50 protein-coding genes, 1 pseudogene and 1 riboswitch (1 of these 52 only partly in view) are annotated in these 56,361 nt (G+C 73.1%); of the genes and pseudogenes, 21 read left to right on the top strand and 30 right to left on the bottom strand.

The features are described from left to right. From alc to ACFVSN_RS10780, 5 genes and pseudogenes are all read right to left on the bottom strand, one after another. A pseudogene (alc, locus tag ACFVSN_RS10800) lies at positions 1-752 on the bottom strand (allantoicase); its annotated part reaches 304 nt to the left of the window's first position; the annotation flags it as partial. Positions 753-815: 63 nt separating this feature from the next. Continuing rightward, a complete protein-coding gene (allB, locus tag ACFVSN_RS10795; RefSeq protein WP_380489470.1) occupies positions 816-2,207 on the bottom strand; it encodes an allantoinase AllB in 1,392 nt (463 codons plus the stop codon). 195 nt (positions 2,208-2,402) lie between these two features. Beyond that, positions 2,403-3,545, bottom strand: a complete 1,143-nt coding sequence (locus tag ACFVSN_RS10790; RefSeq protein WP_387590159.1) for a glycerate kinase — start codon at positions 3,543-3,545, stop codon at positions 2,403-2,405. 395 nt (positions 3,546-3,940) lie between these two features. Then, positions 3,941-4,828 carry a 2-hydroxy-3-oxopropionate reductase gene (locus tag ACFVSN_RS10785; RefSeq protein ID WP_380489476.1) on the bottom strand — a complete coding sequence of 296 codons (888 nt, stop codon included), beginning with the start codon at positions 4,826-4,828 and terminating at the stop codon, positions 3,941-3,943. Between the two features lie 116 nt (positions 4,829-4,944). Next, on the bottom strand, positions 4,945-5,790 hold the full coding sequence (locus ACFVSN_RS10780) for a hydroxypyruvate isomerase family protein (protein WP_380437820.1): 846 nt from the start codon (positions 5,788-5,790) through the stop codon (positions 4,945-4,947). A gap of 213 nt (positions 5,791-6,003) precedes the next feature. On the opposite strand from ACFVSN_RS10780, the gene ACFVSN_RS10775 reads away from it, so the two are divergent. From ACFVSN_RS10775 to ACFVSN_RS10745, 7 genes are all read left to right on the top strand, one after another. Continuing rightward, the gene (locus tag ACFVSN_RS10775; RefSeq protein WP_380437953.1) at positions 6,004-6,291 is read left to right on the top strand and encodes a thiamine-binding protein; all 288 of its coding nucleotides are present in this window, start codon (positions 6,004-6,006) and stop codon (positions 6,289-6,291) included. Further along, complete coding sequence (locus ACFVSN_RS10770) at positions 6,288-6,668, top strand: helix-turn-helix domain-containing protein (protein ID WP_359957717.1); 381 nt, start codon at positions 6,288-6,290, stop codon at positions 6,666-6,668. Before ACFVSN_RS10775 ends, ACFVSN_RS10770 begins: the two co-directional genes overlap by 4 nt. A 228-nt stretch (positions 6,669-6,896) precedes the next feature. After that, complete coding sequence (gene uraD, locus ACFVSN_RS10765; protein WP_380437818.1) at positions 6,897-7,400, top strand: 2-oxo-4-hydroxy-4-carboxy-5-ureidoimidazoline decarboxylase; 504 nt, start codon at positions 6,897-6,899, stop codon at positions 7,398-7,400. Between the two features lie 153 nt (positions 7,401-7,553). Further along, complete coding sequence (uraH, locus tag ACFVSN_RS10760; protein WP_380437816.1) at positions 7,554-7,889, top strand: hydroxyisourate hydrolase; 336 nt, start codon at positions 7,554-7,556, stop codon at positions 7,887-7,889. Between the two features lie 33 nt (positions 7,890-7,922). Continuing rightward, positions 7,923-8,843 carry a factor-independent urate hydroxylase gene (gene pucL / locus ACFVSN_RS10755; protein WP_387590154.1) on the top strand — a complete coding sequence of 307 codons (921 nt, stop codon included), beginning with the start codon at positions 7,923-7,925 and terminating at the stop codon, positions 8,841-8,843. A 317-nt stretch (positions 8,844-9,160) separates the two neighbouring features. Continuing rightward, entirely contained in the window at positions 9,161-10,621 is a 1,461-nt protein-coding gene (locus tag ACFVSN_RS10750; RefSeq protein ID WP_380499844.1) for a nucleobase:cation symporter-2 family protein, read from the top strand. 117 nt (positions 10,622-10,738) lie between these two features. After that, on the top strand, positions 10,739-12,124 hold the full coding sequence (locus tag ACFVSN_RS10745; protein ID WP_380437810.1) for an 8-oxoguanine deaminase: 1,386 nt from the start codon (positions 10,739-10,741) through the stop codon (positions 12,122-12,124). A 314-nt stretch (positions 12,125-12,438) separates the two neighbouring features. On the opposite strand, the gene ACFVSN_RS10740 is transcribed toward ACFVSN_RS10745, so the two are convergent. Together ACFVSN_RS10740 and aceB are read right to left on the bottom strand one after the other, a co-directional pair. Further along, positions 12,439-12,840, bottom strand: a complete 402-nt coding sequence (locus ACFVSN_RS10740; protein ID WP_380437808.1) for a gamma-glutamylcyclotransferase — start codon at positions 12,838-12,840, stop codon at positions 12,439-12,441. 175 nt (positions 12,841-13,015) lie between these two features. Further along, positions 13,016-14,665 (bottom strand): malate synthase A, encoded by a 1,650-nt coding sequence (gene aceB / locus ACFVSN_RS10735; RefSeq protein ID WP_387590149.1) that lies wholly within the window; start codon positions 14,663-14,665, stop codon positions 13,016-13,018. 203 nt (positions 14,666-14,868) lie between these two features. On the opposite strand from aceB, the gene ACFVSN_RS10730 reads away from it, so the two are divergent. Together ACFVSN_RS10730 and ACFVSN_RS10725 are read left to right on the top strand one after the other, a co-directional pair. Further along, the gene (locus ACFVSN_RS10730; protein WP_380437804.1) at positions 14,869-15,666 is read left to right on the top strand and encodes an IclR family transcriptional regulator; all 798 of its coding nucleotides are present in this window, start codon (positions 14,869-14,871) and stop codon (positions 15,664-15,666) included. 184 nt (positions 15,667-15,850) lie between these two features. Next, complete coding sequence (locus ACFVSN_RS10725; protein WP_387590146.1) at positions 15,851-16,435, top strand: hypothetical protein; 585 nt, start codon at positions 15,851-15,853, stop codon at positions 16,433-16,435. A gap of 22 nt (positions 16,436-16,457) precedes the next feature. On the opposite strand, the gene ACFVSN_RS10720 is transcribed toward ACFVSN_RS10725, so the two are convergent. Beyond that, a complete protein-coding gene (locus ACFVSN_RS10720) occupies positions 16,458-17,753 on the bottom strand; it encodes a hypothetical protein (protein ID WP_387954564.1) in 1,296 nt (431 codons plus the stop codon). A 1-nt stretch (position 17,754) separates the two neighbouring features. After that, positions 17,755-17,927, bottom strand: a riboswitch (cyclic di-AMP (ydaO/yuaA leader). 485 nt (positions 17,928-18,412) lie between these two features. On the opposite strand from ACFVSN_RS10720, the gene ACFVSN_RS10715 reads away from it, so the two are divergent. After that, on the top strand, positions 18,413-18,742 hold the full coding sequence (locus ACFVSN_RS10715) for a MoaF N-terminal domain-containing protein (protein WP_380437798.1): 330 nt from the start codon (positions 18,413-18,415) through the stop codon (positions 18,740-18,742). 119 nt (positions 18,743-18,861) lie between these two features. On the opposite strand, the gene ACFVSN_RS10710 is transcribed toward ACFVSN_RS10715, so the two are convergent. Continuing rightward, the gene (locus tag ACFVSN_RS10710) at positions 18,862-20,031 is read right to left on the bottom strand and encodes an alpha/beta hydrolase (RefSeq protein ID WP_380489499.1); all 1,170 of its coding nucleotides are present in this window, start codon (positions 20,029-20,031) and stop codon (positions 18,862-18,864) included. Between the two features lie 230 nt (positions 20,032-20,261). Here ACFVSN_RS10710 and ACFVSN_RS10705 point away from each other — a divergent pair, with 230 nt between their 5' ends. Continuing rightward, complete coding sequence (locus ACFVSN_RS10705) at positions 20,262-20,699, top strand: TIGR03618 family F420-dependent PPOX class oxidoreductase (RefSeq protein ID WP_387590138.1); 438 nt, start codon at positions 20,262-20,264, stop codon at positions 20,697-20,699. A 26-nt stretch (positions 20,700-20,725) separates the two neighbouring features. Here the strand turns inward: ACFVSN_RS10705 and ACFVSN_RS10700 are convergent, their stop codons facing one another. Further along, positions 20,726-21,346, bottom strand: coding sequence for a TetR family transcriptional regulator (locus ACFVSN_RS10700; RefSeq protein ID WP_380499849.1), 621 nt, complete (start codon positions 21,344-21,346; stop codon positions 20,726-20,728). 138 nt (positions 21,347-21,484) lie between these two features. Here ACFVSN_RS10700 and ACFVSN_RS10695 point away from each other — a divergent pair, with 138 nt between their 5' ends. After that, a complete protein-coding gene (locus ACFVSN_RS10695) occupies positions 21,485-22,249 on the top strand; it encodes an SDR family NAD(P)-dependent oxidoreductase (RefSeq protein ID WP_387954562.1) in 765 nt (254 codons plus the stop codon). Positions 22,250-22,407: 158 nt separating this feature from the next. Here ACFVSN_RS10695 and ACFVSN_RS10690 read toward each other — a convergent pair whose 3' ends face one another. From ACFVSN_RS10690 to ACFVSN_RS10670, 5 genes are all read right to left on the bottom strand, one after another. Further along, positions 22,408-23,067, bottom strand: coding sequence for a Pr6Pr family membrane protein (locus tag ACFVSN_RS10690; protein WP_387954560.1), 660 nt, complete (start codon positions 23,065-23,067; stop codon positions 22,408-22,410). Positions 23,068-23,226: 159 nt separating this feature from the next. Beyond that, positions 23,227-24,147: a phosphotriesterase gene (locus ACFVSN_RS10685; RefSeq protein WP_387954559.1), complete on the bottom strand. Its 921-nt coding sequence runs from the start codon at positions 24,145-24,147 to the stop codon at positions 23,227-23,229. Next, positions 24,144-24,764 carry a carboxymuconolactone decarboxylase family protein gene (locus ACFVSN_RS10680; protein ID WP_387954557.1) on the bottom strand — a complete coding sequence of 207 codons (621 nt, stop codon included), beginning with the start codon at positions 24,762-24,764 and terminating at the stop codon, positions 24,144-24,146. Before ACFVSN_RS10680 ends, ACFVSN_RS10685 begins: the two co-directional genes overlap by 4 nt. 16 nt (positions 24,765-24,780) lie before the next feature. Next, positions 24,781-25,380, bottom strand: a complete 600-nt coding sequence (locus tag ACFVSN_RS10675; RefSeq protein ID WP_387954555.1) for a DUF4865 family protein — start codon at positions 25,378-25,380, stop codon at positions 24,781-24,783. A gap of 73 nt (positions 25,381-25,453) precedes the next feature. After that, positions 25,454-26,029 (bottom strand): TetR/AcrR family transcriptional regulator, encoded by a 576-nt coding sequence (locus ACFVSN_RS10670; protein WP_380437780.1) that lies wholly within the window; start codon positions 26,027-26,029, stop codon positions 25,454-25,456. Positions 26,030-26,424: 395 nt separating this feature from the next. Here ACFVSN_RS10670 and ACFVSN_RS10665 point away from each other — a divergent pair, with 395 nt between their 5' ends. Then, the gene (locus tag ACFVSN_RS10665) at positions 26,425-27,414 is read left to right on the top strand and encodes an aldo/keto reductase (protein ID WP_387954553.1); all 990 of its coding nucleotides are present in this window, start codon (positions 26,425-26,427) and stop codon (positions 27,412-27,414) included. 124 nt (positions 27,415-27,538) lie between these two features. On the opposite strand, the gene ACFVSN_RS10660 is transcribed toward ACFVSN_RS10665, so the two are convergent. The 6 genes from ACFVSN_RS10660 to ACFVSN_RS10635 all read right to left on the bottom strand — a co-directional run bounded on the left by ACFVSN_RS10660 (position 27,539) and on the right by ACFVSN_RS10635 (position 34,121). After that, positions 27,539-28,126, bottom strand: a complete 588-nt coding sequence (locus ACFVSN_RS10660) for a winged helix-turn-helix domain-containing protein (RefSeq protein ID WP_387954702.1) — start codon at positions 28,124-28,126, stop codon at positions 27,539-27,541. A gap of 738 nt (positions 28,127-28,864) precedes the next feature. Next, positions 28,865-28,987 carry a hypothetical protein gene (locus tag ACFVSN_RS10655; RefSeq protein ID WP_359957652.1) on the bottom strand — a complete coding sequence of 41 codons (123 nt, stop codon included), beginning with the start codon at positions 28,985-28,987 and terminating at the stop codon, positions 28,865-28,867. A 317-nt stretch (positions 28,988-29,304) separates the two neighbouring features. Beyond that, the gene (locus tag ACFVSN_RS10650) at positions 29,305-29,847 is read right to left on the bottom strand and encodes an ATP/GTP-binding protein (protein WP_387954700.1); all 543 of its coding nucleotides are present in this window, start codon (positions 29,845-29,847) and stop codon (positions 29,305-29,307) included. 124 nt (positions 29,848-29,971) lie between these two features. Continuing rightward, the gene (locus tag ACFVSN_RS10645) at positions 29,972-30,553 is read right to left on the bottom strand and encodes a DUF742 domain-containing protein (RefSeq protein WP_380437776.1); all 582 of its coding nucleotides are present in this window, start codon (positions 30,551-30,553) and stop codon (positions 29,972-29,974) included. 8 nt (positions 30,554-30,561) lie between these two features. Continuing rightward, positions 30,562-30,984, bottom strand: coding sequence for a roadblock/LC7 domain-containing protein (locus ACFVSN_RS10640; RefSeq protein WP_387954551.1), 423 nt, complete (start codon positions 30,982-30,984; stop codon positions 30,562-30,564). Further along, entirely contained in the window at positions 30,981-34,121 is a 3,141-nt protein-coding gene (locus ACFVSN_RS10635) for a nitrate- and nitrite sensing domain-containing protein (protein WP_387954549.1), read from the bottom strand. The genes ACFVSN_RS10640 and ACFVSN_RS10635 overlap by 4 nt, the downstream gene beginning before the upstream one ends. Before the next feature lie 430 nt (positions 34,122-34,551). On the opposite strand from ACFVSN_RS10635, the gene ACFVSN_RS10630 reads away from it, so the two are divergent. The 3 genes from ACFVSN_RS10630 (at position 34,552) to ACFVSN_RS10620 (ending at position 39,057) form a co-directional block, all read left to right on the top strand. After that, positions 34,552-36,378 carry an AMP-dependent synthetase/ligase gene (locus tag ACFVSN_RS10630; protein WP_387954547.1) on the top strand — a complete coding sequence of 609 codons (1,827 nt, stop codon included), beginning with the start codon at positions 34,552-34,554 and terminating at the stop codon, positions 36,376-36,378. Positions 36,379-36,682: 304 nt separating this feature from the next. Next, complete coding sequence (locus ACFVSN_RS10625; protein WP_387954545.1) at positions 36,683-37,861, top strand: polysaccharide deacetylase family protein; 1,179 nt, start codon at positions 36,683-36,685, stop codon at positions 37,859-37,861. 335 nt (positions 37,862-38,196) lie between these two features. Beyond that, the gene (locus tag ACFVSN_RS10620; protein ID WP_387954543.1) at positions 38,197-39,057 is read left to right on the top strand and encodes a nitroreductase/quinone reductase family protein; all 861 of its coding nucleotides are present in this window, start codon (positions 38,197-38,199) and stop codon (positions 39,055-39,057) included. Positions 39,058-39,242: 185 nt separating this feature from the next. On the opposite strand, the gene ACFVSN_RS10615 is transcribed toward ACFVSN_RS10620, so the two are convergent. From ACFVSN_RS10615 to ACFVSN_RS10605, 3 genes are all read right to left on the bottom strand, one after another. Continuing rightward, the gene (locus ACFVSN_RS10615; RefSeq protein WP_387954698.1) at positions 39,243-40,019 is read right to left on the bottom strand and encodes an SGNH/GDSL hydrolase family protein; all 777 of its coding nucleotides are present in this window, start codon (positions 40,017-40,019) and stop codon (positions 39,243-39,245) included. 402 nt (positions 40,020-40,421) lie between these two features. Further along, the gene (locus ACFVSN_RS10610; protein WP_387954541.1) at positions 40,422-41,042 is read right to left on the bottom strand and encodes a hypothetical protein; all 621 of its coding nucleotides are present in this window, start codon (positions 41,040-41,042) and stop codon (positions 40,422-40,424) included. A 208-nt stretch (positions 41,043-41,250) separates the two neighbouring features. Further along, positions 41,251-42,240 carry a hypothetical protein gene (locus tag ACFVSN_RS10605; protein WP_380499866.1) on the bottom strand — a complete coding sequence of 330 codons (990 nt, stop codon included), beginning with the start codon at positions 42,238-42,240 and terminating at the stop codon, positions 41,251-41,253. 528 nt (positions 42,241-42,768) lie between these two features. On the opposite strand from ACFVSN_RS10605, the gene ACFVSN_RS10600 reads away from it, so the two are divergent. Beyond that, positions 42,769-43,938 (top strand): exonuclease SbcCD subunit D, encoded by a 1,170-nt coding sequence (locus tag ACFVSN_RS10600; protein WP_387954539.1) that lies wholly within the window; start codon positions 42,769-42,771, stop codon positions 43,936-43,938. Beyond that, positions 43,935-46,979 carry an AAA family ATPase gene (locus tag ACFVSN_RS10595; protein WP_387954537.1) on the top strand — a complete coding sequence of 1,015 codons (3,045 nt, stop codon included), beginning with the start codon at positions 43,935-43,937 and terminating at the stop codon, positions 46,977-46,979. Before ACFVSN_RS10600 ends, ACFVSN_RS10595 begins: the two co-directional genes overlap by 4 nt. A 22-nt stretch (positions 46,980-47,001) precedes the next feature. Here the strand turns inward: ACFVSN_RS10595 and ACFVSN_RS10590 are convergent, their stop codons facing one another. After that, complete coding sequence (locus ACFVSN_RS10590) at positions 47,002-47,220, bottom strand: hypothetical protein (protein WP_387954536.1); 219 nt, start codon at positions 47,218-47,220, stop codon at positions 47,002-47,004. Positions 47,221-47,439: 219 nt separating this feature from the next. Here ACFVSN_RS10590 and ACFVSN_RS10585 point away from each other — a divergent pair, with 219 nt between their 5' ends. Next, complete coding sequence (locus ACFVSN_RS10585; RefSeq protein WP_380437181.1) at positions 47,440-47,985, top strand: DUF1990 family protein; 546 nt, start codon at positions 47,440-47,442, stop codon at positions 47,983-47,985. 7 nt (positions 47,986-47,992) lie between these two features. Here ACFVSN_RS10585 and ACFVSN_RS10580 read toward each other — a convergent pair whose 3' ends face one another. Next, on the bottom strand, positions 47,993-48,442 hold the full coding sequence (locus ACFVSN_RS10580; RefSeq protein WP_380437183.1) for a YjbQ family protein: 450 nt from the start codon (positions 48,440-48,442) through the stop codon (positions 47,993-47,995). Positions 48,443-48,667: 225 nt separating this feature from the next. Next, the gene (locus ACFVSN_RS10575) at positions 48,668-48,934 is read right to left on the bottom strand and encodes a hypothetical protein (RefSeq protein ID WP_359957622.1); all 267 of its coding nucleotides are present in this window, start codon (positions 48,932-48,934) and stop codon (positions 48,668-48,670) included. 905 nt (positions 48,935-49,839) lie between these two features. Here ACFVSN_RS10575 and ACFVSN_RS10570 point away from each other — a divergent pair. Beyond that, positions 49,840-52,038: a CDP-glycerol glycerophosphotransferase family protein gene (locus ACFVSN_RS10570; RefSeq protein WP_387954534.1), complete on the top strand. Its 2,199-nt coding sequence runs from the start codon at positions 49,840-49,842 to the stop codon at positions 52,036-52,038. 131 nt (positions 52,039-52,169) lie between these two features. Here the strand turns inward: ACFVSN_RS10570 and ACFVSN_RS10565 are convergent, their stop codons facing one another. Further along, positions 52,170-52,382 carry an EF-hand domain-containing protein gene (locus tag ACFVSN_RS10565; protein ID WP_359957616.1) on the bottom strand — a complete coding sequence of 71 codons (213 nt, stop codon included), beginning with the start codon at positions 52,380-52,382 and terminating at the stop codon, positions 52,170-52,172. Between the two features lie 188 nt (positions 52,383-52,570). Here ACFVSN_RS10565 and ACFVSN_RS10560 point away from each other — a divergent pair, with 188 nt between their 5' ends. Continuing rightward, a complete protein-coding gene (locus ACFVSN_RS10560) occupies positions 52,571-53,239 on the top strand; it encodes a lysophospholipid acyltransferase family protein (protein ID WP_359957613.1) in 669 nt (222 codons plus the stop codon). Between the two features lie 99 nt (positions 53,240-53,338). Here the strand turns inward: ACFVSN_RS10560 and ACFVSN_RS10555 are convergent, their stop codons facing one another. Together ACFVSN_RS10555 and ACFVSN_RS10550 are read right to left on the bottom strand one after the other, a co-directional pair. Next, entirely contained in the window at positions 53,339-55,177 is a 1,839-nt protein-coding gene (locus ACFVSN_RS10555; protein WP_387954532.1) for an ABC transporter ATP-binding protein, read from the bottom strand. A 275-nt stretch (positions 55,178-55,452) separates the two neighbouring features. Then, on the bottom strand, positions 55,453-56,226 hold the full coding sequence (locus ACFVSN_RS10550; RefSeq protein WP_387954530.1) for an SDR family NAD(P)-dependent oxidoreductase: 774 nt from the start codon (positions 56,224-56,226) through the stop codon (positions 55,453-55,455). Positions 56,227-56,361 lie beyond the last annotated feature (135 nt).

Genomic DNA, 56,361 nt, shown 5'->3' with positions numbered 1-56,361 from the left:
CCGGCCAGGGCGATCTGCACCCAGTCGTTGGCCTTGTCGCGCCGACGCCGGGTCTCCCAGCCCTCGCCCATGACGGAGGCGCGACCGGGAGCGTTCAGGTTGTGCGGGGAGGAGAAGTAGCGGTCGGACGCCGCCTCGGCCACGCCGCCGTACTCCTGGGCGGCGAGGTCGAAGGTCAGGCCGTCGAGCTCGCGCGGGTCGGGCAGCACCTCGCCGTGCACGCGCAGGCGGGCGACGCCGCCGTCCGGGAAGATGCTCAGGCGCACGTGGGTGTAGCGGGTGTCGTCCTCGACGGCGAACTCGTGGACGGTGTCGCCCTTGAGCGCGGTGCGCGGCACCAGCGTCGTCCACTCCGCGGCGGCGACCTCCTCGGGCGAGGGCCGGCCCGGTACGGACGCGGCCTCGACGCGGGCGCTCTCCGGGTAGTTGCCGGTGAAGTGGGCGGTGTCGACGATCACGCCGCGGATCACGCCGCCGGTGCCCAGCCGGACGATCGTCCAGTCGTGGTCCTGGTCGGTGGGGTGCGGCTGGTCGGCCGAGACGCCGCGGCGGCGCTTGGACTCCCAGCCGTCCATGATCTGGCCCTTGTGGCCGAAGGTGTGCGGGCGGAACTCGGCGGGCTTGGCGACCAGCAGGTTCTCGGCGTCGGCGAAGGTGTCCTCGTTGGTGGCGACGACGCCCGCGCCCAGCAGCCGGGAGGCCAGGTTGACCAGCTCTGTGAAGGGAGCGCTCGGGGTGTCGGCGGTGGTCACGTCGTCTCCTCGGTTCGAGTCGGTGCGAGTCGGTGCGGGTGGGTGCGGGCCGGGCGGCGCGGGTCAGTTCGACCCGGGCGGGGCGGCCGCGGGGGCGGGGGCGGCCGGGCGGGCCAGCTGCCGGCCGAACGGCTCGGCGGCGGTGTCCACGACCCGGCCGCGCAGCCAGGTGGTGCGCACGGCGCCGGCCAGGGTCAGCCCGGCGTACGGGGTCACGGGGTTGCGGTGGTGCAACTCGTTGGCGTGGACGGCGAATTCGCCGTCCGGGTCGAAGGCGACCAGGTCCGCGTCGCGGCCCACCTCGATGGCGCCCTTGGTGGCGCTCAGGCCGGCCAGCTCGGCCGGCCCGGAGGCCATCCAGCGCACGACGTCGCCGAGGGTGTGGCCGCGGCGGCGGGCCTCGGTCCAGACGGCCGGCAGGCCGAGCTGGAGGGAGGCGATGCCGCCCCAGGCCGCGGCGAAGTCGCCGCTGCCGCCGTGCGCGGGCAGCAGCTTGAGGTCGGGGGTGGACGGCGAGTGGTCGGAGACGACGGCGATGAACTCGCCCGCCGCCAGGGCCGCCCACAGCGCGTCGCGGTTGGACTCGTCGCGGATCGGCGGGCAGCACTTGAACGCGGTGTCGCCGTCCGGCACCTGCTCGGCCGCGAGGGTCAGGTAGTGCGGGCAGGTCTCCGCGGTCACCCGCACGCCGTCCTCGCGGGCCTGGCGCAGCAGCGGCAGGACGGCGGCGGAGGACACGTGCAGGATGTGGACGCGGGCGCCGGTGCGCCGGGCGGTGTCGAGCAGCCGGGCGACGGCCGCGGTCTCCGCGTCGGCGGGGCGGGAGGCGAGGAAGTCCCGGTAGTGGACGCCGGGTTGCTGCGGGGCGGCGGCGAGGACGGCGGGGTCCTCGGCGTGGATGATCGCGAGGGCACCGATCCGGGCCTGCTCGGCCAGGGCGGTCTCCAGGTCGGCCGCCTCGACGTGCGGGAACTCGTCGACGCCGGAGGGGGCGAGGAAGCTCTTGAAGCCGAACACGCCCTCGCGGTGCAGGGGTTCGAGGTCGGCGGCGTTGCCGGGGATGGCGCCGCCCCAGAAGCCGAGGTCGACCCAGGTCTGGCCCTCGGCGGCCTTCCGCTTGACGGCCAGTCCGTCCACGGTGGTGGTGGGCGGGACGGAGTTGAGCGGCATGTCGATGATCGTGGTGACGCCGCCGGCCGCGGCGGCCCGGGTGGCGGTGGCGAAGCCCTCCCACTCGGTGCGGCCGGGCTCGTTGACGTGCACGTGGGTGTCGACCAGGCCGGGGAGCAGCGCGGTGTCGCCGAGGTCGACGAGCCGGCGGTCACCGGCGAGGAGCGAGCCGTGCGCGGCGATCTGCGCGATCTTCCCGTCTCGGATCAGCACGTCCGCGGGGCGCTCGCCGTCGGGCAGGACCACCCGCCGGGAGCGGATCACCGTGGGCTGGCTGACAGGCATGGGGGACCTCCGAAACCTGGGAGTTGGGGGTGCGGGGACGCCGGACCGGCCGGGGTGGGCGGTCGTCCGGGGCGCTCGGAGAAGGAGGGAACCGAAGGATTGCCGGGAGCCTAGGCCCGCCTTCAACAAAACGTCAATGGAGGAACGTACGAGTGTTCGCGCGCCCTGGCCGCCACGCGTACGCGGGTGCACGGCTCAGCCGCTCAGCAGTGCCCCGGCCAGCCGCTCCCCCGCGGTCTCGGCCAGTTCGGCGGCCTTGGTCATGCTGTCGCCGGGCTGTTCGGCCAGGTCGGTGAGGGCGATCGCGGTGGTGAAGCCGGCCGAGCGCCACTCGCTCTCCGACAGTTCCAGCCGCCCCGCCACAGCGGCCACCCGAACCCCCGCCCGAGTGGCCGCCGCGGCGACGCCGGCGGGGGCCTTGCCGTGGAGCGTCTGCGCGTCCAGGCAGCCCTCGCCGGTGACGACGAGGCGTGCCCCACGCACGGCCTCGTCGAAACCCAGCAGTTCGAGCAGCAGCTCGATACCGGGTCGCATGGTGGCGCCGAGCAGGGCGAGGGCGGCGAAGCCCACCCCGCCCGCGGCCCCGGCGCCGGGGGCCTCGCGCACGTCCCGCCCGGCGGCCTCGGCGACCTTGTCCGCGAAGCGGGTCAGGCCCTCCTCCAGGACCACCAGGTCGTCGCCGTCCGCGCCCTTCTGCGGGCCGTAGACGGCGGTGGCGCCGCGCGGGCCGAGCAGCGGGTTGTCGACGTCGCAGGCCACGACGACCTCGACGCCGGCCAGCACGTCGGCCAGCGGGCCGAGGTCGATCGTCGCGAGCCTGCGCAGCGCGGCGCCGCCGGGCGCGAGTTCGTTGCCGTCCGCGTCGCGCAGGCTGACGCCGAGCGCCTGGACCACGCCCGCGCCGCCGTCCGTGCAGGCGCTGCCGCCGAGGCCGAGCACGATCCGCTTGGCGCCGAGCGCGACCGCCCGGCCGATCAGCTGGCCGACGCCGAAGGAGCCGGCCGCGAGCGGGGCGGTGCGCCCGCCGGGGAGCCGGGCCAGGCCGGAGGCCTGCGCCAGTTCGACCACGGCGGTGTCGTCCCGCACCGCGAGCGCGGCGTCCACCGGCAGGCCGGTGGGGCCGGCCACCTTGGCCGGGACGCGGGTGAAGCCGGCCGCGAGCGCGGCGGCCAGGGTGCCCTCGCCGCCGTCGGCGACGGGCAGTTCGCGCACCTCGGTGCCGGGCGCGGCGCGGCGGATGCCGGCGGCGATCCGGGCGGCGACCTCGGCGCCCTCCAGGGTGCCCTTGAACTTGTCGGGAGCTACGACCACATGGCCCTGGTGGGGGGTGGCGGGCATGGCGCGGTCCTCTCCGTACGGGTGCGGCTGGTTCTTCAAGCTTGGGCCCGGGCGGCCCGGGGGTGCCATCCCCTGCCCGGACGATGCCGGTCAGGGCCGGCACTGAGCTGGGCTGCCCCGGAGGGCGGCCCCCTCCCGCCGTTCCCCTCGTCCCGCTTCCGACGTACGAGGGGCTCCCCTCGGCAGGGAGGGGGCCGGGCGACGCGTCACTGGCACGACCGAAGTGCCCCCGACAGGGAGGACGCGTCACCGGCTGGGTCGACCGGCAGGCGGGCGGATGAGCCCCGGCCCGGCTGCCGGTCGGGCCTGGCCTCCTGGTGGCGCGGGCACGACCGGATAGGTACACGCCACCAGGAGGAGTCTGTGCGGGCTCCCCCGGGGGGGAGCCCGGCGGGTTACTTGACCTCGCGGCCCGAGAGCCGCTCGACGCCGCGCAGCAGCGCCGAGTGGTCGAGCGAGCCGTCGCCGTTGGCGCGGGCGGAGGCGACCAGCTGGGCCACCACGGCGCCGACCGGCAGCGCGGCACCGACGGCGCGGGCGGCGTCGGTGACGATGCCCATGTCCTTGTGGTGCAGGTCGATCCGGAAGCCCGGGGCGAACTCGCGGTTGAGCATGTTCGCCTTCTTGCGGTTGAGCACGGTCGAGCCGGCCAGGCCACCGCCGAGCACGTCCAGCGCGGCGGCGAGGTCGACGCCCGCGTTCTCCAGGAAGACCACGGCCTCGGCCAGGACCTGGATGTTGACGGCCACGATCAGCTGGTTGGCGGCCTTGACGGTCTGGCCGGCGCCGGCCGGGCCGACGTGGACCACCGTGGTGCCGAGGGCGTCGAACAGCGGCTTCGCCTCGGCGAAGTCCGCGGCCTCGCCGCCGACCATGATGGACAGGACGGCCTCGACGGCACCGGCCTCGCCGCCGGACACCGGGGCGTCCAGGGCGCGCACGCCGTTCTCCACGGCGGCCTTGCCGACCTTGATGGAGGTCTGCGGGGTGATCGAGGACATGTCGATCACGAGGGTGCCGGCCTTCACGTTCTCCAGCACGCCGCCCTCGCCGAGGATGACCGCCTCGACGTGCGGGTCGGCCGGGACCATGGTGATGACGACCTCGGCGTCCTTGACGGCCTCGGCGATGCTGGCGGCACCCCGGCCGCCGGCCGCGACGACGGCGTCGATCGAGTCCTGGGAGAGGTCGAAACCGGTGACGTCGTGCCCGGCCTTGACCAGGTTGATGGCCATGGGCTTGCCCATGATGCCGAGGCCGACGAAGGCGATCTTGCGGCTCATCGCGTCGTTCCTTTGTACGTAGGTGGGGAGGGCCGGGTGGCCGGCCCGCGGGACGGGCCGGGGCGCGCTCGCGGCGCGGCGCGCCCGGTGGCGCGGTGCCGCCTCGCGGCGCGGCGCTACTTCGCGGCGCGCAGCTCGCGCGGCAGCCACCCGAAGCTGTCGGCGCTGACGCCGGTGGAGGGGCGGTACTCCAGGCCGATCGAGCCGGTGTAGCCGGCGGCGGAGAGGCGGGCGAAGAGGTCCTCGAAGTCCAGCTCTCCGGTGCCGGGCTCGTTGCGGCCCGGGTTGTCGGCGATCTGCACGTGGCCGATGCGGTCGGCGTAGGTGTCGATGACGGCCGCCAGGTCCTCGCCGTTCTTGGCCAGGTGGTAGAGGTCGCAGAGGAACTTGGCGTTGCCGAGCCCGGTGGCCGCGTTGACCTTGTCGACGATCTCGACCGCGGCGGGGGCCGACACCAGCGGGTAGTCCGGGGACTCGACCACGTTGAGGGCCTCGATCAGCAGGATCGCGCCGATCTCGTGCGCGGCCTTCGCGGCCAGCACCAGGTTCTCCAGCGCGAGCGCGTCCTGCTCGGCCGGGTCCACGCCCTCGACCCGGTTGCCGTACAGCGCGTTGAGCGCGGTGGCACCGAGCGAGGCGGCGAGCTCGGCGGCGACCGGGACGTTGGCCCGGAAGCGCTCCTTGTCGGCCGGCACCGAGACCGTACCGCGGACGCCCTTGCTCAGGTCGTCCAGGAAGTTGAGGCCGGTGAGCCGTACGCCCGCGTCGGTGAAGGCCTTGCGGAGCGCGTCCTGCTCGGCCTGCGAGGGGGCGTGCTCCTCGCCGAAGGGCCACCACAGCTCGGCGGCCGTGAAGCCGGCGGCGGCGGCAGCGGCCGGGCGCTCCAGCAGCGGGAGCTCACCGAACAGGATCGACAGGTTGACCGTGAAGCTGTGCCGGGAAGCTGCCGTCACGTCACTCACCTCTCACTCTCTTCCGACATCCTCAACTTCCACAATCCGGAAGAGGGATTCTGCGTGGTGGAAGCATCTCCGCCCCGCCGATCGACTGTCAAGGCCGCCGCAACAATTTGTTGAAGTGGCCCGGAAACCCCTCCGCGAGGGGCCCGGCGCTGTCCGATCACCCAGGGCCTGCCCCGCCCCACCCCCGCTCGCTACAGTGAGCGGGTGCGATTGATGGTGGAGTTCACGACAGAACCGTTCGAGCTGGACACGTTCCCCGAGCACGCCGCGGCGGCCCGCAAGGTCGTCGACGAGGCCGGCCTGGCCGTCTCGGTCGGCCCCTTCGGGACCGGCGCCGAGGGCGAGGCCGACCAGGTCCTCACCGCGGTGACCAGGCTGCTCCGCGAGACCCTGGACGCCGGCGCGACCCGGATCTCGGTCCAGGTCAGCGTGCTGGGCGACGGCGAGGGCAACGGCGGCGCGGTGGCCGACGCGACGCGGGAGGAGGGCGGTACGCCGTGACCGAGCACGTGGAACACCCGCTCGCCGCGGCCGTCAAGCCGCTGCTGGACGCGGTCGGCGCGACGCCCGTCCCGCTGGGCGAGGCGAAGGCCGAGGACGTCGTCCTGGAGTGGGAGGGCGCCCCGGCGCTCGCCGTCCGGCTGCCGCACCTGAGCAGCGCGCTGGACCGGCTGCTGGCCGAGATGACCCGCCAGTTCGACGGCCGCCCGCTGGCCGAGCTCGACCGCTGGGAGAAGCAGCGGGTCGTCGCCCTCCTGGAGGAGCGCGGCGCCTTCACCGTCCGCCACGGGGTCGAGACCGTCGCCTCGGCGCTCGGCGTCAGCCGCTTCACCGTGTACAACTACCTCAACCGCCAGGACGGCTCGAAGTCCTCCTGAGGCACCCGTGGGCACCGCCGGCGGAACCCTCCCAAAACGGGCAGCCCCGCCGGTGCGTTCCAGTGTGGGCCGCCCTCCGGCGGGGCACACTTGGCGAATCGCACACGAAACGGCCCGGCAACACGGGCCCGCCCAAAACGTAACCACCAACCGTTAAACAAAGTGTTGACGGCCGGGTGGGGCCGATCTAGCTTGTGCGGGTGGCACCACTCTTCAGGAGGTCCACCTGTGACCAACCACCCCCACGCCCTCGACGCCCTCGCGGCGGCCGACGCCGCCGAGCTTGAGGCGATCCTGCTGGAGATCTGCTCCAGCCCCCGCTGGGCCGCCGCCGTCGCGGAGGCCAAGCCCTGGTCGGACCGCAGCGCCCTGCTCGCCGCCAACGCGGCGGCGATGCGGTCGCTGACGGTCGCGGACCTGCACGACGCGATGGCCGGCCACGCCCGGATCGGCAAGCCCAAGGCGGGCGACGCCACCTCCGAGCGCGAACAGGCCGGCATCCACGGCGTGGACCAAGCGCTCCTCGACGAACTGCACGAGGCCAACGCCGCCTACGAGGCGAAGTTCGGCCACGTGTTCCTGATCTGCGCGACCGGCCGTACCGCGGCCACCATGCTCGCCGCCCTGCGCGAGCGCCACCCCAACGACCCCGCCGCCGAGGCGGAGATCGTCCGGGGCGAGCTGCGCAAGATCAACGACATCCGCATCAACCGGCTGCTCGACGAGTCCTGAGCCGGTTCTGACGTATCGTCAGTTCCGTTTCCCGGCACGATCCACGACCGACCCGACGGATCTTCGTTTCTGACGATTCGTCAGATCATCGTGAGGCCGCGCCGCGCTCGGCGAAGCAACCCCACATCTGCCATCAGTAAGGTCACTTCACCCATGACTGGCATCTCCACCCACGTGCTCGACACCAGCCTCGGCCGCCCGGCCGAGGGCGTCCCGGTCGAGCTCGCACTGCACACCGAGGGTGGCTGGAAGGTGCTCGGCACCTCCGCCACGGACTCCGACGGCCGGGCCAAGGACCTGCCGGCCGTGGAGGCGGGCTCGGTCGTCCGGCTGCTCTTCGACACCGCCGCGTACTACGCGCGGCGGTCCGCGGAGACGCCGTTCTTCCCCGAGGTCTCGATCGTCTTCACGGTCGCGCCCGCGCAGCACCACTACCACGTGCCGCTGCTGCTGAACCCGTTCGGATACTCGGTCTACCGCGGAAGCTAGTAGACCGACCTGGAAGCTCAAGGAGCCAAAGTCATGGCCCACGTGCTCGGTCAGAACCAGTACGGCAAGGCGGAGAACCGCATCGTACGCGTCTACCGCGACTCCACCCGGCACGAGATCAAGGACCTGAACGTCTCGGTCTCCCTCCAGGGCGAGTTCGAGGACGTCCACCTCACCGGTTCCAACGCCAACTGCCTCCCCACCGACACCACCAAGAACACCGTCTACGCCTTCGCCAAGGAGTACGGGATCGAGTCGGCCGAGGCCTTCGGCATCATCCTCGCGCGGCACTTCGTCGACGACACCGAGCGCGGCGTCGTCCACAGCGCCCGCATCCGGATCGAGGAGTACTCCTGGGACCGGATCAAGACCCCGGACAGCTCGGCCCGCTTCATCGGCTCCGAGGAGGTCGGCCACTCCTTCGTCCGCACCGGCCAGGAGACCCGCACCACCGAGGTCGTCTACGACGGCGAGACCGTCCAGGTCGTCTCCGGCCTCAAGGACCTCATCGTCATGAACTCCACCAACTCGGAGTTCTGGGGCTACATCAAGGACAAGTACACCACCCTGCAGGAAGCCTACGACCGGATCCTCGCCACCCAGGTGACGGCCCGCTGGAAGTACGGCTACAGCGGCCGTGACGGCGAGGCCCAGCCCAACTGGAACCGCTCCTACACCCACGTGAAGCGGCACCTGCTGGAAGCCTTCGCCGAGACCTACTCCTACTCGCTGCAGCAGACCCTGCACTCGATGGGCACCCGGGTCCTCAACAACCGTGCCGAGGTGGACGAGGTCCGCCTGGAGCTGCCCAACAAGCACCACTTCCTCGTCGACCTGGAGCCCTTCGGCCTCAAGAACGACAACGAGGTCTACTACGCCGCGGACCGCATGTACGGCCTCATCGAGGGCACCGTGCACCGCGAGGGCGTCGTCCCGGTCATCCCGGTCGTCTGACCTCCCCCACCATGGACACCGCCCGGCATCGCCGCACCCTCCGGCCCTCATCGGCCGGCCGAGTCCGGGCGGTTCGCACCACCTCCGGCACCACCCCTTGCAGCACCTCCAGCACCACCCTTGTCACTACCTGTTCCACGTGTTTCTCCACCCCCACCCACCGGAGTTCGTGCCTGCCTCACGGCGGCCGGCCCGGGGCACTGGAGAGGCCGGCCGAGGGACCCTTGCACCGCCGTCCCGCCCTCGGTCAGGGAAGTATCCGGCAGTCTCCAGCGCCACGGGCGCGCCGGGAGCCGCGGGCACAAGAGGGGCTCGACATGGCACCCAGCAACACCAGCACCACCGACGGCGGTTCCACCCCTGCAAGATCTTCCGGTCCGGGCGGCGTCCCAGGCCTCCCCGGCACGCCGCCCGGACCGGGAACCCACCCCGTGGACGAGGTGCTGTCCCCGGTGAAGCTCGTCTCCACCGGACTCCAGCACGTCGCCGCGATGTACGCGGGAGTCGTCGCACCCCCGCTCATCGTCGGCGCCGGCGTGGGGCTCTCCCCCGCCGAACTCGCCCTGCTCATCTCGGCCAGCCTGTTCACCGCCGGACTGGCCACCCTGCTCCAGACCCTCGGCGTCTGGAAGATCGGCGCGCGACTGCCGTTCGTGAACGGCGTGTCGTTCGCGGGCGTCGCGCCCATGATCGCCATCGCCAACGAACACGGACCGAAGCACGCCCTCCCGGTGATCTTCGGCGCGGTGATCGTCGCGGGGGTCCTGTGCTTCCTCGCGGCACCGTACTTCTGCAAGCTCATCCGGTTCTTCCCACCCGTCGTCCAGGGCACCGTGATCACCCTCATCGGGGTGTCCCTGCTGCCGGTGGCGGTGAACTGGGCGCGCGGCGGCTCGCCGGGCGCCCCCGGATTCGGCTCCATGCGGGCCATCGGCCTCGCCGCGATCACCCTCGTCGCGGTGGTGCTCTGCAACCGGCTGCTGCGCGGCTTCTGGCAGCAGCTCTCCCTGCTCGTCGGCCTGGCGTTCGGCACCCTGATCGCCTTCCCGCTGGGCCTCGCCGACTTCGGCCCGGTCAAGGACGCGAAGGTCTTCGCGCTCCCCTCCCCGTTCCACTTCGGCGCCCCCGAGTTCGACGCCGCCGCCATCGTCTCGCTGTGCATCGTCATGGTGGTCTCGATGACCGAGTCCACCGCCGACATGCTCGCGCTCGGCCGAATAGTCGACCGCGAGGCCGACGAACCCACGCTCGCCGCCGGCCTGCGCGCCGACGGCCTGGCCACCGCGCTCAGCCCGGTCTTCAACGGCTTCGCCGCCAGCGCCTTCGCCCAGAACATCGGGCTCGTGGCACTGACGAAGATCCGCAGCCGCTACGTCGTCGCGGCCGGCGGAGGCATCCTGGTCCTGCTCGGGCTCTTCCCCGTGCTCGGCTCACTCGTCTCCCTCGTACCGCAGCCCGTCCTCGGCGGCGCCGGGATCGTGCTCTTCGGCACGGTCGCGGCGAGCGGCATCCGCACCCTCGCGGAGGCCGGCATGGAGTCCGGCTCGAACACCATCCTCGTGTCGGTCTCGCTCGGTGTCGGCATCGTGCCGATCGCCGTACCCACGTTCTACGACGCCTTCCCGGAGGCCGTCCGCACCCTGATGCACTCCGGGATCTCGGCCGGCACCGTGACGGCCGTCCTGCTCAACCTCCTCTTCCACCACGTCGGGGCCGCCCGCCGCGCAGCGGCCGGCGATCCACCCGGCACGACGGTGCCGACGGTGACACCGTCCTGACCGGCGGGGTGGGGGCGCGTGCCCGCTCGACGCGCCCCCACCCGTCACCCGCCGCCGCCCCTCCACGGGCGCGCAGCACGCGGCACCGCTCTCGCCCTCCCCCATAGGAGCAACACCATGGCAGTCCAGCCCCCACCCGCCGACCAGCGGATCGTCATCGAGAACGCCGCCATCGCGACGGTCGACGCCAACGACACCGAGCACGCCCGCGGCCACGTGGTCATCCTCGGCAACAAGATCGAATCGGTCGGCAGCGGCCCCGCCCCCGCCTGGCTGGACAACGTCGTGCGCCGGATCAACGCCGAGGGCCACCTCGTCACCCCCGGCCTGGTCAACACCCACCACCACTTCTACCAGTGGATCACCCGCGGCCTCGCCCAGGACAACATCCTCTTCGACTGGCTCGTCGCCCTCTACCCCACCTGGGCCCGCATCGACGAGAAGCTCGTCCACGCCGCCAGCCAGGGGTCCGCCGCCGCGCTCCTCAAGTCCGGCTGCACCACCGCCTCCGACCACCACTACGTCTTCCCCAAGGACGGCGGCGACGTCCTCGGCGCCTCCGTCGAGGCCGTCCAGGAACTCGGCCTGCGCTTCACCGCGCTGCGCGGCTCCATGGACCGCAGCAAGAAGGACGGCGGCCTGCCCCCGGACCACGCCGTCGAGGAGCTCGACGACATCCTCGCCGCCTCCGAGGCCGCCGTCGACAAGTACCACGACTCCTCCTTCGGCTCGATGCTGCACGTCGCCATCGCGCCCTGCTCCCCGTTCTCCGTCTCCACCGACCTGCTCCGGCAGTCCGCCGAACTCGCCCGCCGCAAGGGCGTACGGCTGCACACCCACGGCTCGGAGACCGCCGAGGAGGAGCAGTTCTGCAAGGAGCTGTTCGGCATGGGCCCGACCGACTACTTCGAGTCGGTCGGCTGGCTCGGCGAGGACGTGTGGATGGCGCACTGCGTCCACATGAACGACTCCGACATCGCCAAGTTCGCCGAGACCGGCACCGGCGTCGCCCACTGCCCCTCCTCCAACGCCCGCCTGGCGGCCGGCATCGCGCGCGTGCCCGACATGATCAAGGCCGGCGTACCGGTCGGCCTCGGCGTCGACGGCACCGCGTCCAACGAGTCCGGCGAGCTCGGCACCGAGCTGCGCAACGCCCTGCTCATCAACCGCCTGCACGGCTACCCGACCGCGCTGACCGGGCGCCAGGCCCTGCGCCTGGGCACCATGGGCGGCGCGCGGGTGCTCGGCCGGCAGAACGAGATCGGCTCCATCGAGGCCGGCAAGCTCGCCGACCTGGCGCTGTGGAAGATCGACGGGATCATGCACTCGTCCATCGCCGACCCGGTCGCGGCCCTGACGTTCGGCGCGCTGCCGCCGCTGTCCGTCCTCTTCGTCAACGGCAACGCCGTCGTCGAGAAGGGGCAGCTGACCACCGTCAACGAGGACCGCATCGCGCGCGACTGCGCCCGCGCCGCGAAGGAGCTCGCGGCCCGCCCGGTCTGACGGACCGGTAGCCCGCTCCTCTTCCGTTCCCTGTACTCCGGGCCGCCCAGGGACGGTGCGTGACCCGGACTCCGCACGCCACACCCGGCGCGCGGACCGCAGCCCCGGACCCACGGCGAGGGTCCGGGGCTGCGGCGTGCCCGGGGGGCGCCGAACGGATAACAGCGAACAGATAACAGATGACGAAAGTTGTCATCTGTTATCTGTTCGCTGTTATCCGTCTTTGGTTGTCCGTCTGCTGTCGGCCCCTAGAACAGCCCCCGCAGCCGTCAGGCTGGTCAGGCCGTCAGGCCGTCAGGCTTGGTCAGGCTTGGTCAGGCCGTGCGCCCCAGCGTCGCCAGGTAGGCGCGCCACCCGCCGTGGTGGGTGATCTCGCGGTGGACGCCGCGCTCCAGCTCCCCGCGGGCGAGCAGCATCGACAGGCACGCGGAGCCGTCCTCCAGCTCGATCACGCCGAGCTCCAGTTCACGCGGCTCCCCGGGCAGGATGACGTCCCGCAGGCGCTCCAGGCTGATGTCGTACAGCTCGCCATCGATCGCGCTGTCCACGTCCGGGTCCGCCAGCAGCCCCGGGCAGACGTCCGTCCCGCCGCTGTGGTCGATGGAAAAGAAGCGGTAGCCGGGGGCGGTCCGGGCCGGCCCGATCAGCGCGTCGGCGACCTTGGCGTGGAACGGTCCGCCGGCCATCGCCTGGCCGTTGAAGAAAATGCGTGCCATGGGTGAACTCCTCACGAGAACAAGGACCACGGCAAAGGGGCCGTGGCAAAAAAGGCCGTTCCGCACGGCGACGAGAGGACAGGTGGATTCGTCGCCGTACGGAACGGAGTAGTGGCCCGCCGGCATGCGCCACCGCGGCAGGCGTGCGGCGGTGGCACCGGCGGATAGCTTGGGGTCAGCCCAGCAGGGGCAGCGCGGGGAGGGTCAGGAAGTCCGCGAACTCCTCGGCCAGGGCGACCTGTTCGAAGAGCTGGGCGGCCTCGCGCCAGCGCCCGCCGGCGTACCCGGCCTCGCCCAGCTCGGCGCGGAGCTCGGCCAGCTCGGTGGCGACCAGGCCGCGCACCAGCTCGGCGGTGGCCTTCTCGCCGGTGTCGGAGAGCACGACGCCGTTGTGGATCCACTGCCAGATCTGCGAGCGGGAGATCTCGGCGGTGGCGGCGTCCTCCATCATGTTGAAGATGCCGACGGCGCCGAGGCCCCGCAGCCACGCCTCGATGTAGCGGACGCCGACCTGGACGGCGTTGTGCAGCCCCGCGTGGGTGCAGGTGCCGCCGGCGCCGGCGATGTCGAGCAGCTGGGCGGCGGTGACCGGCTCGGACGGCCCGGGATTGTCCTTCTGGTTGGGCCGCTCGCCGAGCACGGCGTCGAAGGAGGCGCGGGCGACCGGGACGAGGTCCGGGTGGGCGACCCAGGAGCCGTCGAAGCCGTTGCCGGCCTCGCGGTCCTTGTCGGCCCTGACCTTCTCCAGGGCGGCCGCGTTGACCTCGGGGTCCTTGCGGCTGGGGATGAACGCGGCCATGCCGCCGATCGCGTGGGCGCCGCGCTTGTGGCAGGTCTGCACCAGCAGGCGGGTGTAGGCGGCCATGAACGGCGAGGCCATGGTGACGCTGTTGCGGTCCGGCAGGATGTAGTGCTCGCCGGCGTCGCGGAAGTTCTTGACGATCGAGAACAGGTAGTCCCAGCGGCCGGCGTTGAGTCCGGCGGCGTGGTCGCGCAGCTCGTAGAGGATCTCGTCCATCTCGAACGCGGCGGTGATGGTCTCGATCAGGACGGTGGCGCGGACGGTGCCGTGCGGGATGCCGAGCTGCGCCTGGGCGTGCGTGAACACGTCGTTCCAGAGCCGGGCTTCGAGGTGGCTCTCGGTCTTCGGGAGGTAGAAGTACGGGCCGGAGTTGGGGTCCTCCGGACCCTTGGCGAGCAGCCGGGCCGCGTTGTGGAAGAAGTACAGGCCGAAGTCGAAGAACGCGCCGGCCACCGGGACGCCGTCGACGAGCAGGTGGTTCTCGTCGAGGTGCCAGCCGCGCGGGCGGACCACGACGGTGGCGAGTTCGGCGGCGGGCTTGAGGGTGTAGGCCTTGCCGGCGTCGCTGGTGAAGTCGATCCGGCCCTCGTAGGCGTCGATCAGGTTGACCTGGCCGCTGACGACGTTCTCCCAGGTCGGGGAGGTCGCGTCCTCGAAGTCGGCGAGCCAGATCCGCGCGCCGGAGTTGAGGGCGTTGATGACCATCTTCCGGTCCGTGGGGCCGGTGATCTCGACGCGGCGGTCCTGGAGGGCGCGCGGCGCCTCGGCGACCTTCCAGTCGCCGGCGCGGACGTCGGCGGTCTCCGGGAGGAAGTCGAGCGTGCCCGCCTGCGCGATCTCGGCGCGCCGGGTCTTCCGCCGGGCGAGGAGGTCCTGCCGGCGGCCCTCGAACGCGCGGTGGAGGCCGACGACGAAGGCGACCGCCTCCGGAGTGAGCACCTCCTCCGCCCGGTGGACGCGCGGACCGGCGACAGTGACGACCGGAGCGGCGGGGGAGACGCCGGGTCCCTGATCTGTGGCCATGAGCAGGACACTCCTAAGACGGTTGAGCCTGGCGAAGGGAGCTCCGGTGGGAGCTTCCTTTGGGGAACTTCCTTGATCCGAACCCACCTGTCGGCGCATTCGATTCTGTAAGGTGGAGACTAGTTTCCGCGATACAGAATTTCAACGGTTTGTTGATGTGATCGCCGGGACTCTACTCCTCCCCGACAGCGAAGGGAACGCCGGTGGTTGCGACCCCCGACACAGCATCGACGACGGGCGCCGACCGCGCGAGCGGCGGCGTGCAGTCCGTCGAACGCGCCTTCCAGCTCCTGGAGGCGCTGGCCGACTCCGGCGGCGTGGCGACGCTCAGCGAGCTCTCCACCACCTCCGGCCTGCCGATGCCGACCATCCACCGCCTGGTACGTACCCTCGTGCAGCAGGGTTACGTCCGCCAGGACACCGCCCGCCGCTACACCCTCGGCCCCCGGCTGATCCGGCTCGGCGAGACCGCCGGGCGCCTGCTCGGCAGCTGGGCCCGCCCCTACCTGGCCGAGCTGATGGAGGCCACCGGCGAGACCGCGAACCTCGCGGTCCTGGAGGGCGGCGAAGTGGTCTACGTCGGGCAGGTGCAGTCGCGCCGCTCGATGCGGATGTTCACCGAGGTCGGCCGGCGGGTGCAGCCGCACTGCACCGGCGTCGGCAAGGCGCTGCTCGCCCAGCTCCCCGAGGAGGAGGCCCGCGCCATACTCGGCCCCAACACGCTGCCCGCGCACACCGAGTACACCGTCACCGACCCGCAGGAGCTGCTGCACCAGCTCGCCGAGGCGCGCGAGCGCGGGTACGTCGTCGACGACCAGGAGCAGGAGATCGGGGTGCGCTGCATCGCGCTCGCCGTCCCGGGCGCGCCGACGCCGACGGCGCTGTCGGTCTCCGGCCCCGAGGCCCGCATCCGGGCGCTGGAGCAGCAGGACGGCGCGGCCTCGCTCGTCCCGGTGATGCACAAGATCGCGGCCCGGCTCGGACAGGTCCTCGCACCCTGATGGGTGGTCAGTTGAGGTGTCATGCGCAGGAAGTCGGACTGGTCGACTTCCTGCGCACGCGTTCCTCCGTTCGAGCGGACGGAGGGCGGGGCGCGGCGACGGCCGCCCGCCGCTCGGCCACCCTGGTGCGGACGCGGCCCGCGACAGCGCAGGCGGCCCGAGCACGAGGGCATGGTGAACGGCGATGGAGCGCAGGCGCAAGAGGCTTCGCGGCAGGACGGGGAACGCGGCACGGAGCGGGACGTGGCTGACGGTGGCCGTGGCGGCGGGCTGCGCGGTGGCGACGCTGACCGCCGACCCGTCGTGGGCCGGGCAGCGGCCCGACCCCCGTCCGGCAGTGCAGCTCGCGCCGGCGAGCCGGGCCGCGGCGCTGTCCGACTCCGACCTGGAGGTCGTCCGGCTCGACCCCAGCCCCGCGCCGCCCGGCGGCACCACGACCGTGCACGCCTTCGTCGCCAACCTCGGCCCGGACACCACCGCCTCGCCCTTCACCGTGATCGTCACCCTGCCGGAGGAGGTGACGGCGGTGGGCCCGTACTTCCCCGAGAACTGCGAGGCGTTCCTGGGCCGCGAGGTGCGCTGCACCTTCGGCCCCGGCCTGCCCGAGGGACGCAGCGCGACCGCGCTCGTCACGGTGCGGATCTCCCCCATGGCGCATACGGGCCTGCTGACCGGCGGGAAGGTCACGGTGATCAGCCCGGACGACCGGCACCCGCGCAACAACCGGCAGCCGTTCGACATCAGGGTCGTCGAGACGGCTGCCGGCTGATGGCTACCGTGTGCCGGTGCGGTTACCGGTAGACGCGGACGTAGTCGGCGGCGAAGGTGATCGGGGCGGTCCCCTGCGGCGCGGGGTGGTACTGCCCCGCGCACACCGACAGGTTGAGGATCAGGTACGCCGAGAAGTTCGCGCCGACGCCCTTGCCGTCCGAGAACACCTTCACGCCGTTGACGTACCAGTCCACCGAGGTGGCGCCGTAGTACGTGCCGATGGTCACCCACTGGTCCTTCGCGACGGCGCTCGCGTTGGTGTAGTAGTCGAAGTTGCCCGGGTTGACGTGGTTGGTCAGCTCCAGGAGGTTCGGGTTGTCGGGGTGGTACTCGAAGGAGTCGATCTCCCCGTTGCCGTTCTTCCAGGTCCACAGGGCCGGCCAGGCGCCGGAGCCGGCCGGCAGCTTGACCCGGGTCTCGGCGTAGTCGCCGGTCTTGACCTGGAAGCCCTCGCTGGAGCCCTCGGTGGTGAGGAAGCCGGTGTTCCAGGACTGCTTGCCGTTCTCCAGCGTGTTGCTGCCGGGGGTGGCGGTGAAGGTGGCGACGCCGTTGGCCACGCTGACGTTGTTCGGGTCCAGCCAGTCGAGCTTGTTGTCGTCCGGGTTGTGGTTGCCGTACTTGTACGCGGTGCTCTTGTCGCCGACCCAGCGCTGGCCCCAGTTGATCGGGCCGTTGAACTCGTCGGACCAGGTCAGCGACTTGCCGGCGATCGGGGAGGACGGCTCCGGGGTGCTCGGGGTGGCGGTGGCGCTCGGGGTCTGCGTGGGTGCCTGGGTGGGTGCCTGCGTGGGTGCCTGGGTGGGCGTGGGGGTGGGGGTGGGCATGGCCGACGGGGTGGTGGTCGGGGCCGGGGAGCTGGAGACGACGAGCTGCTGCGACGGCAGGTTGTGCCAGGCGCCGCCGAAGTCCTGCCAGAACCCGAACTGGGTGTAGGTGCCGGCCGACAGAGCACGCGCGCCACTGGTGAAGGTGTAGCTCCACGGGCAGATCGGCACATTGCTGGCGTTGCCGGGGAAGTCGAGGTTGTTGCCGGCCGCGTCGCGCACGCCGACACCGACGGTCTTGGCGGTGAAGCAGGACGAGGAGTGGACGGTGAGGGTCGCGGTGGCGGCCCGGCCGGCGACCATCGTGGCCGGGGCGAGCCGGTCCTGGGTGACGGTCGGACCGGTGGCGGCCTGGGCGCCGGGCGCGGACTGGAGGCCGAACAGGCCGGCGCCGGTGATGGCGAGCGCGCCGGTGGCGGCGAGGGCGGCGGTGCGGCCGCGGTGGGACGGGCGGGCGTGGCGGGGCGCGGGGCGCCGGGCAGGCTTGTGCATGGGGTGTCCTCTGCGACGCCTGCGAGGTGAGCTGTCGGGTTCGGACTGAGAGGTCGCCCGGCCGCCGGTGGGAACGGCTTCACCCCAAGCCGCGGCCGGCACGCGCGAGGGCGTGCCGGGTCGTGGCGCTGACCTTGGTTCCCCCGCTCCCGTCCGCTGTGGTGCTCGGTTGCCCGCCGTCGGGTGGACGGGACTCGGCGTCCCGGCGGCGGGGTCCGCGAGGGCGGACGCCGTTGCAGGCTAGGCAGTCGGTCCGTGAACGGACAACTCGTCTCGGCCGGTTGTCGCGCAGCTCACAGTCGTGTCGATCAACTACGGTGCGCAGTGGATCAGTTGGCCGGCATCCCGGCGGGCCGTTGATGTTCGGGCGAGCCGGGCACCGATCCGGACCCCGGCGTCCGGCGCCCCGGCGGGTTCGAGGCGGTCGCGCCCGCCGAGCAGCCGGGTGCCGCCGGCCGTCGCGGTGCCGGTGCCGGTGCCGGTGTCACCCGATGGTGGGCGGTGCCCTGGCGGGCCCTGCGTGGTGACGGTGACGGGGGTGCGTCTTCACTGGCAGTGGCGTGCGAGCTCGCCCGATCGGATAAATTGGAGGTCCGACATCCACCGTCGTGCACAAGAGCACCGCGCCCCCTCCCGCAGAGACGAGGAACCGCCGCACCATGACCGCGCCCCTGCCCGCCTTCGCCGGCCGCACCTACCTCTTCCGGGCCGACAACGGCGCGGCCTTCCGCAACGCCTACTCGGCCGACGGCAAGCGGCTGCGCTGGGAGGGCCTCGGCGAGTCGGCGGGCCAGTGGGAGGACGTGGCGCTCCACGTCGCCGAGGTCGCGCCCGAGGTGTACTTCGTCAGCTGGACGGAGCAGAGCGGCATCACCGTCAGCCACGTGATGGACCTGGTCCGGCTGACGGTGCGCGCGTTCTGGACCTTCGAGGGCGAGGGCGGCCGGGTCGGCGAGCTCCACACGGGGACGCTGGAGCGGGTGGCCTGAGGCCGGCCGGTCCGCGAGGCCGACGACCGTCGGGCTGCGGGAGCCGGCCGGCTGCAGCGAGTCGGACCGCCGGGACCATCCGGCCGCGGGAACCGGCTGTCAGCCTACGAAGGCCGGCTTCAGGCTGCGGGGGCCGGCTGGCCCGGCTGGTTCGGGACCTTGAGGTGCTCGGACAGCCACTCCAGCGAGGACGGCAGCAGCTTGCTCCACGTCTCGAAGTTGTGGCCGCCGGTCTCCAGCATGCTGTACGAGACCTTCATCGGGCCGGGGCTCTGCACCGCGTCAATGAACGCCTCGGTGTCGTGCTTGTAGTCGCCGTCACCCTGCTTCGTGCCCGCCAGCAGAACGGCCGCCTTGGGCTGCGGCAGGTTCTTGAGCCTCCACATCAGGTCGGCCTCGTCCCGGCGCTGCCGGCTGCCGCCGAAGAGGTCGCCGGTGGTCGGGTCCTCGGCGGCACGGTAGTAGCCGGAGAGGGAGACGGCGGTCGGGAAGACCTCCGGGTGGCGCATGGCGAGCTTGACCGCGCAGTAGCCGCCGGTGGAGTTGCCCATGAAGGCCCACGCCTGCGGGTCGGCGGAGACCCGGAAGCTCGCCTGGATCGCCGAGGGGACGTCCTTGGTGAAGTACGTGTCGGACTGCGCGCCGCCGGGGATGTCCTCGCACTCGGTGTCCTGCGGGAGGGCGGGCGAGGGACGCATGAGGACCATGACGGTCGGCTGCATCTTCCCCTCCTGGAGCAGCTTGAGCGCCGCGCCCGGGTAGTTGAACCGCGTGATCAGGTTCTCGGCCTGCCCGGGGAAACCGGTGCTGACGATCACGGCCGGGAACTGGCGCTGCGCGTACTCGGGCTGGAAGTACTGCGGCGGCAGGTAGACATAGCCCTCCGTGGACAGCCGGGTGAGCTTGCCGTCGATCCGGACCTTGCGGATCTCGCCGGACTTGGCGGGCTCGCGGCCCATCGCGCCGCCGCCCTGGACGGAGGCGTGGCCGATCGTCTCCACGAGCAGGCGGCCGGAGGCGTCCGCCTTGTTGTGGATCACCACCGGGCCGTTGTCACCGCCGGTGCCGAGCAGGTCGTCCCAGCTGCTGTAGAAGGAGAAGTAGTTGTTGGCGACGAGGCCGAGCGCGGCGAGCACGGTGAACTGGGTGGCGAGCAGCGTGCCGATCCGGCCGAGCACCGCCTGCCAGGTCTTCCTCGCGAGTCTGGGCCACAGCCAGACCGTGGCGGCCATCATCACGACGGCGATCAATACGGTCAGCGCCAACACCTTGTGGCTCGTCAGACCCATGTCCTACTTGCTCCCACGCCTCGAACTCACGCCCCCGCCGCTAGGACATCCGGGGCACCTCCCCGGTTCCCCGTCGGGACGCGATCTTCCACCCTAGCGGGCCGGGGTTCCGGGTGACGGATGACAACTTTCAGATAACAGAGTTTGAAATCTGTCATCTGAAAGTTGTCATCTCGCCGAGCCGAACCTGATAGAACGTCAGGTGATCGGGGATCCCTGGAGGTGGCGCGGTGGGCGGCTGGAACGAGGAGATCCGGGCTCGGGTTCGCGAGCCGCGGATCTGGTACGTGGCGACCACGGACGCCGAGGGCGCCCCGCACGTCACCCCGATGTGGGTGGACCTGGAGGGCGACCTCGTCCTGTTCAACACGGCCATCGGCCGCACGAAGGAGCGGAACCTGCGCCGCGACCCGCGCGTCTGCCTCTCCAACGCCGACCTGGCCGATCCGTACGACCGGGTCCAGATCCACGGCCGTGCCGTCGGGTTCGTGACCGGCGAGCGCGCCGACCGCCGGATGGACGATCTCGCCCGCAAGTACCTCGGCGCGGAGCGCTACGAGTGGCGGATCCCCGGCGAGCGGCGCGTCACCGTCCTCATCGAGCCCACCCGCATCCGCCGCGTCGTCGGCGTCGAACCCCTGCCGGCCGCGGCCTTCGAGGACCACTGACGCACAGCCTGCTCACGGCACCCGGCTCACGGCACCCGGCTCCACAGTCGCAGCCCCCCGGTGAGTTCGCGCATGCAGCGGGCGCCCAGCTCCTGAGGTGAACCCGGGCCCGTCGCGGGGGCGTCGGAGAGGGCCCACTCCTCCAGGGCGACCCGGATCGCGGCGGTCGCCGCAGCGGCGGCCAGGCGGATCTCCAGCGCGTCCGCGCCCTCCGGGCAGCGGTCGGCCAGGACGCCGCGCAGCCGCTCCTCGGAGTCGGCGTGCACGCGCTGCCAGGTGCTCGCGAGACGGGGGTCGCGCAGCAGGCTGCGGGTCCAGTGCATGGCCTCGGCGGCAGGCTCGTCGGCCGGGGTCAGCGAGGCGACCGCCGAGCGCTCCAGCGCCTCGCGCACCGGGAGGTCGGCGGAGCTTTCCGCGAACAGTTCCACCCAGCGCCGCCCGCCGGCCGCGAGCAGTGGGGCGACGGCGTCCTCCTTGACCGAGAAGTACCGGTAGAAGGTGCGCAGCGAGATGCCCGCGGCGTTGGCGATCTCCTCGGCGGTGGTCGCCTCGGCGCCCCGTTCGGCGAAGAGCGCGGCGGCGGTGCGGGCGATGTCCAGCCGGGTGGCTTCGCGGCGGCGCTGGGTCAGGGAAGGACGTCCGGTCACGGGCTCAGCGTACGCGTCTCGTGCCAGGGAGGCAGCTCACGCCGTGGCGGCATGTCGAGACTTATTGGCACGTTATGCCACTCGGGCGTACCGTGCCTCTAGAGGTCGAGAGACCACGGGAACGAACGGAGAACCACCATGGAGCGCTTCAGCGGACGGAACGTCCTGATCACCGGCGGCGGCTCGGGCATCGGCCAGGCCACCGTGCACCGGATCCTCGCCGAGGGCGGCAAGGTCGTCGCGGTCGACGTCAGCGCGGACGGCCTGCGGAGCACCGCGGACCGCGCGACCGCCGACGGCACCGCCGGCCGGCTCACCACCGCGGTGCTGGACATCTCGGACGAAGGCGCCGTCGTGGCGGGCGTCGCGGAGGCAGTCGCGTACCTCGGCGGGCTCGACGTCCTGGTCAACGCGGCCGGGATCCTGCGCTCTTCGCACACCCACGAGACCAGCCTGGAGTTCTGGAACAAACTCCTCGCGGTCAACCTGACCGGCACCTTCCTGATGACCCGCGAGGCGCTTCCGGCGCTGCTCGCGAGCGGCGGCGGTGTGATGGTCAACTTCAGTTCCACGTCGGCGAGTTTCGCCCACCCGTACATGGCCGCCTACGCCGCGACCAAGGGCGGCATCCAGTCCTTCACGCACGCCATCGCGTCGGAGTACTCGAAGCAGGGGCTGCGCGCGGTGTGCGTGGCGCCGGGCAGCATCGACAGCGGCATGACCAACAACCCGGGCCTGCCGGCCGACGCCGACTTCAGCCTGTTCACCAAGCTCGCCCCCGCCATCGGCCAGGGTTTCGCGGGGCCGGAGACCGTGGCGGGCGTCATCGCGATGCTGGCGTCGGACGACGGCGCGTTCGTCACGGGCACCGAGATCCGCATCGACGGCGGCACCCACATGTGAGCCGGCGGGCCGGGGTGTGGGAATGACGGCCGGCGGATGACAGATAACAGCTGACAGATAACAGATTTCGAAATCTGTTATCTGTCAGCTGTTCGTCGGTTTCAGGTTGTCCTGGTGCGTTCAGGCCGCCCTGGTGCGTTCGGGTCGTCCTGATGCGTTCAGGTCGTCCTGGCGTGGGCGCGGCGGCCTCGCTGCGCGGTGCCGTGACGGGCGTCGCGGCGGGCGGCGAGGGCGTTGCCGACCGCCAGGATCGCCGCCCCGACCACGACGAACGCCGCCGCCACCAGGGCGCACGCGCCGGCCACCCGCCGGTACCCGCCATGCACGCCGGGGTCGAGGAACGGGTACGGATACCACTCGACGGCCCAGCCCCGGAGCAGCGTGTAGCCCAGGTAGAGCAGCGGGAAGCCCAGCCACCACAGCCCTGCCCTCGAGCGCAGGCGGCGCGCCGGCGGGTCGATCAGCCAGTCGGCGAGCACGGCGAGCGGCATGACGCGGTGGAGCACGTCGTTGACCCACGGGATCGTCAGCTGGTCCGGGTACTTGGCGAGGACCGTGCCGTACACCAGTCCGGTGATCACCAGGTAGAGCACGACCGCCCCGCGCACCGGGTCGGGCACGGGGCGGCGGCCGGTCACGCCCGCCAGTCCGCCGAGCGCCAGGACGACGACCGCGGCCGCGTTGCTGAGGATGGTGAAGTAACCGAAGTAGTTCACCACCCCGGTGGAACCGGTCGCCGCGTGATAGCCGGAGAAACCGAGGGCGACGGCCGCGAGCGCGGCGACGGCGAGCCGGGCGGGAGCGAGCCAGGAGTGCATCGTCGGTCCGCCTCTCTGGAGGTGGCGTGGTCCGCCGGGGTACTCGGATTGAAACCCGGGTGGGCGGAGTCGGCCACAGGAGAGATGGCAGGAGAGTCGGCCGCGGAGCCGGTCGGAGGGACAACAGGAAGGACGGCAGGGAGGACGGGGGCGTCGGCCTCAGGGGGTGCGCCAGTCGGTGGCGAAGGCGGCCGCCGGGTTGGCCGTGAGGAGCAGTTCGGGCAGCTCGGGGCCGAACGTGCGGCCGAGGCGCCGTGCGAGGTCGGTGAGCAGCCGGGTGGGGCCGCCGGCCCGGCGGGCGGTGCGGGTGGTCGTGTCGGCGCCGAGGAGCAGCCTGTCGGCGTGGCCGGCGTCGACGAGGCCCGCGATGAGCTCGAAGGCCTGGTGGTCCTCCGGGTGGCCGGCCCGCGAGGGGCTGTCCAGGGCCAAGTAGACGCCCTCGTCGGCGAGTTCGCGGTGCAGCCGGACGTCGGGCAGGCGGGTGAGGTGCCCGAGGACGATCCGGTCGACCGGGACCCGGTGGCGGTCGTGGAGCCAGAGCAGCACGAAGTACGGGTCGCCGCCGGGTTCGAGGTGGACGGCGATCGGGGCGCCGGTGGCGTGGTGGGCCTCGGCGGCGGCCGCCATGACCAGACGGGTGTGCGTGCTGCTGGTGCCCACGTCGCACGCGACCTTGATCAGCCCGGCTCGGACGCCCTCGGGAGCGCCCGGGAGACCGGTGGTCAGCTCGGTGACGAAGCGTTCGGCGAGTCCGTCGTACCGGGCGGAGAGACCGCCGGCGTCCTCGCCGTAGTGAACCGCCTGGTGCATCCCGGTGGCGGCGACGACGTGGACGCCGGTCGTGCGCGAGAGGCGGGCGAGCGCGTCGGCACCGCGTCCCATCCCGTGCGGGGTCCACTGGACGAAGGTCCGGCCGCCGCCGGCGGCGAAGGAGCGCAGGACCTCCTCCGCGGCGGCCGGGTCGTCCAGTTCCTCGCCGGGAAGCAGCGGGCTTCGGATGAACAGGTGGTCGTGGGAGTCGGTGACGCCGAGCTCGGCGGGGTCGACGTCGCCCAGGACCGTGCGGACGTTGGCGGTCACGCGCCGGCCTCCCGCTGTATGTCCTGGCCCTGCGCGATGTCCTGGTCCTGGTCCTGGTCCGGGTCCTGGTCCTGGGCGGGCGATGCCGCCTGTGGCGTCTCCACCGTCTGCACCGCTTGCGACCGCTGCGTCGGCTGCGCCTGCGGCGCCTCGGCGAAGGTCGCGGTGGCGACGCGCAGGCCGGCCAGGGCCTTCGGGACCCCGACGTAGGGTGCCAGGTGGACGATCACCTCGGTGATCTCCTCACGCGTCATCCCGATCCGCAGGCTGTTGCGGACGTGGTCGGCGAGCTGCGGCTCGACGCCGCCGAGGGCGGTGAGCGCGGCCAGGTTCGCGACCTGACGGTCGCGCAGGGCGAGGCCGGGGCGCTGGTAGGTGCCGCCGAACAGGGCGGTGACGATCCAGTCGGCGAAACCCGGGGCCAGACCGTCGAGGCCGGCGAGGGTCGACACGGCGGCCGGCCCCGCGAGGTCGGCGAGCAGGGCGTAACCGGCCTCGCGATCGAGCGGAGCGGGAGCGAGGTCGGCGGGCACGAGGGACTCGGGCACGAGGGACTCGGGGGCGAGGGACTCGGGCGCAAAGGACTGGGGCGCGAGGGACTCGGGCGCGGTGGTCATGGGGTGGCGAATCCTTTCACCAGTGGCGGCCGGCGGGGAGCCGGTCGAGTTCGGGCCGGGACAGGTGCAGCACCCGGTAGCGGGTGCCGGGCGCGCCGTCGGGGACTTCGCCGCGCCAGAGGGCGACCTGGAGCAGCTCCCACCGGCTCGGGTCGACCGCGACGGCTGCGGTGTGCAGCGCGGGGTGGTCGGGCAGGTCGGCGAGGGCCTGCTCGACGGCCTCGGCGGGATCGGCGGTCTCGGAGAGGCGGACGGTCCGGCGGGTGGCGGTGGCCGGTCCGTCCGCACCGGGCACGGCGGGCCCGGCGGCCACGGGCCCTCGCGCGAGCCCGGCACCGAGCCAGTGCCTGACGGCGGGACGGCCGAAGTCGGCGCTGAGGCCACGGAATCCGGGGCCCCAGAGGAAGCCGTTCATGCCCTCGGCCGTCCGCCACAGGTAGAACGGCGCGTACTGGTTGACCGGCGAGCCGTCGCGCCCGCGTTCCCGGACCAGGTACGCCTTGAGGCCCAGGCCGGGGTGGGCGTCGAGGAGGTGGCCCCGCTCGGCGACGCGCTTGCGGATGATCCCCATGTCGTAGTCGGCGGGGAGGGTGATCTCGTACTGCATGGCGTGCACGGGTGGTTCTCCTCCGTGGGCGGCTTGATCGGGACGGGCGCTTGCGGGGCCCGCCCGCGATCCGGCTCCGGTCTCAGGCCGTTCGGTTCGTCCGCTGGGCCGCGAGCAGGGCGAGGGCGCCGCGGACGGCCTGCTCGAAGGGCTCGGCGCGGTCGGCCGCGCGGGCGAGCACGTAGCCGCCCTGGACGACCGCGACCAGCGCGGCCGCGGTGTCGACCGGGTCGACGCCGGGGACGAGCTCGCCCGCCGCCTGGCCCTCGGCGACGAGTTCGGCGATCCGCCCGCGGAGCCAGTCGAACGTCTCCTCGACCGGCGCCCGCAGCTGCGGGTCGGCGATGACGTCCGGGTCCTGCGCCATCCGTCCGATCCGGCACCCGCGCAGCACGTCGCGGTCGCGGTGGAGGTAGGCGGCGATGCGGTCGTAGGCGCTGCCCGGGGAGACGAGGTCGGCCTCCGCGACGGCGCGCATCTCCTCGGCGCTGCGGCGCAGGGCGGCCGCGGCCAGGTCGGGCTTGCCGGTGAAGTGGTGGTACATGCTGCCCTGGCCGACGCCGGCGCGCTGCTGGATGGCCTTGGGGCTGGTGCCGACGTAGCCGCGCTCCCAGAGGAGCTCCTGGGTGCTCTCGATGAGACGGTCCTGGGTTGCCATGTGGATCACTGTACATACCAGTAGGTACAGAGCGCCAGTGGTTTCCCCTCGGCGTTTCCTCCGCCCTGGCGGCACACCCGTCCCCCAGACGACCGAGGGCCGTGCGCCGCCCCCCGGCGGCCACGGCCCCTCGCCCGCATTCCCTCACCCGCATTCCCTCGCCCGATCGTCATCCCCCGCACCGCCTGCCGGCATTCCGCCCATGCCGGTGGCACGCGTCACGTCACGCCGTGTCATGCACGGGCACTGCCGAGGCGGGCGCAAGCGACCCCAGGGGTGGGGGCGCAGACGGTGGCCAGGGGGCGGGGTGCGGGCGGCGACCAGGGGGGGCGGGCAGCGACCAGGGGGGCGGGCAAGGCCTTGATCCACGCGCACCGGCTGGCAAGATGTCCGGCATGAGCTACCTCGCCTCGGATGACCGCTATGGCTCGATGACCTACCGCAAGGCCGGACGCAGCGGCGTACAGCTGCCCGCCGTCTCGCTCGGCCTCTGGCACAACTTCGGCGACGCCCAACCCCTGGACGTCCAGCGGGCGGTGCTGCGCCGCGCCTTCGACCGCGGGATCACCCACTTCGACCTGGCGAACAACTACGGCCCGCCGTACGGCAGCGCGGAGCGCAACTTCGGGTACCTCTTCGCGCAGGACCTCCGCCCGTACCGGGACGAGTTGTTCATCGCCACCAAGGCCGGCTGGGACATGTGGCCGGGTCCGTACGGCAACGGCGGCAGCCGCAAGTACCTGCTGGCCAGCCTGGACCAGTCGCTCGGGCGGATGGGGCTCGACTACGTCGACGTCTTCTACTCGCACCGGTACGACCCGGAGACCCCGATCGAGGAGACGATGGGCGCGCTGGACAGCGCGGTCCGCTCGGGGAAGGCGCTGTACGCGGGCATCTCCAACTACCCGGCGGAGCAGCACCGGGAGGCGGTGGCGATCCTGCGCGAGCTGGGGACGCCGGTGCTGATGAACCAGTCGGCGTACTCGATCCTCAACCGGTCCGTGGAGGAGGGCGTCCTGGACGCCGTCGGCGACACCCAGACCAGCCTGATCGCCTACTCCCCGCTCGCACAGGGCCTCCTGACGGACCGCTACCTGTCCGGCGACGTGCCGGCCGGGTCGCGGATGTCGGTCGGGAAGTTCCTGAGCGAGAAGGCCCTCGACGGGACGCGCCTGGAGCAGCTCCGGGCGCTCGCCAAGGTCGCCGAGGGACGCGGGCAGACGCTCGCCCAGCTCGCGCTCTGCTGGGTGCTGCGCGACCCGCGCGTGGTGTCGGTGATCATCGGGGCGAGCAGCGTCGCGCAACTGGACCAGAACATCGACGCGCTGAACGGCGGCCCACTGACTGCGGAGGAGCTCGCGGAGATCGACCGACTGAGCCGGTGACGGCGGGCGGGTGACAGACGACAGATAACAGATTTCAAAATCTGTTATCTGTCGTCTGTTATCTGTTCCCTGTCAGCTGTTCTCTGTCAGCTGTTCACCGTCGGCCTCCGGAGCGGGCGACCCCTCACGCCACCGGCGTGTACTTGTAGCCGACCCGGCGGACCGTCACGATCGTGTCGCGGTAGGCCGATCCGAGCTTGCGCCGCAGACGGGCCACGTGCACGTCCACCGTCCGACCGTCGCCGACGTGGCCGTAGCCCCACACGGCGGAGACCAGGTGGTCACGGGTGTGCACCCGCTGCGGGTGCTCCGTGAGGTGGGCGAGCAGTTCGAACTCCAGGTACGTGAGGTCGAGCAGCCGCCCGTCCACGTACGCGTTGCGCCGCTCGTTGTCGACGGTGATGCCCCGGCCCGCCGGGCGGACCGGTCGGGCGGCCGACGAGCCGGCCGGGCCGCCGGCCGGACCCGCCGCGGTCGAACCCGCGCCGGCCGGGTTCTCCGCGGGCACGAGCACCAGGTACCCGACCATCGGCCGCCCGGCCGGGTCGCCGAACTGCGCACCGTACTGGGCGAGGAGGGTGTGTGGCAGCGCGCCCTGCGGCAGCGCCGCGACCACGGACGCGCCCTCCGGCAGCGCCGCCAGCAGCGACTGCGGCGGCGCCGGAGGCACCGCGGCCGGAGCGACCGCCGGGGCGGGCCGGGGCGGGAGCACGTGCGGAGGCACCGAACGCGCGGACCGGACCTGGGAGTTGACAAGCCCGGACGGAACCGACGGAACGGACGGAACAGCGGGAACGGACTGGACGGACGGAACGGGCTGGACCGAGCGGACCGCGCGCAGGTGCGGGGTCGCGGTGGGCAGGGGCAGGGTGGCCGTGGAAGAAGAAGACATGGTGTGCCGCTCATTTCGCGCGTGACGGACGGGGTGGAGTCGTCTGCGCGTCGACCGGGCTACTGCCTGGGCTGATCCGGACGGCGGGTCCGGGATCCGGAGTCCGGAATCAGCGGGCGGAGGACCGGGACGCGCTGGGCGAACCCGGACACGTCTGATCGAACAGGTGCGGCTGCCTGGAGGGCCAGAACGGCTCCAGGTCAGCGCGACCGGATCGGCGGGAGCGGCCGGAGCGGCCGTCCGCGACTGCGTGACCGACCGTGCGCGAGCGCCCGTTCGGTTGTCCGCTCGTCCGCCCGATCGACCGCCCGGACGGTGCGCCGCCGCGCTCGACGGGGAACGTCCCGGCGGCGCGTGGGCGCCCGGCGGCTCCGGGGGCGGGGGTGGGGAAGGCGAGGTTCACAGGTGGTCTCTCCGCGTGGCGGGGCCGGATCGCCGGTCGCGGGCACGCCGGGTTCCGGTGTGCCGCTCCGGCCTGGTCGACGGGGTGACGGTGCGCCGGACGGAGCGGCCTGGGGCCGCAAGCGGGGTCGGGCGTACCGGGGAGGGGCCGGCCGGTCAGCGACAACACGCGCTGCAGGTCAGCGCGTGGTCGATGTAGCGGCGGGCGGTGAGCACCGACGGGACCGGGGTGCGGACGGAGGCGGGCGCGGCCGCGGTGGTGTGCCGACCGACGGTCATCCTGCTGCCCTCCCCTGGATCCGTGCTCGGCGACGCGGGCTGCGGGCCGAAGGTGCGTGATCGAAGAGCCTGCTGCCGGACAAGCGTCAGCACCGACGCGCATCCGGGCTCCCCGACGGCATGGCCGGGCGGCCTTCGTCCACAGAGCCTTCCACGCCGGCCCGGTCTAGGCAACCTTCATCGCGCCGGACGTCCGGGATGCGGACCCGGAAATGAGACGCGGCTCGATGGGATGGCGGTGGGAACGGCAAAGGGAGCGATTGAAGGAGCGTATGAAAGAGCGAACGAACGGGCGCACGAGGGGGACGGACGAAGGGTCAGGCCCGGGAGGCCACACGGCGCGGCCGGGTGGCGGCGTGCTCGACGAGGGCGACCAGCAGCTCCTTCCCGTCCTCGCGCAGCCGCGCGTCGCACAGCAGCACCGGGACGCCCGGGTCGAGGTCGAGCGCGTCCCGCACCTCCTCGGGCGAGAAGCGTTCCGTCCCGTCGAAGCAGTTCACCGCGACGACGAACGGGATGCCGCGCTGCTCGAAGAAGTCCACCGAGGGGAAGCAGTCGGCGAGGCGCCGGGTGTCCGCGAGCACCACGGCGCCGAGTGCTCCGCGCGCCAACTCGTCCCATACGAACCAGAAGCGGTCCTGACCGGGCGTGCCGAACAGGTAGAGCGCGAGCCCGGGCCTCAGGTCGATCCGGCCGAAGTCCATCGCCACCGTGGTGGTGCGCTTGGCCTCCACGCCCGATGTGTCGTCCACCGGGCGGCCGAGTTCGCTCAGCTCCTCCTCGGTGCGCAGCGGGCGGATCTCGCTGACCGCGCCGACCAGCGTCGTCTTGCCCGCGCCGAAGCCGCCCGCGACGAGGATCTTGACCGCGACGGCCGGACCGCCGCGCCAGCGTGGGTCGGTGGCGTCGGGCCCGGCGGCCGGCCCGTCGCGGTGCCCGGCGTCGTTTCCGGTGTCGTTTCCGGTGTCGTGCCCGGCGTGGTACTCAGAGCGCACGGAGTCCATTGATCACGTCTCGCAGCAGGCGCTCGTCCGGCAGCTCGGCGAGCGGAACGGGTCGGGTGACGCTGATCAGTTCGGCGTCGTAGAGGTCGCCGAGCAGCACGCGGACGACGCTGACCGGCAGGTCGGTGTACGAGCCGAGCTCGGCGACGGACAGCGGCTCGCGGCGGCACCAGGCCAGGATGGTCTGGTGCTCCGGGTCGAGCACGTGCGCGGGCACGGCCCCCGCGTCCGGTCCGGGCTCGGCGGCGGTGATCAGCGAGATGAGGTCGAACAGGCCGTCCTCGACCGGGCGGGTGCGGCCGCGGGTCATCGAGTACAGCCGCACCACCGGGCCGGCTTCGTCGTCGAACCAGCGATCGTCGACCGGGGTACGCGGCCGGAACAGGTCCACCTCGGGCACGTCCGAGGGCTCGTCCGCGAGCTCGTCCGCGGACGAGCCGTCCACGGCCGCGGCGTCCGCACTCGAAGGGTCCGCGCTCGAAGCGGCCGCAGGCCCGGCCCCGTCCGTCGCGGCCACGGACTCGTCCCGCTCCGCCACCGCCTCCGCGTTCGGATCCGCCATCGAACCGATCATCTCCCCGGCGGCAGCGCGGCTTCGGTGCGCGGCTCGGCGGCCATGTGCTCGCCGACCCGCTTGACCAGCAGGGCCATCTCGTAGGCGATCTGGCCGATGTCCGCCTCGGCCTCGCTCAGCACGGCCATGCAGCTGCCGTCGCCGGCCGCCGTGATGAACAGGAACGCCTCGTCGAGCTCGACCATGGTCTGGCGGACCCCACCGACCTTGAAGTGCCCGCCGGTGCCCTTGGCGAGGCTGTGGAAGCCGGCCGCGACGGCGGCGAGGTGCTCGGCGTCCTCGCGTTCGAGACCGCGGGAGGCGCCGGTGGCCAGGCCGTCGCTGGAGAGGATCACCGCGTGCCGCAGGGCCGCGACGCGTCCCACCAGGTCGTCCAGGAGCCAGTTGAGGTCCCCGGACGGCTGGGTCGAGATGGTCATGAATCAGTTCCTTCCGCTGGAGCGGGCGTTACGGGTGGTGCTGGTCGAACCGGTCGTACTGGTCGTTCCGGTCGTGCTGGTGATGTCTGCGCGTCCGTCCCGGGTGCGCCGGAACGGGAGGGGCCGGAGGGGCCGGAGGGACCCAGGGGACCGGCCGGCGGTACCAGGCGGACCGGCGGGCCCGCCGGTGGGCGCCTGGCGAGCGGCGCCCGGCTGCCGTCGGGCGGCGCGGGGAGGGCCGCCGGGGCGGGCGCCGGGCTGATCGCCCGCCGGGAGGTGCCCGGCGGCTGCCAGACCGGGACGGACGTGACGGCGGGCCGGCCTTCGGGCGTCGGCGACGGGCTCGTCGGGCCCGACGGCGACGCGGCTGACGACGACGCGGCCGACGACGGACTGGTGGCGCCGCGACCCCGGGTGAACCCGCGCTGGAACGACGCGAACGTGGCCCGCGCCTCCTCCGGCGACCGCTCCCGCGCGCGCTCGGCCTCCCGGGCGGCCCGCTCGGCCTCCTGTGCCGCCCGGACGACCGGGTCCTCGGACGGTCGCGCGTCCTCGGCGCGCCCGCCGCGGAGACGTTCCTTCATCTGCTGCTTGAGCTGCGGCGCGAGGTTCGCCTGCCGCACCCGCCGGGGCAGTCCGCCCGGGGTCCGCGCACCGGCGGCCGGCTGCTCCCCCAAGACCGTCGGGGCCGCCGGAGCCGCCAGGGCATCCAGGTCCACCGGAACCGCCCGAGCCTCCGGAACCACATCACCGACCGCGACGTCCGCAGGCCCGGCAGCCGCCGCACCCACGGCGGGCAGGATCTCCGCCCGGCGGTGGCGCCCGGTGCCCTCCGAGCCGCCGTCCGGACCACCTGCCGGACCACCTGCCGAGCCGCCCGTCGAACCGCGGCCCTCCGAGCCCGGCGGCGGGACGAGCACCGGCCCGCCCTTCGTCCGCGACGCCCGCCGCGGCAGCCCGCCCGGCGTCCGGGCCGGTTCGGCCGCGGACGGCCGCGGCCCGCCGGTGACGCGGTGCTTCCCGCCCGTGGAGCCTCTCGCAGCGCTCGCAGCAGCACCCGGCGCTCCGTCACCCGGAGCCGGACCGGGCACCACCGAGGGCACCTCGGAGGACACCGCCGGGGACACCTCGGAGGACGTCGCCGTGGCCGCGCCTCCCGGCACCGCCACGAGGTCCCGCTGGCCGCGCCGGGCCGTCGCCACCGGACGCCGCCCCGCCTGCGAGGGCTCGGCCGGCCCGTCCGGTGCCTCCGCGAGCAGCTCGCGCGGCACGAGCACGACGGCCGTCGTCCCGCCGTACGGCGAGGGCCGAAGGTGCACCCGGATGCCGTGCCGCCGGGCCAACCGGCTGACCACGAACAGGCCCAGTCGGTCGGTGTCGGCGAGGTCGAACTCCTGCTCCACGGCGAGGCGTTCGTTGATCTCGGCGAGCGCCGGCCCGCTCAGCCCGAGCCCGCGGTCGTCGATCTCCAGCGCGAAGCCGTGCGCCACGACCTCGCCCTGGACGGTGACCTGGGTGTTCGGCGGGGAGAACACCGCGGCGTTCTCGACGAGTTCGGCGATCAGGTGGGTCACGTCGGCGACGGCGCTGCCGAGCAGTCCGGTGCCGGGGAACGGGCGGACCGTCACGCGGGCGTAGTCCTCGACCTCGCCGACCGCCGCGCGCACGACGTCCACCATCCGCACCGGCTTGCGCCAGGCGCGCCCCGGCGAGCCGCCGGCCAGGATGATCAGGCCCTCGGCGTGACGGCGCATGCGAGTGGTGAGGTGGTCGACCTTGAAGAGGTCCTCCAGCTCCGCGGGGTCCTCGGTGCGGCGCTCCATGGTGTCCAGCAGGGTCAGCTGGCGGTGCAGCAGCACCTGGCTGCGCCGGGCGAGGTTGACGAAGACGGCCGAGACGCCGCGGCGCAGGTCGGCCTGCTCGACGGCGGCCTCGACGGCGGCCCGCTGCACGGCGTTGAACGCCTGGCCGACCTGGCCGATCTCGGCCTGCCCGAACCGCAGTTCCGGCGCCTCGGCGGCGACGTCCACGGCCTCGCCGCGGCGCAGCCTCCGCATGACGGCGGGCAGGCGGGTGGTGGCGAGCTCGTTGGCGGCGTTGCGCAGGCCGATCAGCTCGCGGGCGAGGCCGCGGCCGATCCGGAAGGAGATGAGCACCGTCAGCACGATGGCGACCAGGCCGGCCGCGCCGGCGATCCCGCCGCGCCACAACAGGCCGGTCGCATACGACTGTTCGCGCTCGGCCATGCCGTCGGCGATGCGGGAGTTGACGGCGGCGAGGTCGCCGAGGGCGCGGTCGGCGGTCTCCCGCCAGGAGTCGCCGTTGATGGCCTGCGCGACGTTGGCGGGGCCGCCGGCGCCGACGAAGTCGGCCTCGGCGCGCACCAGCGCGGCCCACGTGTCGCCGCCGCGCAGGGCGATGTAGTCGGCCTGGTCGGCGGGTTCGAGCTCGGCGATGTAGACGGTGTACAGCGCCTGCTGGTTGTGCAGGGCGTCCAGCGCGGTCTGGTACTGCTCGGCGGTGGGCCGGGCGGTGCCGGTGCGCAGGCCCTCCATCGCGGCGTCCTCCTGGGCCAGGTACTCGCGGGCGCGCACGAGCTCGATCAGGATCGTGCCCTGGCGCGGGAGTTGGCCGCTCTGCTGGGCGACGAACGCGGAGCGGAAGCCGAACACCGGCTTGACCAGGTCGCTGTACTGGTCGAGCGCGAACTCCCAGTTGAGCGCCGAGCGGCTCACCTGGGCGCGCAGCGGGACCATCTGGTCGGCGGCGGCGAGGATCTGCAGGAGGCGCCCGCGCTGGGCGGTGGAGAGCCTGCCGCCGATGCGTTCCTTCTTGTCGCGCAGGACGCCGAGGTCGCGGTCGGTGTCGGCCTTGGCGCGGTCGTAGGCGTCGCGGGCGGCGCGCGAGCCCGGGTCGGCGAGGCGCTGGACGGCGGCGCGGCGCTCGTTCTGCAGGTCGGTGGCGTACTGGTCGGCGGGGGCGCCGAACTCCTTGTACGTACGGCTGAGCTCCAGCTGGTTCCAGACGTCTCCGGTGGTGGCGATGGTCGCGTACACCCACAGGGCGGTGAGCGCGACGATGGGCACCAGGAGCAGCGCGATGATCTTCGCGCGGATCGAGCTGCTACGCAGACGCATGGAGTCCTCGGTCGGGAAGTGCCAGGCGCGGAAGGGGGAGGGTGGGCGGAGCGGGGCGAGCACACGGGCGGTGGGGAGCCCGGTTCGGGGGTCGGGTACGGATCGGGCCTGGCCGGGGGCCCGGCCACAGGTCTGCGAGAGCCTACTACGCCCTGACCACTCGTTCGAGGGCCGAAATCCTTCTCGTCTTCACTTGCCCCGCACACGTCAGGACGGCGGCGGCCCCCACCGTCCGGGCACGGCCCTCGGTCGCACCCGCGTACGACGCTCTCCGTACGGACGTACGGCACTTTCCGTACGCCCTTGTGCCGATCTCGTCGCGTCACCGACACAACCCTGGGCAGCCGCGGGACGATCCGATAGTTTCGGCTCCACGGCAGCCGCGAGCGGGACGCGGGCGAGCGCCGGAGGACGCGAACCGGGGAGGAACGTGCGCGAGTTCACCACCCCGGCCCTGGCCGCACCCGAGGCCGCCGGAGGACTCGCCGACTCGCTCTACGACACCGCGGAACGCACCCCCGCCCTCCCCCAGCTGGCCCTGCGCACCGCCGACGGCGCATGGCGGGACGTCACCGCCCGCGAGTTCCGCGACGAGGTCCTCGCCCTCGCCAAGGGCCTGCTCACCCGGGGCGTGCGCTACGGCGACCGGGTCGCCCTGATGTCCCGCACCCGCTACGAGTGGACGCTCTTCGACTACGCGCTCTGGTCGATCGGCGCGATCACCGTCCCCGTCTACCCCACCGCCGCGCCCGAGCAGGTGCGCTGGATCCTCGCCGAGACCCAGTCGGTCGCCTGCCTGGTCGAGGACGAGGACGCCGCGATGACCGTCGGCGCGGTCTGCGACGCCCTGCCCGACCTCAGCGGCATCTGGCAGCTCGACCGCGACTGCGTCGGCGCGATCACCGAGGACGGGCTCGGCGTGCCCGACGCCCTCGTGCACCGCCAGCGACTCGGCGTCGCCGCCTCGAACATCGCCACCGTCGTCTACACCTCCGGCACCACCGGACGCCCCAAGGGCTGCCTGATCACCCACGCCAACCTGGCCGCCGAGGCCGACGCCCTGCTCGGTGGCTGGAGCGACGTCTTCCAGGACCCCTCCGGCGGCCAGCCCTCCACCCTGCTCTTCCTGCCGCTCGCGCACGTCTACGGGCGGGCCGTGCAGGTCGCGGCGATGCGCGGCGGATTCCGGATCGGCCACGTCCCCGAGGTCTCCACCGACGCCCTGCTGCCCGCCCTGGCCTCCTTCCGGCCCACCTTCCTGCACGCCGTCCCGTACGTCTTCGAAAAGATCTTCCAGCAGGCCCGGCGCACCGCCGAGGACGCCGGACGCGGCGAACTCTTCGAGCAGGCACGGCAGGTGGCCGTCGACTGGGCGGCGGCCAGGGAGCAGAAGCTCTTCGGCCGCGGCCCAGGGCCGAACCCCCGGCTGCGCCTGCGCCACCTCGCCTACGAGCAGACGCTCTACCCGCGGCTGCGCGCCGTCCTCGGCGGCAGGGCCCGCAGCATCGTGTGCGGCGGCTCGTCGCTGCGCCGCGAACTCGCGCTGTTCTTCGCCGGCGCCGGCTTCCAGCTGTACGAGGGCTACGGGCTGACCGAGACCTCCGCCGCGATCACCGCCAACCCGACCGGGCGGCAGAAGCTCGGCACGGTCGGCCGGCCGATCCCCGGCGCCTCGGTGGCGATCGCGGACGACGGCGAGGTGTGGGTGCGTGGCGGGTCCGTGTTCGGCGGGTACCTCAACCACCCGCGCTGCACCGCTGAGTCGCTGCAGGACGGCTGGTTCGCCACCGGGGACCTCGGCCACCTCGACGAGGACGGGTACCTCACCATCACCGGCCGCAAGAAGGACCTCATCGTCACCAGCAGCGGCAAGAACCTCGCCCCCGCCGCGCTGGAGGAACGGGTGTCGGCGCACCCGCTCGTCTCCCAGTGCCTGGTGGTCGGCGACGACCGCCCGTACATCGCCGCGCTGATCACGCTCGACCCGGCCGCCCTGGCACACTGGCTGCGCACGAACGGACGGGAGCTGCTGGACCCGTGGGCGGTGCTCGCGGACGAGCAGCTGCACGCCGAGATCCAGCGCGCGGTGGCGGCGGCGAACACGGCGGTGTCGCGGGCCGAGTCGATCCGCGCGTTCCGGCTGCTGCCACGGGAGTTCGGCCTGGAACAGGGGCTGCTCACCCCGTCGCTGAAGCTGCGACGGGCGGCGATCGCGGAGCACTACGCGGCGGACATCGAGGAACTGTACGTCCCCTGACGTGCCGTCTTGTCCGGTTTGCAGCCCTGTAGTTGATTCGGGGACGGTTGGCGGAGCCGTTCGACGGGATTCCCTTGACGGACCGATTGGTCCAGTCCATTGTTTCTCCTCGGTCCGAGTGCGGCGCACCACCTCCCGCTCCCGCCCCTCGGGGAGCGCCCCGGTACGACGGTTCCAGCTTTCGACGGTTCAGCGTTTCCACGGTTCGACGTTTCCACGGTTCGACGCTTCGGCGTCTCGACGGCCACCGCTTCCGTCACGCCCTCCCCACGGGCGTGCTTCCCCCACACGCAGGAGTCTTCACGTGTCCCTGTCCACACGTCTGTCCGCGCACATGTCCACGCGCCTGTCCACGCGCCTGTCCGCACTGGCGGCGTCCGTGGCGCTCGTGACCGCCGCCGCTCCCATGGCGACGGCCGCGCCCTCCGCCACCGGCTCCCCTTCCGCGGCCGCCGCCCCCATCGTCAACCTGGCCACCAACCCCGGCTTCGAGCTGCCCGCGCCCAACCTGTCCGACTGGGGCGCCATCGCCGGCTGGAACTGCACGGGCGGTCCGGCCGAGGCGGCCGTCACCACCACCGCACCGCACACGGGCACCTCCGCGCTGACCGTCACGCCGGCGAACGCGGACTCCACCGGCGAGTGCGCCCAGACCGTCTCCGTCCAGCCCAACACCACGTACACGGCCTCCGCCTGGGTACGCGGCAGCTTCGTCTACCTGGGCGCCACCGGCACCGGCCACGACGTCGCCCCCGCCTGGACCGAGACCACCGGCGGCGGCTGGCAGCAGCTCACCACCCGGTTCACGACCGGTCCGAACGCGCGCAGCATCCGGCTCTACGTCCACGGCTGGTACCAGGAGGGCCCGTTCTCGGTCGACGACGTGCACGTCGACGGCCCCGCACCCGCCCCGGCCACGCCCCTCGGGTCCGTGCCCACCACCGACAAGGTGGTCTTCTTCACCGTCGACGACGGTTGGACGCGCACCCCCGAGGCGGAGAAGTTCATCGCCGACAACCACCTGCCGATCACGGCCTTCCCGCTGCCGATGCCCGCCGGCACCGACCCCGGCTTCTTCCGGCGCGTCACCGCCGTGCCCGGCTCCTCCATCCAGGACCACAGCGTCTCGCACACCGACCCCACCACGCTCACCCTCGCCCAGCAGCAGGTCGAGATCTGCGACGCCCGCGACGCCATGACCCGCGCCTTCGGCACGGCCCCGACCGTCTTCCGCCCGCCCTACTTCGCCTGGAACGCCGACACCCTGCAGGCGGCGGCCAACTGCGGCATGCGCACCGTCCTCACCGCCGACGCCGACTTCAGCTGGGGCGCCTCCAACATCTGGCACCCCGGCACCCTGCAGCCCGGCGACGTCGTCCTGATGCACTGGACCGACACCCTCGCCACCGACCTCCCGCGCGCACTCGCCGCCGCCCAGGCCGCCGGCCTCAAGCCCGCCGGGCTGATCGACTACCTGCACTGACCCATGGGAAGCGCGCCGCCGCCCCTCTCGTACCCGGTCTCCACCCGAGGAGGGGCGGCGCCGTCACTCGACTCGCCTGCCGATCTTGCTCGTTGACAGGGCGATCGCGGCATGGCTCTAATGGAGGCGTGCAGCGCGGCGTCGGCCACAGAGAAGTGGGCCGGCCGACAGCCGAGCCGACACCTTACTCCGAGGGACGATGCGCGATGAGGACTTTCTCCGCTCCCCTGACCTGACGTACGCGGCCACCCGTGGTGTCCGCGTACGCGTGTGCTTCGCGGCACTCGCGTGTGGCCTTGACTCCTTTACTCGTTCGGAGACTTCACCACACACGTATGCCTATTTCGTTCAACCAGAGTGTCATTGACGAGTTCCGTGCCAACGGCGGGAAGGTCGGCGGGCCGTTCGAGGGCGGCGACCTACTGCTCCTCACCACCACCGGGGCCCGATCGGGGCGGCCACACACCGTTCCGCTGGGGTACGTCCGGGAGGATGGGGAACTCGTCGTCGTCGCGTCGGCGGGCGGGGCGCCGGACGATCCGCAGTGGTACCGCAACCTGCTCGCCCATCCCGTCGTCCGGGTCGAGCTCGGCACGGAGGCGTTCGACGTGATCGCGGTGCCGGCGGAAGGGGCGCGGCGGGAGCAGCTGTTCGCTGCCGCCGTGCGGGTCGCGCCGGGATACGGCGACTACCAGGCCCATGCGGGGCGGGAGTTGCCGGTCGTCGTCCTGGAACGGCCCGAAACGCCCACACGGGAGGTGCGCAACCTCGCCGACAAGCTCCTGGAGGCGCACACCTGGCTGCGCGCGCAACTGCGGTACGTCCGCGAGGAGGCGCAGGCGCACGTCGCGGGGCGGAGGGCGAGCCTCGGGATCCAACTACGGCAGCACTGCCTGGCGTTCTGCGAGGGGCTGACGCACCACCACCGCGGCGAGGACGCCGCGATCCTCCCGGCGCTGGCGCGCAGCCATCCCGAACTTGCCGGGGCGCTGGACCTCTTGGGCGAGCAGCACCGGGCCATCGGGCGGATCAAGGAGGAGCTGGTCGCCCTGCTGGCCGGGATCGAGGTCGAGGAGCCGGAGCGGCTGCGGGCCGAGGTGGACCGGATGGCCGCCGAGCTGGAGGCCCACCTCGCGTACGAGGAGGCCGAGCTGCTACCGGCGCTCGCCGGGATTCCGTTCCCACCGATGCGCTGAGGGGCCGGGCGCCGGCTGCCGGGTGGGCGCCGGCGGTTGGGTGAGCGCTGGCGGTTAGGTGAGCGCCGGCCGTTACTCGGGAGTGGCGGGGACAGGAGCGGACGAACAGATGACAGATAACAGATTTCGAAATCTGTTATCTGTCATCTGTTATCTGTCGCTTGCAGGCCGTCAGCCGTCAGCCGTCACGACTGCGAGAAGACCGGCAGGTACCCGTAGGCCTGGCCCGAGGAGTTCGGGTGGTAGCTCTCGTCGATGGGCCACGTGGTGCTGTGGAGCCAGGTGTCCAGCGAGCCGCAGATCTCGTGCCCGCTGAAGATGTCCCGCACGTCGGCGAAGGTGAAGCCGGCGTTCGCGGCACGCTTGGCGATGACGCCGTCGAGCACGTCGGCGGCCTCGTTGATGGCGGACCGCTTGGTGTCGCCGATGCCGAAGATGCAGCTGCCGCCGATCTCGTACAGGTGCGGGTACCCGAGGACCACGACGTGCGCGTTGGGCGCCTTGGCGTGGATCGTCGAGTAGACCCGGTCGAGCTGGGCGGGCAGGGTGTTCTGGGCGTAGGCCTCACCGGCCGAGACCGAGCTGAGGCAGGAGCTCTCGGAGCTGAGCACACAGGTCTGCATGGTGCCGGCGAAGCCGGCGTCGTTGCCGCCGATGGTGATGCTGACCAGCGTGGTCGAGGAACTCAGGGCAGAGACCTGGCTGTTGAGGACGTCTCCGGTTCTCGCCCCCGAGCAGGCGACGAAACTGAAGGAGGACGGCGAGTTGGCACTCTGCCACAGGTACGGATAGGCATTGGTGCTCCGCTTGCAGCTGCCGCTGTCGCCGAGATAGCTCCCGGAACCGACACCCGCGGAGTACGAGTCCCCGAGGGCGACGTAGTTGACGGCGTCCGCGCTCGCGGACGTGGCTGCAAAGAACGTGGTGAGCGTGAGGAGGGCCGCTATCGCGGTGGCGGCCATGGCACGGGTGGGGCGCAGCATGAAACCTCCTGGCGTGATGTGGGTCACAGATTTGATACCAGGCGGTAGCAAGCTCGGGAAGCGCTCATGCCAAGGATATTGACGGTCAGTCTGACAACGCTGGAGTGAACGCCTCTTCACAGAGCGCGTATTGGCGCTGTTCAGCGCCGGTGCGCGCGTGTACGCACCAGGCGGGCGCCGAGGGACGCGCTTTGGCCGGCCTTAAGCGCACGCTTGAGCGCGGGCTTGAGCGCGGGCTTGAGTGCAGGCTTGAGCAACGCGTCGATCGGAGCGTTGAGAGGTGCTCAGAGAGGGATTCCGAGAGGTGCGTTGCGTGATGCCAACGACGGCTCGCTCAGCCGCGCCCTTCCACCGCGCGTGGCAGGTGGCGGACGGCGAACGTCAGTGCTTCGAATAGACGGTGCCCGGGAAGACCTCGCAGCCCTCCAGTGGCAGTTCCTCGATCGTCTCGTTCGCGGCCGCGGGCACGCCGAGCCACCGGACGGCGCACGCGACGGCCGCCCTCGCCTGGCGCAGTCCGGGCTCGCCCCAACCCAGCAGCTCGACCGCGAGCCCGGGGGCGACGAGCAGGCGCCGGTAGTGCCGGCCGGACGCCGGGTCGGCCGTGCTCGGGCCGACCGCCCGCAGCGCCGCGGCCATCCGCACCCGGGCGCACTCGTTCCCGCCGTTGGCGGAGCCCACCCGGTCGTAGAGGTAGCCGAGGTAGTACGGCTGCCCGATGACGGCCTGGGCCTCCTCGGCGGCTTCCCGGGCCAGGGCGGAGGCCGGGTCGCCCGCGTCCTCCGGTTCGAGCGAGCCGCCGGGCAGCGAGCAGATGCCGTCCCGGGGGTTGACCAGGGTCAGCACCCGGCCGTCGGGGGCGAAGAGCCACCCCCACGACTGCTTGACCGGCAGCCCCTCGGGCACCTGCTCGCCCGGCCGCCAGGGCCACCCCGCGGAGGGACGCCGGCGCACCCTGCCGAGCAGCTCGGCGACCTCCGCGCTGTACTCGATCCGGCTCATGCGTCCCCCCTTTCGGTGTCGGGCTCGGCCGGGACCGACGGGGCGCGGGGCGGACCTGCGGAGCGCGGTACGGGGCGGAGCGGCGGAAGCGGCGGCGTGGGGTGCCGCGCGCTCCAGCTGTTGATCTTCCCCGAAATCTTCCCCGAACAGGCGGTCGATGAACAGTCCCCAGCTCCGCTTGGTGGACGCGGAGGACGAAAAGCCCTGGTCAGGACAGCGGCTCACCTCCGCCCTCGGAGGCGTCGTCCGGACGCTCCCCGGCCCGGCCGTCGCCGGCCGAACGATCGCCGGGCGAACCGTTTCCCGGCGAGCCACCGCCGGCGGGCTCCGCTCCGCCCGCACCGCCGTCGTCGGGCCCTTCCCACGGCGCCGCGCGCCCCGGGAAGGACGGCAGGGGGAAACCGGGCCGCGGGAGCACCCCGGGCGGGAACGGCACGCCCCGCCCGATCGTGTCGGCCAGCTCGTCGAACACCTCGTGGGCGCTCATCGGCCTCAGCCGTCCACGCACCAGCGCCCAGCCCCGCACCGGCGGCCCCTCGGGCCCGGCGTCGCCGTGCAGCAACAGCGCGCCGCCGCCCGCGACGGCCACGCCCGCCGCCAGCGTCACGCAGAACGCCTCCGTGTCCCGGCCGCCCGGGAAGAGCATGCCCGCCTCGACGCACAGCTCGGCCGCCGCGGTGAGCTGCTCGCCGTCCTCCGGGCCGTGGAAGCGCAGCGTCAGGAGGTGGAACCCCTCCCCCGCGCCCTCGGCCAGCGCCACGAACACCGTCGTGGCGTACTCCATGACCGCCACGAGGTGCCGCTGCCCCGCGTCGTCGTCGCCGACCGCCCCCAGGAGGACGGCGCAGGCGAAGGACATCCGCACCCTGGCCCGGTGGTCCTCCAGCAACAGCGGGACCAGCTCGGCCAGCGGCTCCCCCGCGTAGACGAAGGGTTCGCCGGCCAGCTCGGGGTCGCCCGCGTACGCGACCCGGGCGGCGGGCGTGGCCGGGTCGAGGCCGAAGGCGTCGCAGTAGTCCGCGTAGTCCTCGGCCTCCATGACCCGCAGGTGCACCTCCACCCCCTGCCGGCGCAGCCCGCGCAGCAGGTCTTCCGTCAGCCGCAGGTACTCCCGGTGCGTGAGGCCGCCGAACAGGCCGTGCCCGGCCAGCCCGGTGAAGTCCGCGGCCCGCGCCGGGACCGCCAAAGCCACCGGCACCGGCGGCGGCGCCCCACGCGCCAGGCCACGCCGCCGCTTCCCTCGGGCGCCGGCTCCACCACCGCCGGCCCCACCGCCCGGCGGACGCCCGCCACCAACTCCGCCGGGCCCGGCGCCGCCACGCCCCGGCGCGTTCGCCCGGGGCCCGCTCCAGCGAGGTCCGCCCGCCCGGGGCCCGTCCCCACCGGGGCGGTTCCACCGCGCCGCCGACGGGCGCGCTCGTGACTGCCCGCGCGCCCTCCATGCACCACACGCTCCCGCGAGCGTCTCCACGAGCGACCGCGAGCACCGCCCGCGGACCATCCCCGACACCAGAACCCGCACCGACATGCCGTGCTCCTCTCCCCGACCCACTCGAAGTGCCTCCGGCCGGCCACGCCGACCGGCCACGGACGCGACCGTCCGCGACGAGGAACATACACACCGTCACTGACAATCGGACGTGCCCGCCCGGTCGCACCGTCCCGGGGTGCCCGGGTCCACGGTTCCGGCCGGGATTGTCGGTGCCGGAGGTTAGGGTCGGGGACCATGCGACTGCTGCATACCTCCGACTGGCACCTGGGGCGCTCGTTCCACCGGGAGAGCCTCCACGACGCCCAGCACGCGTTCCTCGACCACCTGGTGGCGGTCGTCGAGGAGCAGCGCGTCGACGCCGTGCTGGTCGCCGGGGACGTGTACGACCGGGCACTGCCCGGCCTGGAGGCGGTCGCCCTGTTCGACGACGTGCTGCACCGGCTGGCCGCGCTCGGCGTGCCGACGGTGTTCATCAGCGGCAACCACGACTCGGCGCGCCGTCTCGGCGTCGGCGCGGGGCTGATCGGCCGCGCCGGGATCCACCTGCGCACCGATCCGGGCGAGTGCGCCGACCCCGTACTGCTGGCGGACGAGCACGGCCCGGTGGCCGTCTACGGGCTGCCGTACCTGGAGCCGACGCTCGTGCGCGAGGGCTTCGGACTGGAGCGCGGCGGGCACGCGGCCGTGCTCGGCGCCGCGATGGACCGGGTCCGGGAGGACCTGGCCACCCGGCCGGCGGGCACGCGCGCGGTGGTCCTGGCGCACGCCTTCGTCACCGGCGGCACGCCGAGCGACAGCGAGCGCGACATCGCGGTCGGCGGCGTCGCGGCCGTGCCCGCCTCGGTCTTCGACGGCGTGCACTACGCCGCGCTCGGCCACCTGCACGGCTGCCAGACGCTCGCGCCGCACCTGCGCTACAGCGGTTCCCCGCTCGCCTACTCCTTCTCCGAGGCCAGGCAGCGCAAGACGATGTGGCTGGTCGACCTCGGCGCCGACGGTTCCGTCACCGCCGAGCGCGTGGACTGCCCGCGGCCGCGCCCCCTGGCGACCCTGCGCGACACGCTCGACGCCCTGCTCACCGACGAGAGGTACGCGGAGCACGAGCAGTCGTGGGTGCAGGCCACCCTGACCGACGCGGCCCGCCCGAGCGAGCCGATGGAGCGCCTGCGCCGCCGCTTCCCGCACACCCTGCAGCTGCTGTTCGACCCCGAGGAGACGCCGGCGGAGCCCTCGCAGTCGTACGCGGCCCGGGTCGGCGGGCGGGCCGACCTGGAGATCGCGGAGGGCTTCCTGCGGCACGTGCGCCCGGGCTCCGATCCGGACGAGGACGAACTCGACTGGCTGCAGGCCGGGTTCGAGAGCGTGCGGGAGAGCGCCGAGCGGAAGGCGGACCTGCCCCGATGAGGCTGCACCGGCTCACCGTGACCGCCTTCGGCCCCTTCGCGGGCGCCGAGACGGTGGACTTCGACGCGCTCGCCGCCGGCGGGCTGTTCCTCCTGCGCGGCTCGACCGGTGCGGGCAAGAGCAGCGTGCTGGACGCGGTCTGCTTCGCCCTCTACGGCGACGTGCCCGGCAGCCGCCGGGCCAACCGCCTGCGCAGCGACCACGCCGACCCGCACCGCCTCACCGAGGTCCGGCTGGAGCTGACGATCGGCGGGCGGCGCCTGCAGATCACCCGGCTACCGGAGCAGCGGCGGCCGAAGAAGGTCGGCACCGGCACGACCGTCGAGCGGGCGCAGACCCTGCTGCGCGAATGGGCGGCGGACACCGGCGACGGCACCCCGGGCTGGCGGGCGCTCAGCAAGTCGCACCAGGAGGCCGGCGAGGAGATCCACCGGCTCGTCGGCATGAACCGCGACCAGTTCTGCCAGGTCGTCCTGCTGCCGCAGGGGGACTTCGCGCGCTTTCTCAGGGCGGATTCGGAGGAACGCGGCAAGCTGCTGCGCCGGCTGTTCGACACCGAGCGGTTCCAGCACGTCGAGGCGTGGCTGGCGGAGCAGCGGCGCTCCCAGGAGGCGGCCGTCCAGGCCGGCCGGCGCCGGCTGCGCGACCTCGCGAGCAAGGCCGAGCAGGCGGCGGGGCCCGGCGCCGAAGCGGCCGACGGCTGGGTGCCCGCCGACGACGACCGCGCCGACCTCACGGCGGGCACGCTCGGGTGGGCGGCGATCCTGCGCGCTGGGGCGGCCGAGCAGCAGGCCGTCGCGGACGCCGCCCTCGCGGGCGCCGAGGCGGCCCACGTGGAGGCCCAGCGCGAGCGGGAGGCCGCCGAGGAACTGTCCGGGCGCCAGCAGCGCCACCGGCAGGCCCGCCAACGGGCGGAGCGGCTCGCCGGGTTCGAACCGGAGGCGGCGCGCGACCGGCAGCGGCTGGCGGCGGCACAGGCGGCCGTCGGCGTGGAGTCGGCGCTGCGCCTGCGCGAGCACGCCGCCGAGGCACACGACCGCGCGCAGGAGGCCGAGCACCGGCACCGGGCCGCGCTGACCGGAGACGTCCGCGAACCCGCGACCATGGGGCTCGGCGAGGCCGACGCCGCCGAACTGGCCGATACCGAAAGGCGGTTGCGGGCCGAGGTGGTCCGCCTGGAGGCCGCCGGGGCCGACGAGCGGCACTGTGTCGAACTCGCCCGCGAGCAGCGGGCCGCCGACGAGGAGCGGCTCCGCGCCGAGGACCTCGCCGAGGAGGCCGAGGACTGGCTGGCCGAGTTCGACGGCCGGCTGGTCCGCCTCCAGGCGGAGCAGACGGCGGCCCGCGAGGCCGGCGCCCGCGTCGAGCAACTGGACGGAAAGCGCGTCGAGGTGGCCGCACGGCTGAAGGCGGCCCGGGAACGTGACGGCCTGCGGGCCGAGATCTCCGCCGCCGAACCGCGCGCGCACGCGCTGCGCGAAGCCGCCCTGGACGCCCGCGAGTACAGCCAGGACCTCCGCGAGCGCCGACTCGTGGGCATGGCGACCGAGTTGGCCGAGCAGCTGCGGACCGGCGAGGCCTGCCGGGTCTGCGGCTCGGCCGAACACCCGGCACCCGCCCTGGCCGCTCCCGGCGAGCGCGTCAGCGCAGCCGACGAGGACCGGGCCCGCGCCGCCCAAAGCGCCGCCGAGCAGGCCGCGACCGACGCCGACCAGGCCCTCACCGCGCTGCGGGTCCGCGAGGCGACGGCCGCCGGAGCGGCCGGACCGGACGACGCCCGAACCGTCGCCGACACCCTCGCCACGCTGGACCGCGAGCATCACGAGGCGCTGCGGGCCGCCGAGGCGCTCGGCCGGGTCGAGCGGGAGATCGGCCGGCTCTCCGACGACCGCGCCCGCCGCCACGACGAACTGCGCGAGGCCCGCGAGCGCGGCGCCGTCCTCACCGACCGCCTCCAGGCCCTCGGCACCGAACAGCGGGAGCTCGCCGCCCGGGTGGCCGCCGCCCGGGGCGAGGCCGCCTCCGTCGCCGAACGGGCCGCAGCCCTCGCCCGGCTCGCCGACGGCGTCGCGGCGGCGGTCACGGCGGTCCGCGCCCGCGCGGAGGCGGCGGCCCGGCTGGCCGACGCCGAGGACGAACTCGCCAAGGCCGCCGCCGCGGCCGGGTTCCCCAGCGCCGACGACGCACTCGCCGTCCTGCTCCCCCGCGGACAGCGCGAGCAGCTGGAGGCCCGGCTGGACCGGCACCGCGCCGAACTCGCCTCCGTCGAACGCGAGCTCGCGCTGCCCGAGCTCGCCACGGCCGCGGAGCGCCCGGACGCCGACCTGCCCGCCGCCCAGGCCGCACTCGACACCGCCACGACACGACTGCGCCACGCCCACGCCGCCCAGGCCGCGGCCGGCGAGCGCCGCACTGCGCTGGCCGCCATCGGTGCGCAACTCGCCGCCCTGGCGGAGGAACTGGCGCCTGCACTGGTCCGGTTCGAGCGGATCAACCGGCTCGCCGCGCTCGCCGCAGGCACCTCCACCGAGAACCGGCTGCGGATGCGCCTGGAGTCGTACGTCCTGGCGGCGCGGCTGGAGCAGGTCGCGGCGGCAGCGAGCGACCGGCTCGTCCGGATGTCGGGGGGCCGCTACACCCTCGTCCACAGCGACGACCGCGGCACCGGGAACAAGCGCTCGGGGCTCGCCCTGCGCGTCGTCGACGCCTGGACCGGCACCGAGCGCGACACCGCGACCCTCTCCGGCGGCGAGAGCTTCTTCGCCTCGCTCGCCCTCGCCCTCGGCCTCGCCGACGTCGTCACCGACGAGGCGGGCGGCATGCCACTGGACACGCTCTTCATCGACGAGGGCTTCGGCACCCTGGACGAGCAGACGCTGGAGGAGGTCATGGACGTGCTCGACGGGCTGCGCGAACGCGACCGGGCCGTCGGCATCGTCAGCCACGTCGCCGACCTGCGCACCCGCATCCCGGCCCAGTTGCTGGTCCACAAGGGGCGGCACGGGTCGACCCTCGCTCTGGCCGGGCGGGAGGACGCCTGAGACGCGCCCGGAAGGGGCCGCCTCAGCCCGAGCAGGCGATCCGCTGAGCCTGCTGCCAGGCGCAGACCGGGCAGAGCGTGGTGCCCGGGTGGTCGGCGGGCAGCTCGGTCGGCTCGCCGCACAGGACGCAGTCGGCGCGCGGACCGGTCAGCGCCGGGTCGTGCACCAGGGCGGCCTCGGCACCTTCGGCAGGAGCCGGCGCGCAGACGGCCGTGTCCTCGTTCGTCTCCGTATCGCTCATGCCGCCTTCCTACTCCTCGCGCCCAGTGTGCGGCAAGGCGGGGGGCGGCTGACGGACGACAGACGACGGCGAACAGGTAACAGATGACAGATTTCAACATCTGTCATCTGTCATCTGTTACCTGTTCGCCGCCCCCTGCCTACCGAGCGCCAACCCGCGCCCCACCCGGCCCCAACCCCGCCGCCATCCGCCCCGGGCCCCCCGGTTACGGTGGCCCCCATGGGCCGAGATCTCCACCAGCGCCTCACCGCCGCCCGCGCCGCCGCACCGACGTATCCCGAGGTCGGAGCCACCCGGGGCGGGCCGCTCCCCCACGGGTACGCGCACCTGCGGCGCCGCGTGCACCTGGGCCACGGCCCCGACGTGCTGGAGCGGGCCGGCCGGTACGTCCTCGGCTGGGGCAGCCAGCTGGGCACCGGTTTCGCCGTCCACCCGCACGCGCCCGCCGCCGAAGGGGCCACGGTCCTGCTGCGGATCGCCCTGCCCGGCAGCCGGTGGCCGCGCCTCGTGATCCCCTGCCGCGTCGTGTGGACGGTGGACGAGCCGGACCGGATCGGCTTCGCCTACGGCACGCTGCCCGGCCACCCCGAGTGCGGCGAGGAGTCGTTCCTGGTGTCGATGGACGCCGACGGCGAGGTGTGGTTCGAGGTGGCCGCCTTCTCCCGGCTGGCCGCCTGGTACGCCCGCCTGGGCCGTCCGGTCGCGGCGCTGTGCCAGTACCTGGCCATCGAGCGTTACCTCGCCGCCGTCGCGTCCCGCGTCTGACGTCCGCTCAGCCGCCCAGGAAGGACAGCCGGACGGTCCGGCGCGGGTTGTCCCCGTTCGTGTCGACCAGGACGACGGACTGCCAGACGCCGAGCGCGAGTTGACCGCCGATCACGGGCAGGGTCGCGTGCGGGGCGACCAGTCCGGGCACGACGTGGTCGCGCCCGTGGCCCGCGCTGCCGTGGCGGTGGCGCCAGCGGTCGTCGGCGGGGAGCAGGTCGCGCAGGGTGGCGAGGAGGTCGTCGTCGCTGCCGGAACCGGTCTCGAGGACGGCGATGCCGGCGGTGGCGTGCGGGACGAAGACGTTGAGCAGGCCGTCACGGCCGGCGGCCCGCTCGGTGAGGAACGCGGCGCAGCGGTCGGTGATGTCGAGCGCGACCTCGCGGCTGCCGGTGGTGATCTCGAAGGTGGTGGTCTGGAAGGGGCTGGTGGGGTGGGAGTGGATGTTGTCCGCCATGAGCGCCATCCTGCCGGAAGCCGACCGCCGGTTCGCGCAAGCGCCACTGGAACGAGCACCACTCGAGTGGGACGAGCACCACTCGGCCAAGGAGCTCTCCGCCCGGCGGCACTCGACCCGCCGACCCGGACCCGTCCGGGTACGACGAAGACCCGACGGTCCTCGTGGTCCGCCGGGCCGGGTGCCGGGGTGCGGGTCGGGCCGGAGGCCGTGAGGCCTCGGGTCCTAGCCGCGACCGCCGAACAGGCTCCGCCGCAGCCGGCGCAGGGGCGCCAGCAGCGACACCCGTACGTGGCGGCGCGGCGACGCCGGGGCGCCGGCGCCGCGCGGCGTCAGCTCCCTTATCAGCCCGAGCGCCTCGGCAGTGTCCACCGCCGGGACGGCGGGCGCGCCGAGCACGGCCAGGTGTCGTTCGATCCGGCGGCCGGTCGCGCCGACACCGCACTGGATCGCCGGCACACGGGGCCGAGTCCGCACTTGCATGTGTTCCATCAGTTTTCCCACCCCTACGAGGCGCCAGGGCCGTGAGGCGAAGACTATCCGTGACGGACGGCCTTCGCGCAACCGTCCTTGGTGTTGTGCCACCGTATCGTGCGGCGTCAACTGACGATGCACCAGGGGCCACCCGGACCGGTCACGACTAGGCATCAATGATGGGTGCACGACCGGCCCTCCGTCAGCGGTTTCCGGAGGTACGGACCCGGCGCCCGGTCACGAGGCACGCGCCCGGCGCACGGGATCATCGGGAGTGCCCGGTGGCGCGGCCGGTATATAGGGGTCGCGCGCGGGAGGACGGAGGGGTCGGCACACGGGTCGGCGAAGCACGGGGCGGGGAACAGGACAGGGGCTGGGCAGGGGCTGGACAGGAGCCGGACAGGGGTCGCCCCGGAGGACGGACCACCAGCACCATGGGTATCACTCCACCGGAGCGATCACCGAATTGGATCATTCATGAAGTGAACACATTCGAGGGATTGACTCCGGCGTAACCTCCAAGCAATATCTCTTTCTACGCGCAGGGCTCGCACGTTGCCCAACTGCGTGTTCGAATGATGAAGGACTCCGGCTCCCCCGAGCCACTGCCCGGCCGCCTCGACGCTGCGGCGGCCAGGCTCGGACGGGTGCCCGGACCGGCGGCCGGCCGTAGAGGGTCGGCCGGGCCGCCACCAGGCTGCCGGTGCCGCCCCCACCAGGGCCCGGCACCGGCGGCTCCGGGTTCCGGGCCGGGCGCAGGACCGGACACGAGGACCGGACACGAGGACCACCGTCCGCCGCGAGCCCCGGATCACCCCCGACCGCTGCGCAGCCCTTCTCGGCGACCCCGCTCCGGAGCCCCCTCGCCCCGGCTGAAGCCCAGCTCAGAGGTCACGTCCGGGCGGTCGGTAGACTCGGCCAGCGTGTCACTCCTCCTCAGCATCGTGCTCCCGGTCCACGGCGTGGAGCGGTTCCTGCCGCGCTGCCTCGACTCGATCCTCGGCGACACCCCCGCCGCGGAGTCGCGCTTCGAGGTGATCGCGGTCGACGACCTCTCCCCTGACGGCTGCGGCGCGATCCTGGACGAGTACGCCGCCCGCGATCCGCGCCTGCGGGTCCTGCACCTCACCGAGAACCAGGGCCTCGGCGGCGCCCGTGCGGCCGCCCTGCCGCTCGTGCGCGGCGAGTACGTCTGGTTCGTCGACAGCGACGACTGGCTGCCGGAGCGGACCGTCAGCGTGGTCCTGGACGAGCTGCGCCACGAGGGCCGCCAGGCCGTCCCCGCCGACGTGCTGGTCACCGACTTCACCCACGTCTACCCGGACGGCGCGACCGAGCCCAACCCCTGGCGCCACGTGCTGCTCGGCTCCCCGCTCGTCGAGGGCTGCACGCTCGCCGAGCACCCGGCGCTGTTCCAGACGGTGATGTCGGTGTGGAACAAGGTCTTCCGCCGCGCGTACCTGGAGGGCCTCGGCGTCGCGTTCGGGCGCGGCTACTACGAGGACATCTCGGTCACCTACCCCGCGCTGCTCGCCGCCGAGCGGCTGCGCTACGTCGACCGCCCCTGCTACGTCTACCGCCGCAACCGGGACGGCGCGATCACCGCGACCGCCTCCCCCAAGCACGCCGACGTGTTCGCCCAGTACGACGCGATCTTCGCGTTCCTGGACCGCCCGGACCGCCCCGGCCGGCCCGTCCCGGAGTCGCTGCGCACGCTGGTCTTCGACCGGACCGTCCGCCAGGCGCTCAACGTCTACGACACCTCCGGGCTCGTGCCGGTCGAGCGGCGCAAGGACTTCTTCCACAGCATCTCCCGGCACTTCGCCCACCACCGGCCGGACGACTACCAGTTCCCCGGCGGCGTGCGCGGCGTGCAGTACCGGCTGGCGGCACGCGGCGCGCGGATCGCCTACGCGGAGCTGCGCCGCACCGGGCGGCTGCCGCGCGAACTCAAGCGCGGCGCGCGGGCGGTGGCGCCGGCGGTGCGCAAGGGGGTGCGCAGCGGTGCCCGGTTCACCGCGTACAACGCGTTCCGCCGGCTGCCGCTGGACGACACCCTCGCGGTCTACGCGGCGTACTGGCACCGGGGTTACGCGTGCAGCCCGGCCGCGATCTACGAGAAGGCGAAGGAACTCGTCCCGGAGATCCGGGGTGTGTGGGTCGTGGAGAACCGCACGCAGGCCGCGGCCATGCCGGCCGGGGTGCCGTACGTGATCGTCAACACCCCCGCCTACCTCAAGGTGATGGCGACCGCCCGGTACTTCGTCAACAACGTCAACTTCCCGCACACGATGGCCAAGCGGCCGGGCACGGTGCACGTCCAGACCCAGCACGGCACCCCGCTGAAGGCGATGGGCATGGACCTGCGGGACCGTCCCGAGGCCGCCGACGGCATGGACTTCGACCGGCTCCAGGAGGCCGTCGACCGCTGGGACTTCCTCGTCTCCTCCAACCCGCACACCAGCGAGCACTTCGCCCGCGCCTTCCCCGGCCGCTACGAGATGCTCGACACCGGCTACCCGCGCAACGACCGCCTGGCCAACGCCACCCCGGACGAGGTGCGCGCGATGCGCGAGCGGATCGGCCTGCGTCCGGGCCGCACGGCGGTGCTGTACGCGCCGACGCACCGCGAGGGCCAGGGCGGCTACGTGCCGCTGCTGGACGTGAAGGACCTGGCCCGGCGGCTCGGCCCCTCGCACACGCTGCTGGTGCGCACGCACTACTTCCACACCACCGGCCCGGGGGACCTGGTCGCGGGCGAGGACGCGGCGGAGATCGTGGACGTCTCGGCGCACCCGTCCGTGGAGGACCTCTACCTCGCGGCGGACGTGCTCGTGACGGACTACTCGTCGATGATGTTCGACTACGCCGTGCTGGACCGGCCGATCGTCGTGTTCGCGCCGGACTGGGACGACTACCGGCGGGTGCGCGGGGTGTACTTCGACCTGTTCGCGGAGCCGCCGGGCGCGGTCACGGTGGACGCGGACGGGCTGGCGGCGGCGCTGCTCGCGGGCGACGCGGATCCGGCGGCGCGGGCGCGGTTCCGGGCGAAGTTCTGCCCGTGGGACGACGGCGGGGCGGCGGAGCGGGTGGTGCGCCGGGTGTTCCCGGTCGCGGGCTGACGGAGAACGACCGGCAAACGAATGACAGCTGACAGATAACAGATTTCGAAATCTGTTATCTGTCAGCTGTCATTCGTCAGGCGATCGGGGCCGGTGCCGCCGGTACGGCGACCGGCCCCGTCACGGCGGGCTCAGCCCCGGCGGGCGGCCAGGAACTCGTCGAAGGTCAGGTAGCCCTGGTGGTGGGTGTCCATGGCGTGGATGAGCGCCTCGGCCATCGACAGCGTCACGTCGTGGTCGCCCATCTCGTTCGCGACCAGCGCGTACTCGGCCGGAGTGATCTTGCCATCGCCGTTCTTGTCGAAACGGTCGAAGAGCGCCTTGATCTCCTCGGTGCTCTGCATGGTTGCCCTCCTGGGAACTGCGGGTTGTGCGGTGTTCGGACGGGCGTACCCTACCCGGCCCCGGTGCACCGTCCGTGGCGCGGGCCACGCCCTGAGGGAGTGGACGGGCGGCGGGGCCGGTGGCGTAGTCTGCGGAACCGATACCGGCCCGGGCTCCTCCCGGGCGCTCGTTCGTCCAGGGAGGGACCATGCTCGATCTCGTCACCAGGCTGGTGCTGAAACCCGTCTCGCGCGGCATCTGGCGGCCGGTCATCGAAGGTGTCGAGAACGTGCCGCGCAAGGGCGGGGTCATCCTCGCCAGCAACCACCTGTCGTTCATCGACAGCGTGGTGATCCCGCTGACCGCCCCGCGCCGGGTCCACTTCCTCGCCAAGGCCGAGTACTTCACCGCCCCGGGGTTCAAGGGCCGCCTCTCCAAGGGCTTCTTCGAGGCGATCGGCGCCGTGCCGGTCGAGCGCGGCACCTACCGCTCCGCCCAGGCCTCCCTGGAGTCCGCGCTGGAGATCCTGGAGGACGGCAAGGCCTTCGGCATCTACCCCGAGGGCACCCGCTCGCTCGACGGCCGCCTCTACCGCGGCAAGACGGGCGTCGCGTGGCTCGCACTGACGGCGGGCGTACCGGTCGTGCCGGTGGCGCTGGAGGGGCCGGAGCAGATCCTGCCGGTGGGCAAGCGGGTGCCGCGCCTCAAGAAGGTGACCGTCCGCTTCGGTGAGCCGCTGCACTTCGACGAGCTGCACGGGCAGGCGCGCTCGGCCAGGGCCCGCCGCCAGGTCACCGACGAGGTGATGGCGGCGATCCAGCGGCTGTCCGGCCAGGAGGTCGCGGAGGGCTACAACGAGGCGCCGAAGGCGGCGTAGCCGCGGCCGTCGGGTCCCCTCGCCTCACTTTGGCTCGTCAGACGTACCCCAGGCTCCGGACCGGCCCGTCACACGTACCCCCGGCCTCGGGCCGGCTCGTCAGACGTGCCCCAGGACCGCCGGCTCCGGGGCGTCGGGCACCTGGGGTGCCTCGCGGCGCAGCAGGGCCGCGTACCGGCCGTCCAGCGCCACCAGTTCGTCGTGGGCGCCGAGTTCGACGACCGCGCCGTGGTCGAGGACGGCGATCTGGTCGGCTCCGCGCACGGTGGAGAGCCGGTGGGCGATGGTGATCGTGGTGCGGCCCGCGGAGAGGGTGTCAACGGCCTCCTGGACGGCGCGCTCGGTGCGGTTGTCGAGCGCGCTGGTGGCTTCGTCGAGGATCAGGACGGGCGGGTTGCGCAGGATCGTGCGGGCGAGGGCGAGGCGCTGCTTCTCGCCGCCGGAGAAGCGGTAGCCGCGTTCGCCGACCAGGGTGTCGTAGCCCTCGGGCAGGCCGGCGATGGTGTCGTGGACCTGGGCGGCGCGGGCGGCCTCGACGAGTTCGTCGTCGGTGGCGTCCGGTTTGGCGAAGCGCAGGTTCTCGGCGACGGAGGCGTGGAAGAGGTACGTCTCCTGGGAGACGACGCCGACGGCGCGGGCGAGGGTGTCGAAGGAGAGGTCGCGCACGTCCTCGCCGTCGATGGTGACGCGGCCTCCGGTCACGTCGTACAGCCGGGGGACGAGGTAGCTGAGGGTGGTCTTGCCGGAGCCGGTCTCGCCGACCACGGCGAGCGAGCTCCCGGCCGGGACGGTGAGGTCGACCCCGGCGAGCGTGGGGCGCTCCTGCCCGCCGTCGTAGCGGAAGTCGACGCCCTCGAAGCGGACCTCGCCGCGGATCCGGTCCAGGGTCACGGGCCGCGGCCGTTCGGCGATCTCGACCGGGAGGTCGAGGTACTCGAAGATGCGCTGGAACAGCGCGAGCGAGGTCTGGACGTCGACGCCGGTGGAGAGCAGGCCGACGGTCGGACGGAACAGGCCCTGCTGGAGCGTGGTGAAGGCGACCAGGGTGCCGACCGAGACGATCGGCGCGCCGCCGGCGGCGGTCAGCCCGGCCGCCCAGTAGATGACGGCGGGCATCGCGGCCATCACGATCTGGATGGTGTTCATCCGCCAGCGCCCGGCCATGCTGGCCCGCACCTCCAGGTCGGCGAGGCGGTCGGACTGCTCGGTGAACTCCCGGGCGAGGGAGCCGGAGCGGCCCATCGTGCGCCCGAGCAGGATGCCGCTCACCGAGAGCGACTCCTGGACCGCCGAGCTCATCGCGGCCAGCTGCTTCTGCCGCTCGGTGGTGATCTTCTTGCGCTCGTTGCCGACCCGACGGCTGATCCAGACGAACAGCGGCAGCAGGAGCAGCGAGACGACCGTCAGCCGCCAGTCGAGCGCGACCATCGCGACGACGGAGGCGACGACGGCGGTGAAGTTGGAGACCAGGCTGGTGGCGGTGGACGTCACCGTCGACTGCATGCCGCCGATGTCGTTCGCGATCCGGGACTGCACCTCGCCGGTGCGGGTGCGGGTGAAGAACGCGAGGGACTGGCGCTGGAGGTGGCCGTAGACGGCGGTGCGCAGGTCGTGCATGACGCGCTGGCCGACGGTGGTGGAGATCAGCGTCTGGAGGACGTTGAACACGCTGTTCACGACGGCGGCGGCGATCATGCCGAGCACGAGCACGCTCAGCAGGCCGGTACGGCCGTGCGGGATCGCGGTGTCCAGGACGGCGCGCAGCAGGAACGGCGAGACGACCGAGACGACGGCGGAGGCGCCGACCAGCAGTCCGACGGTGGCGAGGCGGCCCGCGTAGGGGCGGAAGAGCGCGAGGATGCGCCGCCACTGCGCGGGCGGGCGTGGTTCGCCCTCGTCGCGCGGGGACGGGGTCCAGTCGATTCTGTCGGGCCTCAAGGGCGGACCTCCGGGGGTCGGGCGGCCGGGCAGCCGGGCGGCCGCCAGCATAGCGAGAGTAGCTCATAGTTAGACTAGCTAATAGTGAGGGTCGCCCTATTCCCGCGGCGCGCGTGGCCGCCCGCCCGATCACGCCGTGTGCCGCGGGTGAACGGGGGCCGCCCGTCCACCCGCCTGGCGCGGCCGACCGGTCGGTCCGTCCGCCCCGTCCACCCGTCCCACCCGCCCGCCGCGCCCGTTCCACCCGCCTGGCGCGGTCGGTCCGTCCCGCGCCGTCAGTCCGTCCGGTAGGTGCGCGCCGCCTTGTTGGAGAGCCCGCCCAGCTTCCCGGACGGCAGTACCCGGGCCAGCGCCACCGCGGCCTTGTACCGCTTGCCCGGCACCGACACCGACCGGCCGCGCCCGAGGTCGCGCAGCGCCTCCTCCACGACCCGCTCGGCCGAGAGCCAGGACCAGGACGGGATGTTGCCGGTGCCCATGCCGGCCCGCTCGTGGAACTCGGTCCGCGTGAAGCCCGGGCACAGCGCCATCATCCGCACCCCGCTGCCGCCGAGGTCGCGCAGCACCCCCTGGGTGAAGCTCACCACCCACGCCTTGCTCGCCCCGTACGTGCCGCGCGGCAGGAACGCCGCCACGGAGGCGACGTTGATGATCGCGCCCCGGCCGCGGTCGCGCATCCCGGGCAGCGCCGCCGTCGTCAGCCGGAGGACCGCCTCGACGTGCACCTTCAGCATGTCCAGCTCGTCCTGGAGCGGGACGGTCAGGAAGGGGCCGCGGTTGCCGAAGCCCGCGTTGTTGACGAGCAGGTCCACCGGGCGGGCGGCGTCGGCCAGCCGCGCCTCGACGGCGCCGATGCCCTCGTCGGTCGCGAGGTCGGCGGTCAGCACCTCCGTCTCGACGCCGTACTTCCCCTGCAGGTCGGCGGCGGTGCGCTCCAGGCGCTCGGTGTCGCGGGCCACCAGGACGAGCCGGTAGCCGCCGCGGGCGAGCCGGCGGGCGAACGCGGCTCCGATGCCGGCGGTCGCGCCGGTGATCAAGGCTGTGGTCATGCCCCCGACCGTACCGACTCGCCGCGACCGGGCCCACACCCAGGGCAACATCCCTGCTCAGCGGACTGCGGATGCACGGCCCCGGCCCGGCTCGTAAGGTCGGACAGGGGCATCGCCCAACCGGGTGATGACATC

This window comes from Kitasatospora sp. NPDC057904, from assembly GCF_042887925.1.
Taxonomy (GTDB): domain Bacteria; phylum Actinomycetota; class Actinomycetes; order Streptomycetales; family Streptomycetaceae; genus Kitasatospora.
The sequence above is the reverse complement of the archived record's forward strand: the minus strand, read 5'-3'. Positions and strand labels throughout refer to the sequence as shown.

Bases quoted from the DNA above. Each gene is read 5' to 3' on its own strand.
- allB (WP_380489470.1), bottom strand. From the start codon at position 2,207: ATGCCTGTCAGCCAGCCCACGGTGATCCGCTCCCGGCGGGTGGTCCTG.
- ACFVSN_RS10790 (WP_387590159.1), bottom strand. From the start codon at position 3,545: ATGCCCGCCACCCCCCACCAGGGCCATGTGGTCGTAGCTCCCGACAAG.
- ACFVSN_RS10785 (WP_380489476.1), bottom strand. From the start codon at position 4,828: ATGAGCCGCAAGATCGCCTTCGTCGGCCTCGGCATCATGGGCAAGCCC.
- ACFVSN_RS10775 (WP_380437953.1), top strand. From the start codon at position 6,004: ATGGTGGAGTTCACGACAGAACCGTTCGAGCTGGACACGTTCCCCGAG.
- uraH (WP_380437816.1), top strand. From the start codon at position 7,554: ATGACTGGCATCTCCACCCACGTGCTCGACACCAGCCTCGGCCGCCCG.
- pucL (WP_387590154.1), top strand. From the start codon at position 7,923: ATGGCCCACGTGCTCGGTCAGAACCAGTACGGCAAGGCGGAGAACCGC.
- ACFVSN_RS10750 (WP_380499844.1), top strand. From the start codon at position 9,161: ATGGCACCCAGCAACACCAGCACCACCGACGGCGGTTCCACCCCTGCA.
- ACFVSN_RS10745 (WP_380437810.1), top strand. From the start codon at position 10,739: ATGGCAGTCCAGCCCCCACCCGCCGACCAGCGGATCGTCATCGAGAAC.
- ACFVSN_RS10740 (WP_380437808.1), bottom strand. From the start codon at position 12,840: ATGGCACGCATTTTCTTCAACGGCCAGGCGATGGCCGGCGGACCGTTC.
- aceB (WP_387590149.1), bottom strand. From the start codon at position 14,665: ATGGCCACAGATCAGGGACCCGGCGTCTCCCCCGCCGCTCCGGTCGTC.
- ACFVSN_RS10725 (WP_387590146.1), top strand. From the start codon at position 15,851: ATGGAGCGCAGGCGCAAGAGGCTTCGCGGCAGGACGGGGAACGCGGCA.
- ACFVSN_RS10720 (WP_387954564.1), bottom strand. From the start codon at position 17,753: ATGCACAAGCCTGCCCGGCGCCCCGCGCCCCGCCACGCCCGCCCGTCC.
- ACFVSN_RS10715 (WP_380437798.1), top strand. From the start codon at position 18,413: ATGACCGCGCCCCTGCCCGCCTTCGCCGGCCGCACCTACCTCTTCCGG.
- ACFVSN_RS10710 (WP_380489499.1), bottom strand. From the start codon at position 20,031: ATGGGTCTGACGAGCCACAAGGTGTTGGCGCTGACCGTATTGATCGCC.
- ACFVSN_RS10695 (WP_387954562.1), top strand. From the start codon at position 21,485: ATGGAGCGCTTCAGCGGACGGAACGTCCTGATCACCGGCGGCGGCTCG.
- ACFVSN_RS10690 (WP_387954560.1), bottom strand. From the start codon at position 23,067: ATGCACTCCTGGCTCGCTCCCGCCCGGCTCGCCGTCGCCGCGCTCGCG.
- ACFVSN_RS10680 (WP_387954557.1), bottom strand. From the start codon at position 24,764: ATGACCACCGCGCCCGAGTCCCTCGCGCCCCAGTCCTTTGCGCCCGAG.
- ACFVSN_RS10670 (WP_380437780.1), bottom strand. From the start codon at position 26,029: ATGGCAACCCAGGACCGTCTCATCGAGAGCACCCAGGAGCTCCTCTGG.
- ACFVSN_RS10665 (WP_387954553.1), top strand. From the start codon at position 26,425: ATGAGCTACCTCGCCTCGGATGACCGCTATGGCTCGATGACCTACCGC.
- ACFVSN_RS10655 (WP_359957652.1), bottom strand. From the start codon at position 28,987: ATGACCGTCGGTCGGCACACCACCGCGGCCGCGCCCGCCTCCGTCCGC.
- ACFVSN_RS10645 (WP_380437776.1), bottom strand. From the start codon at position 30,553: ATGGCGGATCCGAACGCGGAGGCGGTGGCGGAGCGGGACGAGTCCGTG.
- ACFVSN_RS10640 (WP_387954551.1), bottom strand. From the start codon at position 30,984: ATGACCATCTCGACCCAGCCGTCCGGGGACCTCAACTGGCTCCTGGAC.
- ACFVSN_RS10635 (WP_387954549.1), bottom strand. From the start codon at position 34,121: ATGCGTCTGCGTAGCAGCTCGATCCGCGCGAAGATCATCGCGCTGCTC.
- ACFVSN_RS10620 (WP_387954543.1), top strand. From the start codon at position 38,197: ATGCCTATTTCGTTCAACCAGAGTGTCATTGACGAGTTCCGTGCCAAC.
- ACFVSN_RS10615 (WP_387954698.1), bottom strand. From the start codon at position 40,019: ATGGCCGCCACCGCGATAGCGGCCCTCCTCACGCTCACCACGTTCTTT.
- ACFVSN_RS10610 (WP_387954541.1), bottom strand. From the start codon at position 41,042: ATGAGCCGGATCGAGTACAGCGCGGAGGTCGCCGAGCTGCTCGGCAGG.
- ACFVSN_RS10600 (WP_387954539.1), top strand. From the start codon at position 42,769: ATGCGACTGCTGCATACCTCCGACTGGCACCTGGGGCGCTCGTTCCAC.
- ACFVSN_RS10595 (WP_387954537.1), top strand. From the start codon at position 43,935: ATGAGGCTGCACCGGCTCACCGTGACCGCCTTCGGCCCCTTCGCGGGC.
- ACFVSN_RS10590 (WP_387954536.1), bottom strand. From the start codon at position 47,220: ATGAGCGATACGGAGACGAACGAGGACACGGCCGTCTGCGCGCCGGCT.
- ACFVSN_RS10585 (WP_380437181.1), top strand. From the start codon at position 47,440: ATGGGCCGAGATCTCCACCAGCGCCTCACCGCCGCCCGCGCCGCCGCA.
- ACFVSN_RS10580 (WP_380437183.1), bottom strand. From the start codon at position 48,442: ATGGCGGACAACATCCACTCCCACCCCACCAGCCCCTTCCAGACCACC.
- ACFVSN_RS10575 (WP_359957622.1), bottom strand. From the start codon at position 48,934: ATGGAACACATGCAAGTGCGGACTCGGCCCCGTGTGCCGGCGATCCAG.
- ACFVSN_RS10565 (WP_359957616.1), bottom strand. From the start codon at position 52,382: ATGCAGAGCACCGAGGAGATCAAGGCGCTCTTCGACCGTTTCGACAAG.
- ACFVSN_RS10560 (WP_359957613.1), top strand. From the start codon at position 52,571: ATGCTCGATCTCGTCACCAGGCTGGTGCTGAAACCCGTCTCGCGCGGC.
- ACFVSN_RS10550 (WP_387954530.1), bottom strand. From the start codon at position 56,226: ATGACCACAGCCTTGATCACCGGCGCGACCGCCGGCATCGGAGCCGCG.